The sequence below is a fragment of the Bosea sp. 29B genome (genome assembly GCF_902506165.1).
GTDB lineage: Bacteria > Pseudomonadota > Alphaproteobacteria > Rhizobiales > Beijerinckiaceae > Allobosea.
This window is the reverse complement of record NZ_LR733817.1, coordinates 2834437-2890722: the sequence shown is the minus strand read 5'-3', so window position 1 is coordinate 2890722 and position 56286 is coordinate 2834437. Positions and strand designations below refer to the sequence as shown.

55 protein-coding genes and 2 tRNA genes (2 of these 57 cut by a window edge) are annotated in these 56286 nt (G+C 65.4%); 18 read left to right on the top strand and 39 right to left on the bottom strand.

Going from position 1 to position 56286, the window contains the following annotated elements; translation table 11 throughout:
• From GV161_RS14155 to GV161_RS14115, 9 genes are all read left to right on the top strand, one after another.
• Positions 1-764, top strand: the 3' portion of a protein-coding gene (locus GV161_RS14155; protein WP_152012570.1) for a GHMP kinase. The gene continues 229 nt to the left of window position 1, outside the view; 764 of the gene's 993 nt are visible here — the last part of the coding sequence; its start codon lies beyond the left edge, outside the window; the stop codon is at positions 762-764.
• Between the two features lie 31 nt (positions 765-795).
• On the top strand, positions 796-4059 hold the full coding sequence (locus tag GV161_RS14150) for a glycosyltransferase (RefSeq protein WP_210253493.1): 3264 nt from the start codon (positions 796-798) through the stop codon (positions 4057-4059).
• 58 nt (positions 4060-4117) lie between these two features.
• Positions 4118-5374, top strand: coding sequence for a class I SAM-dependent methyltransferase (locus GV161_RS14145; RefSeq protein WP_244623912.1), 1257 nt, complete (start codon positions 4118-4120; stop codon positions 5372-5374).
• Positions 5371-6327: an NAD(P)-dependent oxidoreductase gene (locus GV161_RS14140; RefSeq protein ID WP_152012572.1), complete on the top strand. Its 957-nt coding sequence runs from the start codon at positions 5371-5373 to the stop codon at positions 6325-6327. Before GV161_RS14145 ends, GV161_RS14140 begins: the two co-directional genes overlap by 4 nt.
• Positions 6311-7246 carry an NAD-dependent epimerase/dehydratase family protein gene (locus GV161_RS14135; RefSeq protein ID WP_152012573.1) on the top strand — a complete coding sequence of 312 codons (936 nt, stop codon included), beginning with the start codon at positions 6311-6313 and terminating at the stop codon, positions 7244-7246. The genes GV161_RS14140 and GV161_RS14135 overlap by 17 nt, the downstream gene beginning before the upstream one ends.
• Before the next feature lie 56 nt (positions 7247-7302).
• The gene (locus GV161_RS14130) at positions 7303-8220 is read left to right on the top strand and encodes an ABC transporter permease (RefSeq protein ID WP_152012574.1); all 918 of its coding nucleotides are present in this window, start codon (positions 7303-7305) and stop codon (positions 8218-8220) included.
• 3 nt (positions 8221-8223) lie between these two features.
• Positions 8224-8994 carry an ABC transporter ATP-binding protein gene (locus GV161_RS14125; protein WP_152012575.1) on the top strand — a complete coding sequence of 257 codons (771 nt, stop codon included), beginning with the start codon at positions 8224-8226 and terminating at the stop codon, positions 8992-8994.
• 86 nt (positions 8995-9080) lie between these two features.
• Complete coding sequence (locus GV161_RS31340; protein WP_152012576.1) at positions 9081-9800, top strand: CatB-related O-acetyltransferase; 720 nt, start codon at positions 9081-9083, stop codon at positions 9798-9800.
• A 163-nt stretch (positions 9801-9963) separates the two neighbouring features.
• Positions 9964-10974, top strand: a complete 1011-nt coding sequence (locus GV161_RS14115; RefSeq protein WP_152012577.1) for a class I SAM-dependent methyltransferase — start codon at positions 9964-9966, stop codon at positions 10972-10974.
• A gap of 405 nt (positions 10975-11379) precedes the next feature.
• Here the strand turns inward: GV161_RS14115 and GV161_RS14110 are convergent, their stop codons facing one another.
• From GV161_RS14110 to GV161_RS14020, 18 genes are all read right to left on the bottom strand, one after another.
• Positions 11380-12687, bottom strand: a complete 1308-nt coding sequence (locus GV161_RS14110; RefSeq protein WP_152012578.1) for an FkbM family methyltransferase — start codon at positions 12685-12687, stop codon at positions 11380-11382.
• Positions 12688-12946: 259 nt separating this feature from the next.
• Positions 12947-14164 (bottom strand): acyltransferase, encoded by a 1218-nt coding sequence (locus GV161_RS14105; protein ID WP_159650262.1) that lies wholly within the window; start codon positions 14162-14164, stop codon positions 12947-12949.
• 148 nt (positions 14165-14312) lie between these two features.
• Positions 14313-14639 (bottom strand): transposase, encoded by a 327-nt coding sequence (locus GV161_RS14100; RefSeq protein ID WP_152012580.1) that lies wholly within the window; start codon positions 14637-14639, stop codon positions 14313-14315.
• 696 nt (positions 14640-15335) lie between these two features.
• On the bottom strand, positions 15336-15899 hold the full coding sequence (locus GV161_RS14090) for a PRC-barrel domain-containing protein (protein WP_152012582.1): 564 nt from the start codon (positions 15897-15899) through the stop codon (positions 15336-15338).
• 42 nt (positions 15900-15941) lie between these two features.
• On the bottom strand, positions 15942-16277 hold the full coding sequence (locus tag GV161_RS14085) for a cytochrome C oxidase subunit IV family protein (protein ID WP_152012583.1): 336 nt from the start codon (positions 16275-16277) through the stop codon (positions 15942-15944).
• 9 nt (positions 16278-16286) lie between these two features.
• Entirely contained in the window at positions 16287-17009 is a 723-nt protein-coding gene (locus GV161_RS14080; protein WP_152012584.1) for a heme-copper oxidase subunit III family protein, read from the bottom strand.
• 13 nt (positions 17010-17022) lie between these two features.
• Positions 17023-17724: a cytochrome c oxidase subunit 3 gene (locus GV161_RS14075; protein WP_152012585.1), complete on the bottom strand. Its 702-nt coding sequence runs from the start codon at positions 17722-17724 to the stop codon at positions 17023-17025.
• An 11-nt stretch (positions 17725-17735) separates the two neighbouring features.
• A complete protein-coding gene (locus GV161_RS14070) occupies positions 17736-19496 on the bottom strand; it encodes a cbb3-type cytochrome c oxidase subunit I (protein ID WP_152012586.1) in 1761 nt (586 codons plus the stop codon).
• Between the two features lie 63 nt (positions 19497-19559).
• Complete coding sequence (locus GV161_RS14065) at positions 19560-20375, bottom strand: cytochrome c oxidase subunit II (protein WP_152012587.1); 816 nt, start codon at positions 20373-20375, stop codon at positions 19560-19562.
• A gap of 446 nt (positions 20376-20821) precedes the next feature.
• Positions 20822-21211 carry a cytochrome c family protein gene (locus tag GV161_RS14060; protein WP_152012618.1) on the bottom strand — a complete coding sequence of 130 codons (390 nt, stop codon included), beginning with the start codon at positions 21209-21211 and terminating at the stop codon, positions 20822-20824.
• 421 nt (positions 21212-21632) lie between these two features.
• Positions 21633-22181, bottom strand: a complete 549-nt coding sequence (locus tag GV161_RS14055; RefSeq protein ID WP_152012588.1) for a peptidylprolyl isomerase — start codon at positions 22179-22181, stop codon at positions 21633-21635.
• On the bottom strand, positions 22181-23944 hold the full coding sequence (locus GV161_RS14050) for an ABC transporter ATP-binding protein (RefSeq protein ID WP_152012589.1): 1764 nt from the start codon (positions 23942-23944) through the stop codon (positions 22181-22183). The genes GV161_RS14055 and GV161_RS14050 overlap by 1 nt, the downstream gene beginning before the upstream one ends.
• Entirely contained in the window at positions 23941-24774 is an 834-nt protein-coding gene (locus GV161_RS14045; protein WP_201303017.1) for an ABC transporter permease, read from the bottom strand. The genes GV161_RS14050 and GV161_RS14045 overlap by 4 nt, the downstream gene beginning before the upstream one ends.
• 4 nt (positions 24775-24778) lie before the next feature.
• Positions 24779-25732, bottom strand: a complete 954-nt coding sequence (locus GV161_RS14040; RefSeq protein WP_152012590.1) for an ABC transporter permease — start codon at positions 25730-25732, stop codon at positions 24779-24781.
• 53 nt (positions 25733-25785) lie between these two features.
• Positions 25786-27342: an ABC transporter substrate-binding protein gene (locus GV161_RS14035; protein WP_152012591.1), complete on the bottom strand. Its 1557-nt coding sequence runs from the start codon at positions 27340-27342 to the stop codon at positions 25786-25788.
• Positions 27343-27366: 24 nt separating this feature from the next.
• Positions 27367-28575 carry an aminotransferase class V-fold PLP-dependent enzyme gene (locus GV161_RS14030; protein ID WP_152012592.1) on the bottom strand — a complete coding sequence of 403 codons (1209 nt, stop codon included), beginning with the start codon at positions 28573-28575 and terminating at the stop codon, positions 27367-27369.
• A 34-nt stretch (positions 28576-28609) separates the two neighbouring features.
• Positions 28610-29632, bottom strand: a complete 1023-nt coding sequence (locus tag GV161_RS14025; RefSeq protein ID WP_152012593.1) for an amino acid ABC transporter substrate-binding protein — start codon at positions 29630-29632, stop codon at positions 28610-28612.
• Positions 29633-29667: 35 nt separating this feature from the next.
• Positions 29668-30648 carry a N(4)-(beta-N-acetylglucosaminyl)-L-asparaginase gene (locus tag GV161_RS14020; RefSeq protein WP_152012594.1) on the bottom strand — a complete coding sequence of 327 codons (981 nt, stop codon included), beginning with the start codon at positions 30646-30648 and terminating at the stop codon, positions 29668-29670.
• A 232-nt stretch (positions 30649-30880) separates the two neighbouring features.
• Between GV161_RS14020 and GV161_RS14015 the strand changes: the two genes are divergently transcribed.
• On the top strand, positions 30881-31573 hold the full coding sequence (locus GV161_RS14015) for a GntR family transcriptional regulator (protein ID WP_159650259.1): 693 nt from the start codon (positions 30881-30883) through the stop codon (positions 31571-31573).
• Positions 31574-31681: 108 nt separating this feature from the next.
• Here the strand turns inward: GV161_RS14015 and GV161_RS14010 are convergent.
• From GV161_RS14010 to GV161_RS13990, 5 genes are all read right to left on the bottom strand, one after another.
• A tRNA-Ser gene (locus tag GV161_RS14010) sits at positions 31682-31772 on the bottom strand.
• 96 nt (positions 31773-31868) lie between these two features.
• Positions 31869-32069, bottom strand: coding sequence for a hypothetical protein (locus tag GV161_RS14005; RefSeq protein ID WP_152012596.1), 201 nt, complete (start codon positions 32067-32069; stop codon positions 31869-31871).
• Between the two features lie 234 nt (positions 32070-32303).
• Positions 32304-33368 carry a branched-chain amino acid ABC transporter substrate-binding protein gene (locus GV161_RS14000; protein WP_244623913.1) on the bottom strand — a complete coding sequence of 355 codons (1065 nt, stop codon included), beginning with the start codon at positions 33366-33368 and terminating at the stop codon, positions 32304-32306.
• 208 nt (positions 33369-33576) lie between these two features.
• The gene (locus GV161_RS13995; protein ID WP_152012598.1) at positions 33577-34362 is read right to left on the bottom strand and encodes a DUF2182 domain-containing protein; all 786 of its coding nucleotides are present in this window, start codon (positions 34360-34362) and stop codon (positions 33577-33579) included.
• A 38-nt stretch (positions 34363-34400) separates the two neighbouring features.
• A complete protein-coding gene (locus tag GV161_RS13990) occupies positions 34401-35192 on the bottom strand; it encodes a DUF899 domain-containing protein (RefSeq protein WP_152012599.1) in 792 nt (263 codons plus the stop codon).
• A 238-nt stretch (positions 35193-35430) separates the two neighbouring features.
• On the opposite strand from GV161_RS13990, the gene GV161_RS13985 reads away from it, so the two are divergent.
• Positions 35431-36651, top strand: coding sequence for a helix-turn-helix domain-containing protein (locus GV161_RS13985; RefSeq protein WP_152012600.1), 1221 nt, complete (start codon positions 35431-35433; stop codon positions 36649-36651).
• Between the two features lie 38 nt (positions 36652-36689).
• Complete coding sequence (locus tag GV161_RS13980) at positions 36690-37316, top strand: glutaminyl-peptide cyclotransferase (RefSeq protein ID WP_152012601.1); 627 nt, start codon at positions 36690-36692, stop codon at positions 37314-37316.
• A gap of 6 nt (positions 37317-37322) precedes the next feature.
• Here GV161_RS13980 and GV161_RS13975 read toward each other — a convergent pair whose 3' ends face one another.
• From GV161_RS13975 to GV161_RS13965, 3 genes are all read right to left on the bottom strand, one after another.
• Positions 37323-37754 carry a hypothetical protein gene (locus tag GV161_RS13975; RefSeq protein WP_152012602.1) on the bottom strand — a complete coding sequence of 144 codons (432 nt, stop codon included), beginning with the start codon at positions 37752-37754 and terminating at the stop codon, positions 37323-37325.
• A gap of 297 nt (positions 37755-38051) precedes the next feature.
• Positions 38052-39602 (bottom strand): hypothetical protein, encoded by a 1551-nt coding sequence (locus tag GV161_RS31335; protein WP_201304692.1) that lies wholly within the window; start codon positions 39600-39602, stop codon positions 38052-38054.
• A 186-nt stretch (positions 39603-39788) separates the two neighbouring features.
• The gene (locus GV161_RS13965) at positions 39789-40415 is read right to left on the bottom strand and encodes a transglutaminase-like cysteine peptidase (RefSeq protein WP_152012603.1); all 627 of its coding nucleotides are present in this window, start codon (positions 40413-40415) and stop codon (positions 39789-39791) included.
• Between the two features lie 341 nt (positions 40416-40756).
• Between GV161_RS13965 and GV161_RS13960 the strand changes: the two genes are divergently transcribed.
• Together GV161_RS13960 and GV161_RS13955 are read left to right on the top strand one after the other, a co-directional pair.
• Positions 40757-41041, top strand: a complete 285-nt coding sequence (locus GV161_RS13960) for a hypothetical protein (RefSeq protein WP_152012604.1) — start codon at positions 40757-40759, stop codon at positions 41039-41041.
• A 78-nt stretch (positions 41042-41119) separates the two neighbouring features.
• Positions 41120-42844 (top strand): caspase family protein, encoded by a 1725-nt coding sequence (locus tag GV161_RS13955; RefSeq protein WP_152012605.1) that lies wholly within the window; start codon positions 41120-41122, stop codon positions 42842-42844.
• 32 nt (positions 42845-42876) lie between these two features.
• On the opposite strand, the gene GV161_RS13950 is transcribed toward GV161_RS13955, so the two are convergent.
• From GV161_RS13950 to GV161_RS13925, 6 genes are all read right to left on the bottom strand, one after another.
• Entirely contained in the window at positions 42877-43506 is a 630-nt protein-coding gene (locus tag GV161_RS13950) for a hypothetical protein (RefSeq protein ID WP_152012606.1), read from the bottom strand.
• A gap of 263 nt (positions 43507-43769) precedes the next feature.
• A tRNA-Phe gene (locus GV161_RS13945) sits at positions 43770-43845 on the bottom strand.
• A 439-nt stretch (positions 43846-44284) separates the two neighbouring features.
• Complete coding sequence (gene yacG / locus GV161_RS13940; RefSeq protein WP_152012607.1) at positions 44285-44494, bottom strand: DNA gyrase inhibitor YacG; 210 nt, start codon at positions 44492-44494, stop codon at positions 44285-44287.
• Positions 44484-45308 (bottom strand): glucose 1-dehydrogenase, encoded by an 825-nt coding sequence (locus tag GV161_RS13935; protein WP_152012608.1) that lies wholly within the window; start codon positions 45306-45308, stop codon positions 44484-44486. The genes yacG and GV161_RS13935 overlap by 11 nt, the downstream gene beginning before the upstream one ends.
• A gap of 109 nt (positions 45309-45417) precedes the next feature.
• The gene (locus GV161_RS13930) at positions 45418-46845 is read right to left on the bottom strand and encodes an L-lactate permease (RefSeq protein WP_152012609.1); all 1428 of its coding nucleotides are present in this window, start codon (positions 46843-46845) and stop codon (positions 45418-45420) included.
• A gap of 21 nt (positions 46846-46866) precedes the next feature.
• Positions 46867-47517, bottom strand: coding sequence for a Maf-like protein (locus tag GV161_RS13925; protein ID WP_152012610.1), 651 nt, complete (start codon positions 47515-47517; stop codon positions 46867-46869).
• Positions 47518-47798: 281 nt separating this feature from the next.
• Between GV161_RS13925 and GV161_RS13920 the strand changes: the two genes are divergently transcribed.
• Positions 47799-48179, top strand: coding sequence for a hypothetical protein (locus GV161_RS13920; protein ID WP_126112816.1), 381 nt, complete (start codon positions 47799-47801; stop codon positions 48177-48179).
• Between the two features lie 13 nt (positions 48180-48192).
• Here GV161_RS13920 and GV161_RS13915 read toward each other — a convergent pair whose 3' ends face one another.
• The 6 genes from GV161_RS13915 to GV161_RS13890 all read right to left on the bottom strand — a co-directional run bounded on the left by GV161_RS13915 (position 48193) and on the right by GV161_RS13890 (position 52635).
• A complete protein-coding gene (locus GV161_RS13915) occupies positions 48193-48486 on the bottom strand; it encodes a type II toxin-antitoxin system RelE/ParE family toxin (protein ID WP_152012611.1) in 294 nt (97 codons plus the stop codon).
• On the bottom strand, positions 48483-48740 hold the full coding sequence (locus GV161_RS13910) for a type II toxin-antitoxin system ParD family antitoxin (RefSeq protein ID WP_193219489.1): 258 nt from the start codon (positions 48738-48740) through the stop codon (positions 48483-48485). Before GV161_RS13910 ends, GV161_RS13915 begins: the two co-directional genes overlap by 4 nt.
• 74 nt (positions 48741-48814) lie before the next feature.
• The gene (locus GV161_RS13905) at positions 48815-49675 is read right to left on the bottom strand and encodes a phosphatidylcholine/phosphatidylserine synthase (RefSeq protein WP_152012612.1); all 861 of its coding nucleotides are present in this window, start codon (positions 49673-49675) and stop codon (positions 48815-48817) included.
• 139 nt (positions 49676-49814) lie between these two features.
• Entirely contained in the window at positions 49815-50561 is a 747-nt protein-coding gene (locus GV161_RS13900; RefSeq protein ID WP_280179019.1) for a phosphatidylserine decarboxylase, read from the bottom strand.
• A 99-nt stretch (positions 50562-50660) separates the two neighbouring features.
• On the bottom strand, positions 50661-52316 hold the full coding sequence (locus GV161_RS13895) for an FAD-binding dehydrogenase (RefSeq protein WP_152012614.1): 1656 nt from the start codon (positions 52314-52316) through the stop codon (positions 50661-50663).
• 79 nt (positions 52317-52395) lie between these two features.
• The gene (locus tag GV161_RS13890) at positions 52396-52635 is read right to left on the bottom strand and encodes a hypothetical protein (protein ID WP_152012615.1); all 240 of its coding nucleotides are present in this window, start codon (positions 52633-52635) and stop codon (positions 52396-52398) included.
• Positions 52636-52787: 152 nt separating this feature from the next.
• Between GV161_RS13890 and GV161_RS13885 the strand changes: the two genes are divergently transcribed.
• A partial coding sequence (locus GV161_RS13885) for a transposase domain-containing protein (RefSeq protein ID WP_210337917.1) occupies positions 52788-52992 on the top strand: 205 nt, incomplete at its 5' end.
• A 117-nt stretch (positions 52993-53109) separates the two neighbouring features.
• Entirely contained in the window at positions 53110-55512 is a 2403-nt protein-coding gene (locus tag GV161_RS13880; protein ID WP_152013989.1) for a heavy metal translocating P-type ATPase, read from the top strand.
• Positions 55513-55633: 121 nt separating this feature from the next.
• Here GV161_RS13880 and GV161_RS13875 read toward each other — a convergent pair whose 3' ends face one another.
• Positions 55634-55906, bottom strand: a complete 273-nt coding sequence (locus GV161_RS13875) for a heavy-metal-associated domain-containing protein (RefSeq protein WP_152013990.1) — start codon at positions 55904-55906, stop codon at positions 55634-55636.
• A gap of 185 nt (positions 55907-56091) precedes the next feature.
• Here GV161_RS13875 and GV161_RS13870 point away from each other — a divergent pair, with 185 nt between their 5' ends.
• Positions 56092-56286 carry the start of a heavy metal translocating P-type ATPase gene (locus GV161_RS13870; RefSeq protein WP_152013991.1) on the top strand. It continues 2346 nt past the right edge of the window, so the window shows 195 of its 2541 coding nt (coding positions 1-195); it begins with the start codon at positions 56092-56094; its stop codon lies off the right edge, out of view.

Below are 56286 nucleotides of genomic sequence, written 5' to 3'. Positions count from 1 at the left end.
GAGAGGTGTTAAAGTACTATAAGGTCGACGAGGCACTCGATATGAGTGTGATCGCCGATCTTCCGGCCAGCAGCGGCCTCGGAAGCTCGTCGGCCTTCACGGTCGGCTTGATCAATCTGGTCAAGGCACTCAAGGCCGAGCAGATGACCAGGCTCGATCTGGGGCTTGCCGCCATCCACGCCGAGCGCGAGCTGCTCAATGACAGCGTCGGTGTCCAGGACCAGTTGCATGCGGCCTTCGGTGGGCTCAACCGCTTCGATTTCGTCGACGGCCGGATTCGCATATCGCCCGTCCAGATGCATTCCGACAGCCAGAACATGCTGCTGTCCTCGCTCGTCCTGATCTATACGGGCATTCAGCGTTCGGCTTCGGCCACGGTGAAGGAGCAGATCGAGGCGACGCGCGAGCGCAAGGTCGACCGCGAGCTCGGTGAGCTTCTGGCGTTGACGACGCAGGCGGTCGAGGTGCTCGAAGGGAGCGATCCGGAGCGAATGCTCGCGACTTTCGGCGCCATGATGCACGAAGGCTGGATGATCAAGCGCAGCCTTTCGACCAAGGTTTCGACGCCCGAGATCAACGAACTCTATGACGCGGCGATCGAGGCCGGAGCCTATGGCGGCAAGCTCTGCGGAGCGGGCGGGGGTGGCTTCCTGCTGATGGTTATTCCGCCCGAGCGCAGGGCCGCGTTCAACGAGAGAATGCAGAAGGCGTTCCTGATCCCGATCGACATGGACAGGCAGGGTTCGGCGATCCTGCAGAACTGACCGCTGCCCGCCGGGTCGAGCCATGCCGTGCATGGCGGCCGCGGCGAGTTTGGCCGGCATCTCATCCGTCGACGGCCGGGCTTGCAATGTCGCGAGAGGCGCGTCACAAGGCCCGGCGTCCGGAATGGGGCTGCCGGCGCCGTCCGATGTCACTCAGCCTGCCCCGGCATGCCTGCCCAATGCTGTAAAAAGTGAAGCGAGCGGAATGACAAGGCGCGAGACAGTCGAGGTTGGTCAGGCGGTCACGCCAGCGTTCCAGACGTTGTCAGGGCGTGGTCAGCGCGTGCTCATCGTCGAAAGCGACCTGTACGACACCGTCGGCGGTGGTCAGTCGGCTTACCGCAAGCTGATCGAGCAGCGTCCGGACAATACATACTTCTATTTTTTGAGACGTGAGTCCGCCGACGCGCCGCGCCCGGCCAATGCGATCGGGATACGTTACGAGCAGTTCTATGTGGGCAACACGAATCTGCTTCCGGCGGAAGTTAAGCACTTCTATCAGAGCTATCTCAACGCGTGGCATTTCGCTTCCTCCGTCCAGCGTAGCCTGGGAGACACCGCTTTCGATGTCGTCGACACGCCCGACTACGACACGGTCGGGCTGTTCATCCGCGGGGCGCTGGAGGCGCAGGGCATCCGGGTCGGGGTTCACGCGCTGGCCTTGCATGGAACGATCTCCAGCGCCTTGGCCGATATCTGGCCGCATGGCTCCATTTCGAGCCGCAGGCAGGCCGAACTGCGGGCGAGCGAGCATCTCCAGTTCCGCAGTGCCGATGTCCGCTATGCGCTGAGCGAAGCTTACGCGGAAGAATGGCGTGGCCGGTCCGGCATCGAATCGCGCCTGATCGATCCGCTTCACATCACGGGCGGGCTGGCGCCGGTCATGGCTCCACGCAATGGCAGGCGGCCGGATGTCGCATTCATCGGCCGCCGCGAGCGCCGCAAGGGGCCGGATCTCTTCGCTGACATCGTCTGGTGCCTGGATCCGGCTTCGTTCAACAAGGCGATGGTGATCGGATCGGAGTCGACCGGCGGCAGCGGCATCGGCTCGCAGCCGACGCTCGACATGATGAAGCGGCTGCGCCAGATCGATCTCGACTATGAACAGCACAGAACTCCAGCCGATTTGACGCAACTGTTCCTCGGTCGAAGCGTCGTGGTGCTGCCGTCCCGCTACGACCAGTTCAACCTGGTCGCGCTGGAAGCCCTGCGCCTCGGCTGCCCGGCATTCGTTTCGGGTCGCGCGGGTGTCGCCCAGTGGCTCGGCAAGCACCATCCGGCCCTCTCCGAACTGGTGATCGACATCGATTGCAGCCGTTCCGCGGCGGCGCGCATTCGCGCGGGCCTGGACGACTACGACGGCTTGCGCGAACGGATCGTCGCCTCCCTGGGCAGGGCCCCGTCGAAAGTCGACACCGCCGATCTTGCCGCGATGTATGAGCCGTTTGGCCCACGTGATCAGTCCGCGATCCAGAGTGCCGCCGAAATCCGTCATCGCTTCGACAGCTTCAACAAGCCGCGCCGGCCCAACGAGAACGGGGTCGTCTATCGGACGAAGCGCGCAGTGGGTCGAAATCTGTCGCCCGATGCCAAGGCGAGCTTGCGCAAGGTCAAGGCCCAGCTGCGGACCGTCAAGGGCGCGCTGCGGGAGGCCAGGCATTGGCGGCCGTCGCTGCGGCCCGTGTACAAGGTTTTGAGCAACAACCTGGTCAAGCATCGCGGTCTCGAGCAGTCGAGCGTCGCGCAGATTCGGTCGGCGGCCGCCGTCGACGCGACGCGCGCCCAGCTGCTGACGCTTCCCGAACGATCCCAGAAGGAAGTCACGCACAAGCTCGAACGGGTCTCGGCCGAACTCGGCCATATCCGGGTCGCGCGCGTCCAGGTCTTCCGCGACATGGCCCGGCTCGAGCGGAAGCGCGACAACGACGTCATCGCCGCGACCTACTGCTTGCGCGCCATGCGCTGGATGGGGGGCGACAAGTTCGGTGATCTGGACTTCGTGACCGGAGCACTGCGCAGCGCCGGCTATCTGCGCGAGGCCGAAGCTGCGGAGGCGATGTTCGCGCCCGGAGACGACGTCTTCGAGCGTTCGCGTGCGCTTCTGGACGAGCAATACCGCCGCAATCTCTCCAAGCCAGATCTGCCGCTGGCCATCCTCGACGACCTCCGGCCGGCTGACGGCGCCCCGCGCGTTTCGGTCATCGTCTCGCTCTACAATGCGGAGACCAAGCTACGGACGCTGCTGGACAATATCGCGGCCCAGTCCTACGCCCGAGAGGGCCGCGTCGAGGTCGTGCTGGTCGACAGCAACTCGCCGACGCGGGAATACGACGTCTTCAAGGCCTATGCGGCTCAGAGCGCGCTCCCGATCGTCTTTGCCCGCTCGGCCGCGCGCGAGACCATCCAGGCCGCCTGGAACCGCGGCATCAAGCTGGCGCGTGCTCCCTATCTCACCTTCCTTGGCGCCGACGAGGGCATGCATCCAGATTGCCTTGCCGAATTGGCCAAGGCGCTGGACGCCAATCCGCAAGTCGACTGGGCCATGGCGGATTCGATCGTGACCGAAGTCGACAAGGCCGGCGTCTTCGACCATGACGTGATGGTCTATGATCGGACCGGCTTCAATCCCGCCCTGATCAGGCTCGAGACCTGCTATCTCAGCTGGGTCGCCGGGCTCTATCGCAAGAGCATCCACGACCGCTTCGGCTATTATGACGAGAATTTCCGGGCTGCCGGCGACACCGAGTTCAAGGGACGGCTGCTGACCCATATCAAGACGCTTCACGTGCCGAAGCGTCTCGGGGTCTTCAACAACTACCCGGAAGAGCGGACCACGCAGAACCCGCGCGCCGAGATCGAGGATCTCCGCGCCTGGTACCTGCACCGCACAGAGGCTGGCGTCGCCTATAGCTACGACGCACATCCGGTGGCGGAGGCCGTGGACCTTTTCCGCCAGTCCCTGAGCTATCGCAAATCGTTCTGCGGGCATTACAGCACCGATTTCGATCTCGCCTCGGCGACGGCCGCCTATCTGCAGCGGCGCGGCGAGACCCCGGATTTCGCCCGCGCGGCGCAGCATGCCAGCGGCCGCTTGCTCTCCGCCGTGGAGGGGGTCGATGCGCTCGACTTGCAACTACGCCGGCGCATTCGCCAATGGGGTACGCTGCGCACTCTGCTCGACGCAAAGGGATGGCAGGGCGAAGACCGTGCCGCGCTTGGCCTTGCCCAGACCCCGCACTACGACATCTTCAACGATAACCGCCACGAGCAGCATTGGTGGTCGTGGAGCACCTGATTTCGCTCGAAGACAGAGCGGAACGGTATGAATCGCATGAATGGATGAAGCTAGACCGATGACGAAACTAGGAATCGCCTGCCGCAGTTGTGGTTCGACCGATGTCGAGATGTTTCTGGATCTCGGTGACCAGCCGCATTGCAATCGCCTGATCCCGCCGGCGCTCGCCGGCCAGCGCGAGCCCTATTATCCGCTTCGGGTCGGCTTCTGCCGGGCCTGCACCCTTGTTCAGATCGACCATACGATCCCCAAGGAGAGCATGTTCACCGACTATCCTTATGTCTCTGGCACGACCAAGACGCTGGTCGCGCATTTCAAGGAGACGGCCGAGCGGCTGACGGCGACATATGGGCTGAAGCCCGGCGAACTGGTCGTCGACATCGGCTCCAATGATGGTTCCTGGCTCGCCCAATACCAGCCGCTGGGGCTGCGCGTGCTCGGCATCGACCCGGCCGCCAATGTCGTCGAGCTGGCGCTGAAGCGCGGGGTGCCAACCTGGGCCCGGTTCTTCAACGAGACCACGGCCGAGGAGATCGTGGCGAAGGAGGGCAAGGCGTCGCTCGTCACCGCCGCCGGCGTGTTCTTCCATCTCGAGGAGCTGCACAGCGTCATCAAGGGCGTGAAGAAGCTTCTCACCGACGATGGCGTCTTCGTTGTGCAGGCGATCTATCTCGGCGGCATGCTGGAGAACCTCGCCTTCGATCAGGTCTATCACGAGCATCTCGTCTATTACACGCTCAAATCCATCGAGGCACTCTTCGCTCAGCACGGGCTCGAAGTCTTCGAGGCGGGCGTCGTCGACATCCATGGCGGCTCGCTGGAAATCCATGTCGCGCCGAAGGGCAAGCGTCCGATCGGCAATTCGGTCATGGCCATGCGCGCCGACGAGGCGGCCAAGAAGTTCGGCGAGTTCGAGACCTACGAGGCCTTCGCGAACAATGTCTGGAAGCTGCGCGACGAACTCGTCGCCCTGCTTCAGCGCTACAAGGCCGAAGGCAAGAGCGTCTACGCCTATGGCGCGCCGGCCAAGGGCGCGACCCTGGTCAACAGCTTCGGCATCGGCCCTGAGCTTGTGCAGCAGGCGACCGAGAAGAACCCGATGAAGGTCGGCTACATGATGCCGGGATCGCGCATCCCGATCATCGCCGAGGACGAGAAGCGGCCGGATGCGTATCTGGTGCTCGCCTGGAACTTCCTGTCGGAGTTCATCGCCAAGGAGCAGGCCTATTTCGCAGGCGGCGGCGAGTTTATCGTCCCCGTGCCGAAGCTGCAGGTGATCGGCAAGGGCGCTCTGAAAAACCAAGCGGCGTCATGAGCACCCTGCCTGCCGCCGTCGTGCTGTTCGGCGCGAGCGGCTTCGTCGGCCGCCATGTCGCCCAGGCACTCGCCGGCCGCGTCGAAACGCTGATCGGAGTGACCGGGCAATCGCGCTCGGTTCCCGGCTGCAGCCGTGTCGTCCCGCTCGCGGAACTGTCTTCGCTGCCGGAACTGCCGGCAGACACGATCGTGATCCATCTCGGCGCGTTCCGTTACGATTCGAGCCGTTTCGATCTGGCCCAGAGCGACATCGTCCTGAACAATGTCGAGCTGAATACGCGCGTCTACCATTTCTGCGCCGAGCGGAAGATTCGTGAAGTTCGCCTCGCCAGCTCGGTCGCCGTCTACGAGGCCGGCCTGGCGGTCATGGACGACGCGGTTCCCATCGACCTGAATGCCGGCCCCAATGCCAACGAGGCGTTCTACGCCTGGTCGAAGCGCTGGGCGGAGATCATCGCAGGTCTCTATGCGCAGCGCTTCGGCGTCAACAGTGTCGTCTTCCGCCTCTCGAACCCATATGGCGCCTACGACAGCGTGACGCTGACCAAGGCCCATGTCGCGCCGGCCTTCGTGATGAGGGCGCTGAACGACGATCCGGTCTTCGCGATCAAGGGGGCCCCCACGGTCGAGCGCGACTTCATCTATGCCGGCGACGTAGCCGAGGCCTTCGTACGGTCCCTGGCCTGGCGAGGGCGCAACGAGACCTACAATCTCTGCACCGGCGCCACGACGACCCTGCAGACGCTGGCCGAGACAGTACTGAGGGTCGCGGGCTCCACGAAGCCGATCGAGGCCGGGGCACCAGGCGCCTTCGGCCCCGCCAAGCGGATCTCGACGTCACAGCGCGTCCGGAACGCCCTCGGGCTGGAGTTCACCAATCTTGAGGCGGGCATGAAGCCGACCGTGGAATGGTATCGCGAGGAGTGGCTGCGCCATGGCTTCAAATCCTAAGGATGATCTGACCATCATTCTCGGCAGCGACGGCTTCCTCGGTCGCAATTTCGCGCGTTACATGGGCGAGCGTGGTCTGCCCTTTCACGCGATCGGCCGAGATGCCGGTGATTTGAGCGATCCAGCCGTTTCGCAGCGTGTTTTCGCCGAAGCGCCGAAGGCCGCCCGGATTCTCCATCTGGTCACGCGCCAGCGCACCGGGCAGATCCAGTACGGCATTCAGGGTGAACTGATCGCGGTCAACGCCCGCATCCATCTTAACGTCCTCGAAGCCTGGCGGCTGCATCAGCCCCAAGCCAAGCTGATCTCGACCGGCAGCTCCTGCGCGTTTCCGGAAAGCGACAAGCCGATCGTCGAAGGCGAGTTCCAGTCGGGGCCGATGCATCCCAGCGTGCGAGGCTATGGCCTGGCCAAGCAATTGCTGGCCGTCGGCAGCGAGACCTACGCCTCGCAATACGGCCTTCGCTATCTCCACCTGTTCCTGGCGACGGTCTATGGCCCGCAGGATCACAAGGCGCCCGAACGGACGCATTTCATGACCGGCATGATCGACCGGGCAGTGAAGGAGATGCGCGGCGGCGCGACGGCTTTCACGGTCTGGGGCGAGCCCGACACGGTGCGCGACCTGCTCTATGTTGACGACCAGATCGAGGCGATCTTCGCCGCCGATGCGACTTTCGACAATACGATGCTGAATTGCTCGTCCAACGCCCCCGTGACGATCGACCAGTCGGCCCGAGCCGTGGTCGAGGCGCTTGGCTGGCAGGCTGAGATCACCTATCCGCCAGGAACCTTCAAGGGCGCGTCGTACAAGACGCTGGATGCCGGCCTGTTCCTCGGCAAGACCGGCTGGAAGCCCAAGACCTCGCTCGTCGAAGGCGTGCGCAAGGTGCTCGCCAGCGACTACGGGCTCAGCTAGGGACGCGCCCGCCATACCGTAGCGGCCCGCTCTGGACAGACTCGGGCGTTCCATGCTTGAAGGCCCGCATATCGAGCGAACTGGACAAGGCTTCAGGCTCCGGGAAATGGAGGGCTCGCCTCAAGCGGCTGATGGACGGCCGAGACGAAAAACTGGCTCATGATGTGATGGAACGGCGCAGCTACCCGACGCTCAACGCTTTGGCTCTCGCGGATCTCGCGGCGTCGCTGCGCTCGACATCCTTCTGGATGACCTTAGCCTGGAGCGACATCCTCCAGCGCTATCGCGGTTCGCTGATCGGGCCATTCTGGCTGACGATCAGCTCCGGCGTGTTCATCTTCGGGCTCGGTCCGCTCTATGCGTCCCTGTTCAACCTCGAAGTGAAGAAATACCTGCCTTTCATGGCGATAGGCTTGCTGATCTGGGGTTTCCTGACGGGCGTCATCAACGAATCCTGCCGCGCGATGCTCGACAACGCTTCAGTGATGAAGCAGGTCAAATTGCCTCGAACGTTGTTCATTTTTCAGATCGTCGCGCGAAACTTCATCATTTTCCTGCATACGATTCCTGTTTACCTTATCGTATTCTGGTACTGCGATCTGCATCTAAGCGCCAATATGCTGCTGTTTTTCCCCGGCGTGATCCTGTTGCTCCTCAACATGTTCTGGATAGCGCTTTTCCTGTCGATCGTTTGCGCGCGCTTTCGCGATGTCACCCAGATCGTCGGCAGTATCATCCAGCTCAGTTTCTTCGTGACGCCGATCATCTGGAATCCTGCGACCCAGCATGCGCCGTCCTGGGTGGTCGACCTGAACCCATTCTACGCATTTATCCAGTTGCTGCGGGCGCCATTGCTGTCCGAGCTGATCAGCTGGAAGGTCGCCGCGATGGCGCTGCTGTGCCTGGTCGTCGGGGGGGCGGTGACCACCTGGCTGTTCGTGCGCGCACGTAAGCAGATTGTCTACTGGATCTGACCAATGTCCCTTGTGCATCTCGACCAGTTGTCGATCGAATTCCCAATCATGCATGCCGGCCATCGCTCCTTCAAGAAAACGGTGCTCGCGCGCGCGACCGGCGGCAAGATCCTGACGGGCGCACGCGCCGCGCCGGTCGTACGCGCCCTGTCGGACATCACCGTCGACATGGTGGCGGGCGAACGCGTCGCACTGATCGGCCCGAACGGGGCCGGCAAGACCACGCTTCTTCGTGCGATCGCGGAAATCTACGAGCCGACGCGCGGTTCGGTCTATACGGAAGGCCGGGTCATGGCCCTGCTCGACCTCAGCCTCGGCATGAACCACGACATCAGCGGGCGCGAAAACATCCGTCTGCGCGGCCGCTATCTCGGCATGACCGCCCAGGAGATCGATGCGCTCGCCCCCGAGATCGCCGAGTTTACCGAACTCGGCGATTATCTCGACATGCCGACGCGGACCTATTCCTCCGGCATGCTGCTGCGGCTGGCCTTCGCCATCGCCACAGCCATCGAGCCCGACATCCTGCTCCTCGACGAATGGATGATGGCGGGCGACGCGACCTTCGTAACCAAGGCGCGCAACCGCATGGAGCGCTTCGTGGAGCGTTCCAAGATTCTGGTCCTCGCATCACATTCGGAAGAGATCATCCGGCAATGGTGCAACAAGGCGATGTTCATGAAGGGCGGTGAACTGATCGGTTATGGCGATGTCGGAGAGATGTGCGCCCTGTACCGGCAGGAAGTCGATCGTCCGGACGCTGTCGCCGTCTGATCCCGCTTCTTCGGATCGCCCAGCTTCCTGCCTGTTCCGGTGAGCCGCCCCGGACAGGGTCGCAAGGCACACATCGAAGGGCCTCCATGAGCATCTTGACGTCCATCGCGAGGAGATTGCGCCGGCTGGCCGGCCTTCCCGTCATCCTGACGGCCTCGGGGCGCCTCGTCCTGGAAACGCCGTCGCGCTTGACGGCAAGCTATATCGACGTCGATGGCGACTGCGCGATCGGCATGTTCAGCTATGTCAACGGTTCGCTTAAGCTCGCGCGCACACGCATCGGCCGCTTCTGCTCGATAGGCGAAGGCGTTGTCATCAATCCCGGCAATCACCCGGTCAATTTCGTATCGACGCATCCTTTCGCTAGCGATCCGAGCGGCACCGCTGCCGGCATGGCCGATTTCTCACCCTATCAGGCTATTGCGGTGACCGAACTGGTCGGCGAGCGCGACGAGCGCAACGAGCAGGTCGTCATCGGTCATGACGTCTGGATCGGGACGCGCGCGGTCATCCTCGGCGGCGTCACCATCGGCCACGGCGCGGTGATCGCCGCAGGTGCCGTGGTCACCGGGAATGTCGAACCCTATGCCATCGTGGCGGGCGTGCCCGCGCGTCACCTGCGCTACAGGCTGCCTCAGGACCAATGCGACGCTCTGCTGGAACTGGCGTGGTGGGATTGGGATTTGAGCGCATTGGGACCAGTGCGCGACTATTCCCGCGTGCAGGATTTCATCGACAGCCTTCGCCGCGGGATTGCCGATGGTTCGATCCGCCGCGCCGAAACAGGTACGGCGATATTCGGTTGAATCCGGTCAGGCCGCTGCCCGTCCGACACACGCCGGAAGACGCCAAAAGGGGTGGGCTTGCCTTCGATCGCATCGCAGGTTAACTCGCCGCGACCATGCGTCCTGCCCCTAGCGTCAACTGGCCGTGCGCGATTACCTGCTATCGCTTGAAAAGGCTTCCTCCATGCGTCAGTTCCTGAAGGCTGCGGCCCTCGCCATTCCCGAAGTCCGCCGCCTCTACAGCGAACGCGACCAGGCCCGAGCCGAGCTGGAGCGCGCTCGCTCCGAGCTGGCGCTCCTGCGAAGCGGCGCGACGCCGCAATCGGCAGAGTCCACGTCCGGCCTCCAGATCCTGGAGGGGACACCCTATTCGCGCTACGGTGTGCCGATCGAATATCTTCCCTCGCGCGATTTCGCGCCGCGCTGGGGGTACAGCCAGCCGCGTATTCCCTCGCTCGACAATTGGTTCCGCGCCCACACCAGCGATTTCAACGCCTTCCTCGGATCGATGCGCGGGTTCGCGCCAGAGCTCGCGCGGGTTCCGCTGGAGTTCGACGAGGCGAAGCTGCCGCTTCCAGCCTGGGCCGGCGTGCCCTATTGCGCCTTCGACGCGTTGACGCTCTACACCATGATCCGGACCCACAAGCCCAAGCGCTATCTGGAGATCGGCTCGGGGATCACGACTTGCTTCGCCAAGATGGCCGTGCAGGACGGAGCGCTTTCCACCAAGATCACCTCGATCGACCCAGAACCGCGGGCCAAGATCGATGCCATCTGCGACGAGGTCGTCCGCTACGGGCTTGAAACCTGCGACCTGTCGGTGTTCGACGTGCTCGAGGCCGGCGACATCCTGTTCTTCGACGGCTCGCACCGCACCTTCATGAACTCGGACGTGACGGTGTTCTTCATCGACATCCTGCCGCGCATCAAGCCGGGCGTGATCGTGCACATCCACGACATCGCCCTGCCTTGGGACTACGACAACTACTTCAAGAATTGGTACTGGAACGAGGCCTATATGCTGGCGGTCTACATGATGGGCAACCAGCACCGCATCACGCCGCTGATGCCGACCGGCTATATCTGCCGCGACGGCGCCTTCGAGAGCGAACTGGCCAATCCCTTCATCGACCTCGGCAAATACAATGACGGCTGGCGCGGCGGCGGCGCCATGTGGTTCACGCACAAGGCGTGACAAGCAGGCCCTGAAAAGGGTCCTGCCAACCGATTGCGCGCCTCGCCGCGGCGTTTGGAACATACGGATTTTGCACGGAGCCGCCCTGTCATCCCGAGCTTGACCCGGGAGGCAGCGGAAGGCTCCGAAACTCTACGATGGATCCCGGAGCGGCGCGGCTTCTCTGCTTGTCCGGGATCGCGTAGCGTCTCCGCCTTCTCCGTCTGGAGACAGCTTGCCTTGACGTCGGCGAGCCGGGGTGCCCCGGCATAAGACGATTGCCTGCCGGTCTGCGTGGCGGCAAGGACGAGCCATTTTCCGCGCCAGCGTCCTGCGTCCCTCGCCCAGAAAGCGGCAGGTCTTGCCCGCTCGCTATAGGCGCGGTATCCGGCGAGCTTCTGCTCGCCGGTTGTCATACCAAGTGCGTCAGAACACGATCGGCGGCTGCATTCCGTCGAAGCCGGCATAACGATAGATGGTCGCGCCGTTCCAGCGGAAGCTCGGATCGCTGCCCCGGATGAACTCGATATAGGGTGTCACCTGCCCCGCGACCCGGAGGTTGAAAGCCCATTCGCGATAGGTCTCGGCCATCAGTGCCGTATAGGTGTGATAGCGCTGGACGCGGCCGCGATCCGTGTCGATGCCGGCGAATATCTCGTTGTCGCGGCCGCTGGCCGTGAACTCCGTCCGGCAGACATAGCGCCCGGCCGGCAGATCTAGCGGCTTCTTGAGCGACAGGTTACCGCCGGGCGCCGTCCCGAACATGTCCGGAGTCAGGCGCGCGATCTCGACCGGTTCGCCGGCGTTGTAGTAGCGATCGTCGGCGGCCTGGCTTTCATGGATGAACAGGATGTTGGCGATGCTGATGCCGCCGTCGAAATCGGCGGCCGAGCGGATGCGCCGGTAATTCGACAGATCGACCGCGACATAGCCGGCCTTGGTGAGCAGCTCGTGGCAGCTCATGTCGCTGGGGCTCTGCTCGAGGATGAGGAGCGGCTTGCCCTCCGCCAAAATCATGGTGGCCCCCTTGAGAGCGTCGAGCTCGGCGCCTTCGATGTCCATCTTGATGATGCGGGGCATCAGGCCCGTCGCCGCGACGAAATCGTCGAGCGCCAGCGTCTCGACTCGATAGCTCGCGCCGCCCTCGGCTCCGAGATTGTTATAGATGGAGTCGTTGAGATGGTCGCCGGGATAGAGCGTCACGACCTCGTTCGAGGTGTGGTAGACCGCCCGGTAATAGAGCGAGACGTTGGTGTAGCCGCCTTGGACGAGATTGTAGTGCGTCTTGTTGATGATGCGCGGCGACGCCTCGAAGGCGCAGACAATGCCGCGCGGGCCGACATGCCGCGACATGATCGCGGCCAGCGCGCCGGCGTTGGCGCCGACGTCGAAGGCGATGTCGCCGGGCTTGCAGTAGTCGCGCAAGGCGATCTGCACCATCGCCTCCCAGAAGTTCGGCTCCCAGAACTGAGGGATGGGAAAGCTGTTGGGGGCTTCATGCATGGGCGTCGTTCCGGATGAATTGGATTCGATGGAGATCAGGGGGATGTCCAGCGCGTTCTGCACGAGGCCCGCGCCCGCGGACGAGCCTCCCGGCCTCTGCGGCAACTGCCGGATCAGATTGGCGATCTGGCCGAGCTTGTCGTCAATGGCATTCAGCCGCGCCATGGTGTGGTTGTATCCGAAGGCACGACGCAAATTGTTGATTGCCGCAGATTTGAGATCACTCGGCATGTTTCGTCTCCAGCCTCCAAATAGCTTCGCCCACTTGCCGCAAGAGCCGAGGCGGGACACCCATCAAGCTCATCTGCCGTATCCTCCCCCCTCTTGCCCAGAAGGTTGCGCGCGTCCAGCCTTTTCTGGCCAACCCATCTTCCGATGCACTGGCGCTCTCCGCGATAGGCTCGCGCCACCGCCACGGCACGATGTGGCACGAAGCGTGGACGTGTCAGGAGGGAAGCGAGGACCGTCAGGTAATGACACCGCGCGCGGTTCAAGCATGCGGCACTGATGTCGCATCCGGAACCGAGGCCCGGCGCGGCTCGTCCCAGCCGATGGCCACGATAACACGGCGAGCTAGTCGAGACCCTGGCAACTCGATGTGGCGATAGCTGAAATCAGCCAGCGCGAAACTCAGCACGATCACGAGTGTCGCCTGAATCAGGCCATAGCTCATCTCGGATGCGAATGCCGCAGGGTAGAGCCGGACCAACCCGATCCATATCAGGGCCATGATCGGATAATGCAGCAGGTAGATGGAATAACTGCGATCCCCGACCCAGGTGAAGAAGCGGTACCAAACGGTGTCTCGGCCGCGAAATGCATCGCCGCGGCTGGCCAAGAGGACGGCGAGCAGGAAGCTCCATCCCATAACCGTCAGCCCCCATCCGTCCAACCATGGCTTGGGTCCGCCAGTCAGGGGATGCTCGCAAACCGTCGCGATGACGAGCGACGCAGCCAGCGCGAGGGCAGTCAGTGCCGGGCCATACGCCGGCAACTTCAGTCGCGATATCGAGATGAAGTATCCTAAGACGCCGAGAGCCATGAAATCAAACTTAAATGATGTCAGGTATGGTACGAAGCGCGGTACGTCGCCGAGCAAACCTCCGGTGGCGATCGTCGCACGGTGCCATAATGAAATGGCATAGACTGCTATTGCGACGATCAGGATAGCCGATTTCTTTGTTTTTGCTGAAAATTCACCAAGTGCAAGCATTACGAGCAAAACGAAAAAAACGGCATAGAATTGGAATTCGACGGAAAGACTCCACATCGCGCCGTTCATGTAGAACGAAGACCCGTTGCGATTGATGAAATACCCGAATAGGACAGACAACTCCTCGGAGGCGAATTTTCTCGGCGAAACGATCAGCGACTGCTTCGCGAAAAGATTGTCTGGCATCAGGGCGTATGCCAGATAGGCGGCGATCCCGCTCAACCCAACGAAAAAGAACATGGCCGGCCAGAGCCGGAACGCACGTCGGATTGCGAACGGCAACGCGGCCATCGAACCTTCGCACACGGTTTTGGTAACGATGAATCCACTGATAACGAAGAACAACTCTACGCCGACCCATAGCGGCGGCAGAAGCGCTCCCGGCAACTGTTGAAGCACCGTCGCCGTCAAGCTCAGATGGCAGAACAAGACCGTCAAGATCGCGAACGCTCGCAATATCTGGATATCCAACAAGAGCGATGACTTCGCCGACACCGCATCCTCCCGACCCTGCCAACAGGCGTCGCGTGCTTCCGGAACTGGTCCGCATGTTTCCAAATATTGCAGGTGTATCGCATGGCGAGGCGCGGATCGCTGTGCCTGCGGCGCCACAGTCTGACCAAGAGTCGGAGCTTGCATCAGCCTACAACGAGGCCGGCATCGGCCTGATGGCCCCTTGTGTCGTCAGCAGGATCTGCGGCACCGCCGCAGTCGCGTCCGCCGGCATCGTCTCCTTCCCGCCGCTTGAGTTCTGCCGCGGCACGAGGCCGATCCACGCAGCGAGGTTTCGGCCCGAGCGGAACGCTTGGGGATCCGGGATGCTGGCTACGAGCGCGTTCGCCAGGAGCGGCCCGACGCCCGGCGCGTCCATCAGCCTGCGCCCGTTTTCGGTCGCGTGGGCGTCGGTTTTGATCCGACGATCCGCTTCCAGGATCTGACCGTTGATGAGAGCGGGTTGCGCAACCAACATCCCGAGACAAGTCCGCGCCTCAGCCGGAACCCGCTCGTCGCCCTCGGCGATGAGCCTGATGAGGCTGCCCAGGCCCTCCCCCCGATCGGTGTGGCCATGCCAAACTCCGCCATGTGGCCCCGGATCGCGCTCGAGAGCTGGACGGGCTGGCGCATGAGCATCAGCCGAACACGATGCAGCACCATGATGCTCTGCTGATCGACGCTCTTCACCTCAACGAAGCGCATGGTCGGGCGGGGCACCGCCTCGCATATCGCCTCGGCATCAGCCGTGTCGTTCTTCTGCCGCTTCACATAGGGCTTTACGTAGCTCGGCGGCATCAGCCGGACCTGGTGACCGAGCCTGGTCAACTCGGGTGCCCAATGGTGCGCCGTAGCGCACGCCTCGATCCCGATCAGGCAAGTCGGCAGTTTGGCGAAGAATGGAAGGAGCTGCGCTCGCCGGACCTGCCGCCGGATCACAACCGTGCCCCTCACTCAGGTCGACGCCGTGCACCTGAAAGACCGACTTTGCGATGTCCAATCCAATCGTGACTGCCTGATCCATGCTCTCCTCCATCTCTGCGAGAGCCTATACTCCCGCGCGGGTGGAGAGCCGTCCACAGCATCACAAGCGGACCTTAGAGACCAGCCCGAAAGCGGATGTCGATGTCACAGCGAGAGCGCCGAAGGCAGCCTCGGAGCGTGTTCGGACTGGTCATTTGGGTAGGTCGTTCCAGTAGTCGCTCATGTCCTGCTGGCGCTTCTGGTCCGGCAAAACACCTTTGTCCCCATACAGGGTCGCGGCGCCTCGGATCTGGGCCTCGCTGATGTCGGTGCGATAGCCCTCGAGCTCCTTGTCATAGGCGAGTTTGTCCCACGGGATCGTCACATGGTGACTGCCGATGCCGAGGAATCCTCCGAACGTCACGTCGACGAAGGAAACGCGGCCACTGACCTTCTCGATCAGCAGCCGCTTGATGGTGCCGATCTGCTCGTTCTTGCTGTCGAATACGGCGGTCCCTTCGACGCGATCGCTTTCGATGATCAAATGCGATTCCGCCTGTTGCTCGGCCGGACCCCAGAGATAAAACCCGTTCTCGATGAGGCCGGCCGCCACGACCGCCCTGCTGACGGCCAGGGTCCATTCGTCGTTCGGTCGGATCTGTCGCGCAAGCGTCCACGGCCCGAGATCCGCGGGCAGGTTGGCGCCGGCGGGTTCTTCGGCGAAGCCGCGCAGGTCGGGAGAATTGATCGCCTGGAACAAGTAATAGGTTCTCATGAGCGCCTCCCTTTGCCGGATCGAGAGCCCCCGGATCGCCTGTCATGAGCCGGCGACGAAGAACGCCAGCCGGGTGAAGAGCGTGTATTTCGACTCGAAGACCATGATGCCGACGAAGACCAGGAGCGCCAGCGGCGGGGTGAGGATCGCATAGGCCAGGGCCAATCGCTCCCAGGCCATGTGCATGAAGACCGCGACGATCAGGCCTGCTTTCAGCATCATGAAGATCAGGATCAGCGACCAGCGCAGGTACCCGACGAGGCCGAAATAATCGACCAGGTAGGAGCAGGCGCTGAGGATGAACAGCCAGCCCCAGACCACGAGATAGAGCTTGATCGGATGCTGCTGAGCGTCGGTGTGAGCTGCGGTCTGTGCCATGTCGATCCCTCACCAGAGATAGAACAGCGCGAAGATGAACACCCAGACGAGATCGACGAAGTGCCAGTAGAGCCCGGTGATCTCAACGACCTCGTAATGCCCCTTGCGGCTCGTGAAAAAGCCGCGCCGCCCATCGTCGAAATCGCCGCGCCAGACCTTGCGGGCGATGATGATCAGGAAGATCACGCCGATCGTGACATGGGTGCCGTGGAAACCGGTGATCATGAAGAAGCTGGAGCCGAACTGCTCCGCGCCCCAGGGATTGCCCCACGGACGGACGCCTTCCGAGATCAGCTTCGTCCATTCGAAGGCCTGCATGCCGACGAAGGTCGCGCCGAGCAGCGCGGTCAGCAGCATCAGGATCGCGGTCTTCCCGCGGTCGCGACGATAGCCGAAATTGACCGCCATCGCCATGGTGCCGCTGCTGCTGATCAGGACGAAGGTCATGATGGCGATCAGGATCAGCGGCATGTGGTGGCCGGCGATCTCGAGCGCGAAGACCTCGCTCGGATTGGGCCAAGGCACGGTCGTCGACATCCTCACCGTCATGTAGGAGATGAGGAAGGACCCGAAGATGAAGGTGTCGCTGAGCAGGAAGATCCACATCATGGCCTTCCCCCAGGAGACGTTCTTGAAGGCCCGCTGATCGGATGACCAATCCGCCACGATCCCTTGCCAGCCGGGCGCGCGACCGATCTTGGGGGTCAGGGTGTGCGGCGCGACCTCATTCATCGGCCTCTCCTCGCTAACTCAGCAACCCGCGGCAGATCGCGACGAGATCGTCGGTCCAGCCCATGAGGAGGCTGAACAGAACGAGCCAGACCAGCAGCAGGAAGTGCCAGTAGATGGCGCAGAGCTCGACGCTGACGGTCAGCTCGGCCATGGCCTTCGGGGCGGCGAACGCTCCGGCAGAGGTTCGGCAGAGCGCCACGAGCCCGCCCAGCATATGCGCGCCGTGAATCGCCGTGACCAGATAGAAAAAGGCGCTGGCGGGATTGGCGGCAGTGAAATAGCCGGCGGCGGCAAGCTCGCGCCAGGCCAGCATCTGGGCTGCGAGGAAGGCGAACGAGCACGCGCCGGCGGCAAGCAGGCTGGAGCGGAGATGGGCGAGCTCGTCGCAGCGCGCGGCGATCACCGCCATGTGCAGGGCAAGGCTCGCGAGGATCAGCAGCCCGGTGCTGAACCAGAGCACGGTCGGCATCGGCAGCGCGCGCCAATCCGCCATGCCCATGCGCATCGAATAGGCGCTGACGAGCAGCGCGAAGAGCGAGCCGGCGACGACGAGGAAGGTGCCGAGACCGAGCTTCGCCGTCGCCGGTGAAGACGGCTCCGGGGCCTCGCCGATCACGCCGACCTCAAGCCAGGGCTTGGAGGTAAGGCGTTGATGCGAGAGCCACCAGCCGGCGAAGGCTGCCACGACCGCCAGGAAGACGAGGACCACGCCCATCGCGCATCTCCTCAAGCGGTCCGTGGTGTCGGCGGCTGGTTCTGCGGCAGGAAGTCCTGCGCGGCGCCGGGCACGCTGTAATCATAGGCCCAGCGGTAGACCACCGGCAGGGTCTTGCCCCAGTTGCCATGGGCGGGCGGCGTCTGCGGCGTCTGCCATTCCAGCGTGGTCGCATGCCAGGGATTGCCGCCGGCCGGCCGGCCGTGCCGGACGCTCCAGACGAGGTTGAACAGGAAGACGAGCTGGGCCGCGCCGACGATAAGGGCGACAACCGTGATGAAGGCGTTCAGCGTTCCCACCGAAGGCGGGATGAAGGCCATCTGGCCGATCTCGTGATAGCGGCGCGGCACCCCCATCAGCCCGATATAGTGCATCGGGAAGAAGATCAGGTAGGCCCCGAGGAAGGTCACCCAGAAATGCAGCTTCCCGAGCATGTCGTCGAGCATCCGCCCGGTGACCTTCGGATACCAATTATAGATCGCCCCGAAGATCACCAGGATCGGCGCGACGCCCATCACCATGTGGAAATGGGCGACGACGAACATCGTGTCGGAGAGCGGCACATCGACGACGACATTGCCGAGGAACAGGCCCGTGAGTCCGCCATTCACGAAGGTGACGATGAAGCCGAGCGCGAACAGCATCGGCACGGTGAAGTGGATGTCGCCGCGCCAGAGCGTCAGCACCCAGTTATAGACCTTGATCGCGGTCGGGATCGCGATGATCAGCGTCGTGGTGGCGAAGAAGAAGCCGAAGGCCGGGTGCATGCCGCTGACATACATGTGGTGCGCCCAGACGACGAAGCTGAGTGCGCCGATCGCCACCAGCGCCCAGACCATCATGCGGTAGCCGAAGATGTTCTTGCGCGCATGGGTGCTGATCAGGTCGGAGACGATGCCGAAGGCCGGCAGCGCGACGATGTAGACCTCGGGATGGCCGAAGAACCAGAACAGGTGCTGGAACAGGATCGGGCTGCCGCCCTTGTGGGCCAGCCGTTCTCCCATCATGACGATGGCCGGCATGAAGAAGCTTGTGCCGATCAGCCGGTCGAGCAGCATCATCACGGCGCCGACGAAGAGCGCCGGGAAGGCGAGCAGCGCCATCACGGTCGCCGTGAAGATGCCCCAGATCGTCAGCGGCATGCGCATCAGCGTCATGCCCCTGGTGCGCCCCTGCAGCACCGTCACGACGTAGTTCAGCCCGCCCATGGTGAAGCCGATGATGAACAGGATCAGCGAGACGAGCATCACGATGATGCCCCATTGCTGGCCGGGCGTGTTGGCGAGGATCGCCTGCGGCGGATAGAGGGTCCACCCTGCCCCCGTCGGGCCGCCAGGCAGGAAGAAGCCGGCGACGAGAACCAGCACGGCGAGGAAATAGATCCAGAAGCTCAGCATGTTGACATAGGGGAACACCATGTCCCGCGCGCCGAGCATCAGCGGGATCAGGTAGTTGCCGAAGCCGCCGAGGAACAGCGCGGTCAGCAAGTAGATCACCATGATCATCCCGTGCATGGTGATGAACTGATAGTAGCGGTCAGGGTCGATGAAGGAGAACGCGCCAGGGAAGCCGAGCTGCAATCGCATCAGCCAGGACAGGACGAGAGCGACCAGCCCGATCGACAGCGCCACCATGGAATACTGGATGGCGATGACCTTGGCATCCTGTGAGAAGACGTATGTCGTGATCCAGCTATGCGGATGATAGAGCTCGACATCGTCGACTTCTGCCGCCGACAGCGGTCCGGCTGCGTCATGCGTCACGTCGGCCATCGGAGCATCTCCTACTCCTCTCGGACGCGGCCCCTGTTCCGAGGCGCGATCCCGTATTAATCCCTAGTTCCTCGCCTGCGTCCTCACCGGTGCCTGGAGTTGGGCGAAGGTTTTCTGCTGCTGCAGCCAGGCCTGGTAATTGCCCTCCGGCTCGACGACGACATTGCCACGCATGAAAGTGTGGCCGGTGCCGCAGAGCTCGGCGCAAAGCACGTCGAAGGTGCCGGCCCGCGTTGGCGTGAACCAGTAATAGGTGACGCTGCCGGGGATCATGTCCATCTTGGCGCGGAACTCCGGCACGTAGAAATCGTGCACGACATCGACCGCGCGCAGCAGCATCTTCACCGGCTTGCCCAGCTGGAGGTGGAGGTTGTCGCCCTGGATGACGACGTCGTCCTGCCCGTTCGGATCTTTCGGGTCGACCCCGAGCGGGTTCTCCGGGCTGATATGAGCGACGTCGGAAGCGCCGAGCTTGCCGTCCGCGCCCGGCAGTCGATAGGCCCACTGCCATTGCTGGCCGATGACCTCGACCGTGGTGGCGTCCTTGGGAACCGTGACGAACTGGTGCCAGACGACGAGGCCGGGTGCGAGCATGGCGGCGACGCCGACGCCCGTGCCGATCGCGAGCCACCATTCGAGCCGCTTGTTCTCCGGCTCGTAGGCCGCGCGATTGCCCTCGCGATGGCGGAAGCGGAGGACGCAATAGGCCATGAACAGGACGACGGCCGCGAAGACGACGCCGGTGATCCAGAAGGTGATGATGATGGTGTCGTCGATATAGCCCCAATTGGAGGCGATCGGCGTCCACCACCACGGACTCAGGAAGTGGAACACCACCGAGCCGATCACGACCAGAGCCAGGACGACTGCGACACCCATCCCCTTCATCCTTGCCGAGGGCGGCAACGAACAGGAAGCAGGCCAGGAACCAAGCCATGCCGCAGCGCGGTCACGCGCCGCGGCCCTACGTCAACAAACTCGCTTTCGCCATGAAAACTGTGCCGGGACCCGAAACAGAGCGGGCCCATTGCTTAAAACGATCGAGGCCGACGAAGTCGGTGACAGCACATGGCCGGCGCAGGACGCGGGCCCGGCCGAGCGTGCCGTTAGGCTGCAAGTTCTGTTTCCTGCTCGCCATCGCCGAACCTTTGGTTCGCCTGGATGACCGCGCCAGCATCTGACGCACAAACTCTCAGCGGGACCGCGGGGCATTCGAGCCTTCGATCCAAAGTTGCTCTCATGTTGTCGCTCTGCACGAGCGAGTTGTCAATCAAACCTGCCGCGCAGCCTACCTTCGTCGCGGCTGCAATTGGAGATCGATCCGGCTATTTTTTCTTACCGTCAGCCTCAAATTGCTTGAGAAAGGTGACGATATCATCGATTTCCTGGTCCGATTTGAGGCCTGGAAACACCATCTTCGTATTTGGGATCTTGGCTTGCGGCCCCTTGATGTAGTCCCGGAACGTGGGCTCATCCCAGGTGATGCCGGAGTTCTTGTTGGCGGGCGAGTAGGTGTAGCCCTCGATCGAACCGGCCGGCCGGCCGAAAAGGCCATTCAGCTTCGGTCCGACGGCGTTCCTGGCCGTCTCCCCGATCTGGTGGCAGGCGCGGCACTTCTGGAAAACCTTCTCACCCGCGGCGGGATCGCCGGCCGCCCCGGCTGGATGGGACAGGGCAGCGAGCATCAAGGAGGCCAGCAAAATCAGGCGCCGCATCGAAGGTTCTCCTTCGAATTCGGAGGCGGCCTTTCCGCCAGACAGGCGACCGAGCCGCACAATCTCTCGCATCATATTTACACCATTGCCGGTCTCCCTCCAATGCGGGTCGAGGGCGTTGCGCCAATCCGGCCGAGGCAGCTTGATGCTGAGATCATCGAGCGGCAGCGCGCGCGGGTTGCGCAGCAGCACGGCTCGTTTCGATCGGTGCGTGATTGTCGGGCGCCGGAGACATGACGGAGGCAGCCAGGGAACCTCGACCTCGATTTCAACCGAGGGCCTCGTGCGGCCACATGCGGGCTGTTCTGTGTGGCGCCAGCTGACATTGGCCAGATGCCGAGAGGTTGACCTTCCTATGCCAAGGTAGCGCGTCAGATACTGGCTCGGTTTAGTCAATACAGCTCCGCGAGTGAACACCCCATCAGGACAGGCGGCCAATTTTCACGCGAAGCGGACTTTGCATGTATTCGGTCGGTTCCGCGTGTTCGACGATCTGCCGCACCACCTCGGTTCCGGACAGGACCTTGCCGAAGGCGGCAAAGCCTGCGCCGTCGCGATTGCGGCGCCCACCCTCATCGACTTCCGGCTGCGCCCCGATGCAGATGAAGAAACCGTGACCGCCGCTGCCGGGTGCGTTGCGGGCGAGCGAAAGCGTTCCGTCGAGATGGCGAAGCCCGGTCTGCGAGGTTGGCTCATGCGGCACGGGTGGCAACGGAGGCGCCCGGTTCTCATGCGGTGCGGGAGAGCCGAACTGGATCACCTCGATCGGGTGCACCGTACCCGCCGCCTGGTTCGCCAGCGTCACGATCCGGTAGATCATCGCATCGCTCAGGAAGCCGCCGTCGACATAGGCGAGAAAGTTCGCGGCGGTCAGCGGCGCGCGCGCTTCGTCGATGCCGAGGATGATCGTGCCCGCCTCGGTTTCCAGATAGACCCGTGTCAGGTCGCCGTGCTCCATATCGACCGCCATCACAGGGACGCTCCGAGCGGGCGCCGACGGCGCGGGCTGTAGGGTGTCATCCGCGGCACGGCACGCAACAGGTCCTTGGTGTAGTCTTCGCGCGGCGCCTCGAAGATCCGCTCGGTCTCGCCTTCCTCGACGAGGCGCCCGCCCTGCATGATCGCGACACGATCGGCGAACTGCCGGACCGTGCCCATGTCGTGCGAAATGAACAGATAGGTCAGGCCGCGTTCTTCCTGCAGGTCGGCAAGCAGGTTGAGCACCTGGGCCCGCACCGAGACGTCGAGTGCCGAAACCGCCTCATCGGCAATGATGAAATGCGGCGACAGGGCGAGCGCGCGGGCGATGGCGATGCGCTGGCGCTGCCCGCCCGAGAACTGGTGCGGATAGCGCTCTGCATGCTCAGCCTTGAGCCCGACGCGCTCCAGCAGTTCGGCGGCGAGCGCATGGCGCACCTCCGGCGACATCAGCCCGTGGATAGCGGGGCCGTCGCCGATCGCCTCGCCAATACTCCGGCGCGGATTGAGCGAGGCGTAAGGATCCTGGAAGATGGTTTGCACCTCGCGGCGAAAGCGCAGCAGATCCTCACCCGCGAAGTCACCGATGTCCCGGCCCGCATAAGTGATGCGACCGGAAGTGGGCTGGTCCAGCCTTGCGACGCAGCGGCCGAGCGTGCTTTTGCCAGAGCCGGATTCGCCGATGATCGCCAGCGTCTGTCCGGCCGGCACCGTCAGGCTGACGCCGCCGACGGCATGGACGGTATCGAGCGGGCGGCCTGTCCATGAGCGCCGCGTGACGAAATCACGGCGCAAATCCCGGATCTCGAGAAGCGCTTCACTCTGCCCCACCCCTGCGGCAGCAGGATGGGGCGCAGCGACGGCGGCGGCAACGCGTGGACCGGCCGACGCCTTTTCACTCCGCACCGGCTCGGCTAGCGTGGCGAAGCGGCGCCCTGCCACGCGCGGCGCATCGACATCCGGCGCGGCCGCCAGCAGCGCCTGCGTATAGGGATGCTCGGGTGCCGAAAAGATCTGCGCGACATCGCCCTGCTCGACCACCTTGCCGTGATAGAGCACGACGACACGGTCGGCGATCTCGGCGACCACGCCAAGGTCATGGGTGACGAAGAGCAAGGCAGAGCCCAGCTCCGCCTGCATCTCGAACAGCAGGTCAAGCACCTGTGCCTGGACGGTGACGTCCAAGGCTGTGGTCGGCTCGTCCGCAATGATCAGCGCCGGCTGGAGAGCGCAGGCGATCGCAATCATCACGCGCTGGCGCATGCCACCGGAAAGCTGATGCGGATAGGCTCGCGCACGTGCTGCCGGGTTGCGGATGCCAACCCGCTCCAGCAGCGCGACCGCGCGTTCCGCAGCGTCCTTCTGCGACAACCCGGTGTGGATGCGAAGCACCTCGGCAATCTGGTCGCCGACGCGTCTTGCCGGGTTCAGCGCCGTCATCGGTTCCTGGAAGATCATCGCGATCTGCGCGCCACGGACGTGGTTCATGTCCGCTTCCGGCAGGGAGAACAGGTCCCGCCCCTGGAAAGCGACATGGCCTTGAACCTTGCCGGGCGGTTCGATCAAACGCATCAGCGAAAGCCCTGTCACCGATTTGCCCGAGCCGGATTCGCCGACAAGGCAGACGACTTCGCCGCGACGGATGTCGAAGCTGATATCGTCGACCGCGCGCACCAGCCCGCCCGGCGTCGCAAACTCCGTGATCAGGCCGCGGACCGACAGCAAAGCGGGCTCGTCCTTGACGGTTCCGCTCATCGTTGCAGCTCCGGGTTCAGCCGGTCCTGCAGCCAGTCGCCGACGATGTTGACCGCCAGAACGGTGACGAAGAGTGCCAGGCTCGGCACCAGAACGGGCCAGGGGTTGGTGAAGATGTAGTTCTTCAGCGTGCCGACCATCTGCCCCCATGAGGGCGTCGGAGGCTGGACGCCGAGGCCCAGAAAGCTCAGGCCCGCCTCCATCAGCATGGCGAAGGAGAAGGTCAGCGAGGCCTGCACGGCGATGACCGAGCGCATATTGGGCAGGATCTCGCGGCGGATCAGCCAGAGCCGCCCGGCGCCGAGCGAGCGGGCGGCCAGCACATGGTCGCGCGCCCGGATGCTGCGCGCCATGCCGTAGGAGACGCGGGCGAATTGCGGGCAGTAGAGCAGGCCGATGGTCGCGACCAGCGCCGGCAGGCTGCCACCGAGGAAGGCCAGCACGACGATCGCGACGAAGATCTCCGGCAGCGAGACGAAGACATCGACGATGCGCATGGCCGCTCCTTCGGCGCGCGGGCCGAGAAAGGCGATGGCTATGCCGAGCGGTACGCCGATGCTGCCGGCGAGAAGCACCGCGGCGGCGGCGACGGCGAGCGAGACGCGCCCGCCATAGGCGATGCGCGAGAACAGGTCGCGGCCCAGCTCGTCCGTGCCCAGCCAATGGGCGGCGGTGGGGGAGCCGAGAATGTTGAGCGGGTCGATCGCCAGCGGATCGGCCACGCCGAGCAGCGGCGCGAAGAGGGCTGCGCCGACGGTCATCGCGAGCGCCAGCATGGCGAGGCGCGTCGCGATGTCCATGGTCCTGATCAGGGCTGTGACGGTCGTCACCGACTCAGCCTCCGGTTCCGACGCGCGGATCGACCAGGCCCTGCGCCAGGTCGATCAGCAGGCTGATCAGGATGAAGATCGCGAAGATCGCCAGAAGGCTGCCCTGCATCAGCGAATAGTCGCGGGCGAAGGAGGCGCTGACGAGCAGCGAGCTCAGCCCCGGCCAGTCGAACAGCGCCTCGACGATGACCGTGCCGCCAAGCAGGTTTCCGGCGCGGATGCCGATGATGGCGATGACCGGCACGAGTGCGTTCGGAAGGGCGTGGAGCGTCATCGCCTTGCCGCGCGAGAGCCCCTTGGCGCGGGCGAGCCGGACATAGTCCTTGGCCATGCTGTCGATGAGGCTGGCCCGCGTCATGCGTGCCACCACGCCCATGAAGTTGATGCCGATCGCAAGCGAAGGCAGCACGAGGCAGGAAAGGTGCAGCAACGGATCCTCGGCGAAGGCGACATAGCCGGAGGACGGCAGGAGATTGAGCCAGAGGCTAAAGATCAGCACCAGCAGGATGCCCGAGACGAAGACCGGGGCGGAGAAGCCGGCGACCGCGATCACCGAGGCGACCATGCCCGGCAGCCTGCCGCGGTCCCGCGCCGCAATGACGCCGAGCGGCAAGCCGAACGCGACCGCGACGAGCAACCCGCCCGCGATCAGTTCGAGACTGCGGGGAATCCGGCGCAGCAGTTCACCGAGCACCGGCTCGCCGTTGCGCAGCGAAACCCCGAGATTGCCCTGCAGCAGATTGCCGGCCCAGGACAGGAACTGCGCATGCAGCGGCCGGTCGAGGCCGAGCTCGCGCGTCACGCGCGCCACGGCCTCCGGGTCGGCGCCCGCCTGCTCGCCGAGCAGCATCACGACCGGATCGCCCGGCAGCAGATGAATCGACGCAAAGACGACGATGCTCGCGAGAACGAGCGTCAGCAGCGCGGAGGCCAGTCTGCTTCCGATGAACTTCAACATTCCTCACCCGATCGCGAGGCGCCGGCGAACCGGCGGCCTCGCTCCTTGCGGCCTCAGTCGATCCACATCGTGGGCAGCGAGATGCCGGTGCTGCTCTCGTTCAGCGCGCCCGACAGATGCTGGTAGCCCTTGACGTTGCGGCGATAGGCCTGAGCCTGCTCGCGATAGTTCACGAACACCCAAGGGCTGGTCTCCAGCAGGCGCTCCTCGACCTTGGCGTAGATCGCCTTGCGCTTCGCCTCCTCGGCAGTAGCGCGGCCCTCGGCGAGCAGCTTTTCCAGCGCCTCGTCGCGATAGCCGATCGGCTTGGCCCAATAGGTGGAATCCGCGCCGAAATAGTAGGCGTAGGCGTCCGGGTCCGGCAGCTTCATCGAGACGCCGTAGAGCATGGCGTCGTAATTGGCCGCGTTCTTCCGTTCCATCAGATTGGCCCATTCGACCAGCCGGATGTTCACGGTGACGCCGATCTCCTTCAGGTTCGCCTGGATGACCTGCGCCGTGGTGGTGTAGATGCCGAGCCCCTGGAAGACGATCAGCTCGATCTCGAGCCCCTTGTCGTGGCCGGCCTGCGCCAGCAGCTGCTTCGCCTTGGCCGGGTCACGCTTGAAACGGCCATCCAGCTCCTTGTTGTAGAACGGCGCATCGGACGGCGTCGGCGGCCCGTAGATCGGCGAGCCGTGGCCGAAGAAGGCGGCTTTCGAGATCGCCTCGCGATCGACCGCATAGGCGATGGCCTGCCGAACCTTCGGGTCGTCGAACGGCTTGCGGGTGGCGTTGAACCAGATGTTCATGAAGGCGCCGCCGCTGGAATCGACCTTGAAGTTCGGCATGCGGCCGAGCATGTCGATATCCTTCCACGGCATGAAGTCGATCATGTCGAGCGAGCTGCTGCGCAGCGCGTTGACGCGCGCGTCGTCGCTCTTGATCATCCGCACCTCGACGCCGTTGAGATAAGGCTCCCCGGAGACGAAATAGGCCGGGTTCTTCTCCAGCACCGCGCGCACCAGCGGTTCGTATTGCTTCAGCACGAAGGGGCCGGTGCCGTTGGCCGACGCCTTCACATTGGCGCCGTTCTCGATCCATTTGCGCGAGACGATGGCGGCTTCCGGCAGGGCCATGATCGACAGCAGCGTCGCGTCCGGCTCCGGCTTCTCCACCTTCACGGTCTTGGCATCGATGATCGTGACGGTCGCGCCGAGCAGATTGGTGCGCAGGGTGGCTGCGCTCTTCGCATCGATGATACGGTCCAGCGAGAACTTGACGTCCTCGGCGGTCATCGGCGCGCCGTCATGGAAGGTCGTACCGGCCCGCAGATGGAAGATGATGGTCTTGGAGTCCGGCTGCTCCCAGCGCTCGGCGAGGCGCGGCACGATCGCGCCCTTGGCGTCGTAGCCGACCAGCGGGCTGTACAGCGCCTCGATGAGGACGCGCCAGGCGTTGCCGCCATAGACGTGCGGATCGAGATTGGTCACCTCCGTGACCGTGCCGTAGCGCAGCGTGCCGCCCTTCTTGGGCGTCTGCGCGAGGCCCGAGCCGGCAAAGCCAGGCAGCAGGCCGAAGACAGCGGCACCGAGCGCTGCCTGCGAGAATGAGCGACGGGAAATGGTCATGCTGGTTCCCCTGTTCTGGTTGCTTCAGGCCGCCGGCAGCGCCGCGATCAGGCGGTCGATCTCGGCGATGTCGTTGTAGTAGGAGGGCGAGATCCGCATGCGGCCGCCACGCATGGCGAGGTCGATGCCCGCCTCCTTCAAGCGGGCCTCGATCTCCTCGCCGGGCCGGGTCGGATGGCGGAAGGACAGGTTGCCGGAGCGCTCGCCTTCGCCGAACGGGCTGACGATCTCGTAGCCGCGCCGGCGCAGTTCCTCGGCGGCGTGGGCGTTCAGGCCGAGGATGTGGGCCTCGATCGCGACCGGCGTCAGCTGCAGCTGCAGGCGGACCGCGGCGTCGAGGCCCCAGATGCCCGGGAAATTGACCAGAGCTTCCTCGAAGCGGCCGGCATCGGGCCGGTAGCTCAGCTCATAGTCCATATGGGCTTCATGCTTGCCGACGCTATGATAGCCGACACTCGGCGGGTCGAGCAGGTCCAGCGCATCGCGGCGGCAATAGAAGAAGCCGGTGCCGATCGGCGCCAGCATCCACTTGTGGCCGCCGACGGACATGAAATGCACGCCGAGCCGCTCGACATCGATGGCGAGTACGCCGGCCCACTGGATCGCGTCGAGATTGAGCAGAACGCCCTTCTCATGGCACAGCGCCGCGGTCGCCTCGATATCGTGGCGGAAGCCGTTCGAGAACTGGACGGCGCTGATCGAGACCAGGCGGGTGCGGCTGTCGATCAGGGCGCGGATGTCGTCGACGAGGATGCGGCCGTCGCGGTTCTTCACCCAGCGGATCGAGACGCCACGCTTGGCGAGCTTCATCCAGCAATAGACGTTCGAAGGGTACTCGATATCGGGCAGGATCAGGTTGTCGCCTTCCCTCCAGTCGAGCCCGTTGGCGACGTTGACCAATCCTTCCGTGGTGTTCTTGACGAAGGCGATCTCCGAACGCCGTGCGCCGATCAGGCGGGCGACGCGATCCTTGATCGCAGTGTCGGTATGCTCGCACCAGCGCGGATAGTCGTTGCGGCCATTGTCGCGGACATTCGCCAGGAAGCGCTCCACGCCTGCGATAACGGGCAGCGACAGCCCGCCGATCGAGGCGTTGTTCAGATAGCAACGCCGCTGCTTGATCGGAAAGAGCGCACCGACGCTGGCCAGCGTCTGGTGGCCGATGCCGTCGGGATCGGCGGCGAAGAGATCCGTCCGCGGGACGGGTGCTGCGGCGAAGGCCACGCTGTTCACGGCTCAACTCTCCTTGTCGGGCATATCGATGCGGTCAGCGGACCGGCGGGGCGAACTGGATGCCGCCCCTGGACCACAGGTTGTTCAGTCCACGCGGCAGGTTGATCCGGCTCCCGGAGCCGAGATTGTGCTCATAGGACTCGCCGTAATTGCCGACATGCCTGACGATCCGGGCGATCCAATCCGGCGTCAGGCCCAATCCCGCCCCGAACTTGCCCTCGACACCGAGAAGGCGGCGCACCTCGGGATTGTCGGATTTCAGCATCTCCGCGAGGTTGCCCTGGGTCACGCCCAGCTCCTCGGCATTGATGAGGGCGAAGACGGTCCAGCGCACGATGTCGAACCACTCGTCGTCGCCCTGGCGGACATACGGGCCGATCGGCTCCTTCGAGATGATCTCGGGCAGCAGGACGTGCTCAGCCGCATCGGCCATCTTTAGGCGATAGGACACGAGCTGGGATATGTCGGTCGAGATCGCGTCGCAGCGGCCGCTCTCATAGGCCTTGACGGTCTCGTCGATGCCCTGGAACGCCACGACCTCATACTTCATCTTGTTGACGCGGAAGTGGTCGGCCAGGTTCAGCTCGTTGGTCGTGCCCTGCACGGTGCAGATCGAGGCGCCATCGAGTTCCTTGACCGACTTGATCCCGGCCTTGGCGCGGACCTGGAAGCCCTGGCCGTCGTAATAGTTCACCGCGGTGAAGTTCAGCCCCTGGCCGGCATCGCGACTCAGCGTCCAGGTGGTGGTACGCGGCAAAACGTCGATCTCACCGGTCTGGAGCGCGGTAAGACGATCCTTGCTGGCGAGCGGAACGAACCTGATCTTGCCCGGGTCGTCAAAGATCGCAGCCGAGAGCGCCCGGCAGACATCGACGTCGAGCCCCGACCAGTTGCCCTGGCCGTCCGCGATGCTGAAGCCGGCGATACCGGTGCTGGTGCCGCAGAGGAGTTGCCCGCGCTGCTTGACCCGCTCGAGTGTGCCCTGCGCCTGCGCTGCAGCGCCTGTCAGCAACACGCCGGCGAACGCCGCGAGGGTCAGCTTGCTGAGCGATGTCATCGTCATTCTCCGGACTGAGGGGCAGAAGCGGCCGATCACAGGGCCATACGCTCGTAGCGAAGGTGGGCCGTGGGCTTCGGAGCGGCATCCTCGCTGATCGTGACGATCTCGCAGGGCTGGCTGCTCGGAGCGGCCTCGCCGGCGCGCCAGAGCCAGTAATGGTTCTCGGGCAGACCATTGACCGCGATGACCTTGTGGCCATCGGCGGCGTCGATGGCGTGGATCGTGACCCGGCCGATCAGCCCGCCCTTGAGTGCACGCATGTCGTCAACGGCCTCGAGCACCGCTTCTTCGACGCTCATGCCCATCTTCATGTAGAGCACGACGGCGCGAGAGGTGCCGGCGCGGATGCTCATCTCCCCGACGCCGGTGCAGGCGCAGGCGCCGTAGCGGCTGTCGGCATAGGAGCCGGCCCCGATGATCGGGCTATCGCCGAGGCGGCCGGGATATTTCCAGCCCCAGCCCGACGTGCTCGTGCCCGCGCCGATATGGCCCTGCGCATCGCGCGCCAGGAAGACGGTGGTATCGCGGCCGATCTCGGGGTCGATCGCCTGCTTGCACAGCTCCGCCATCGGAACGTCTGGCCAGCGCGCCCGATCGGCCTCGCCGACCTCGTCGCGGAACCAGCGCTCCCAGGCATCGCGGGCGTGCGGCATCAGCAATTCGCCGGCCTCAGCGCCGATCTCCGTGGCGAAGCGGCGCGCGCCTTCGCCGACCAGAAGCTCATGCGGCAGCCTTTCCAGGACCTGGCGCGCGATGCTGACCGGGTGAAGATAGCCGATCAGCGAGCCGATGGCGCCGGTCCGCAGGGTTGTGCCGTCCATCACGGAGGCGTCGAGCTCGACCTCACCGAGCAGATTCGGCCAGCCACCCCGCCCGACGGTGCGGACCTCCTCGCTCGCCTCGACCAGCCGGATGCCGGCTTCGATCGCATCCAGCGCGGCCGCGTTGCGGCCGAGCGCCATGGCCGTTGCCGCGATCCCGCAGGCTCCTTCATTGTTGCTGATGGCGATCACAGTCGGTTCCGGGCACTTTGAATATTGAATCCAATTTTTCTTACGATGGCTTTGAAGCGCGCGCAATAGGGCAGGACGACACGATTTATCTGTCTATTTCAGATGCGAAGCGCCGATTTCGTCTGGATGCAATCTGACGTGAATGCTAACCTCCTGTTTCCAACCTATGGAAATCCGTGGATCGGCGGGGCAGCAATCGCTCCAGCTCGGTTGCTTACGAGTATGCTTTGGAATGCCGGAAACCATTCTGTCGAAAAAGACATCGATGCTGCAGCGACAGACGACCACCGGGCGTGTCGCCGCCTTGATACGCGATCAGATCCTCTCGGGTGTCCTGCCAGAGGGGATGCAGCTTCGGCAGGAGAAGCTTGCTTCCGAGCTGGGCGTCAGCCGCGTTCCGATTCGGGAAGCCTTGCACCAGCTCGAGGCCGAAGGCCTCGTCACCTTGGAATCGCATAAGGGTGCCGTCGTATCAGGCCTTTCGATCGACGACCTCGAAGAGGTCTACGAGATCCGCGCCCGTCTCGAGACCTGGCTGCTCGAGCTGTCGATGCCGCTGCTGACGCAGCATGATTATGCACGGGCCGAAGAGCTTCTAGCCACGATGGCCAAGGACCAGAAGGACGAGCATTGGTCGAGCTTGAACTGGAATTTCCATTCGGCACTCTACGCGCCGGCCAACCGTCCGCAGACCCTGGAACTCATCCGCAAGCTCTACCTGAATGCCTACCGCCATTTCCCGCTTCCGATCCGGCTGACGGGCGGCAGGGACCGGATGCACCGCGAGCATGAGCTTCTGCTCGCGTTGTGCCGGGAGGGCGATGTCCAGCGTGCCAAGGATCACCTCGAACAGCACATCCTGATGGGCGCGCGTCAGCTAATCGGCCGGCTCAAAGCAATGCGCCGCCGCGATGCAGGCGATTGATGATCGCTTATGCGCATATGGCAGAGACGCTCTCCGCCCCCAAATAATTCCCCAAACCCGCGAGTCACGGTCGGGAAAAGATATTATTTCTCAGATAGATAGGGATAATGGCGGAGACGGAGGGATTCGAACCCTCGATACCCTTGTGGGGTATGCTCATTTAGCAAACGAGTGCCTTCAGCCTCTCGGCCACGTCTCCGTTGGAAGGCTCTATGCCCGATCGCGACCCGCTTTGACAAGCCGTCAGGACAAGCGATCGACAGACATCCCGCAGATTGCCTCGATCCGGGCCGTTTCAATAGCTACGAGTACGATCGATGCACTCGATCCAGGCCATCGCCTCGTCGAGCGTCGGGAAGACCGGGCCCGGCATCTGCGCATCCTCGGCCTCGCTCAGGCCGAAGCGGATGCCATAGCCGTCCGCCTCGCGCCGAATCGCGATCAGAGATGGCCTGGTGTGGGGCTTGGCGGCAGCGAAGGCATCGGCGACTGGCATGGGCACTTCCCGTTCGGTCGCTCGCACCAAAGCTTCCGCCACCTGAACGGTTTCCGAACGGCGCGTTCAGGGGAGCGCACCGTCATTGCGAGAAGCGTTAGCGACGAAGCAATCCCGGGGCGGCAGCGCTCTACGCCCTCCTGGATTGCTTCGCTGCGCTCGCAATGACGGGAAGACGAAAAAGGGCCCGCGGCATGCCGCAGGCCCCTTCCCTTGCCTCTCGAGGCACGTTCGTCAGTCGGCGGCGACGATCTTGCCGGCTTCCCACTTGTACATCGAGAAGCTCGGCGAGCTCAGATCGCCGGTCTTGCCATAGGTCAGGGTGCCGATCGCGGTCTTGGCCTCGAGGCCAGCCTTCAGGGCCCTGGCGACCGCATCGGCCTTGGCGTCCTTGCCGACCTTCTCGATGCCGGCCTTCAGCACTTCGACGGCGGCGTACGCGTTGAGCGTGAAGGCCTCCGGCGGGATGCCCTTCTCCTTCAGCACCGCCACCGCCTCGGCCGAGGCCGGGTTCTTCAGCGCGTCGGTCGCGTTGGTGAAGAGCGTGCCGGCCGCGGTGTCGCCGCCGATCGCCCAGAGCTCGGTGTTGGACAGGCCCTCGCCGCCGATGATCGTCGCCTTGACGCCGGCATCGTGCAGCTGGCGGGCGAGAAGGCCGCCCTCGGGATGGTAGCCGCCGAAATAGATCAGCTCGGCACCGCCCGACTTCAGCCGGGTGATCACGGCCGCCAGATCCTTGTCGCCCGGGTTCAGCGTGAGATAGGCGACTTCGGTGATGCCGCCGGCATTGATGCCCTTCTTGAAGGAATCGGCGAGGCCTTTGCCATAGGTGCCCTTGTCGTGGACGATGGCGACCTTCTTGCTCTTCAGGTTCTTCAGGACATAAGCAGCTGCGACCTCGGCCTGCTGGTCGTCGCGGCCGCAGGTGCGGAAGACGTTGCCGAGGCCGCGGCTGGTCAGGGCCGGCGAGGTCGCGGTCGGCGTCACCATCAGAACGCCGCTCTCGGCGAAGACGTCGGAGGCCGCCATGGCGACGCCCGAGGTCACCGGACCAACGACGAAGCGGACCTTGTCGCCGACCAGCAGGTTGGCCGCCGAGACGCCCTGCTTCGGGTCGCCAGCATCGTCGGCAAGCTTCAGGACGACCTTCTCGCCGCCGATGCCGCCCTTCTTGTTGATCGCGTCGACGGCGGCCTGGGCGCCGTTCTTGACCTGCTCGCCATAGGCCGCGACCGCACCGGTCAGCGGAGCGAGCAGGCCGATGGTGATGTCGGCGCGTGCCGGCGCCCCGGCAAACATCGCCGTGGCGAACGCCGCTCCGATCAGAAACTGGGCTTTGAGCGTCATGTGCGTCTCCTCGTGAACCGTACAATTTTTGCGTGCGACCCGACCCGTGGATCGCCTGCGACCTGTATAGGCCAGAGCGAGGCATCGCGGCACTGCGTGGCGCGTTTCTGAGCAGATGCAAAAATGCATGGCAGGCATGGCGGCCGCGCACCGGCCCGGCTCAGAGTTGCCAGAGCGCCTGCATCAGCTGGACCGCGCCCGCGCCGAGCATCAGGCCGCCGATGCCGCGGGCGACTCGCTCCCCGGCCGATGCGAGCCGTTCGGCGGTGGCCGCCAGTGCGACGACGGCCATGCTGCGCAGGTCCATCACGCCGCCGACGAGCAGCAGCGCGGTCAGCCCGGCACAGGAGGCGCAGCAGGCAAGGCCGAGCCGCAGCCCGTGCCCGATCGCGGTCGCCGCGCCGATATCTTGCCCGGCGACGTCCGAGCAATGAGCGAGCATGGCCAGCTTCCAGCGGGACAGCTGGAAGAGGCCAGCGGCGATCACCGCAAAACCGGCCATGAACGGCACGGCGCGAGCCAGAAGCGGCCAGCGCAGCGCAGCCTCCAGCAGGAGAACGCCGCCGGTGAAAACCGCCAGGCCAAGCCCGGTCCAGACAAGGAGGTAGGCAAGGCCGGCCCATGCGGTGAAGAGACTCGGGCGAGCGACATCCGCTGCAGCTGCGCCCTCCCGGAGCCGCCAGAGCACCGGCGTGAGCGAGGGCAGCATCATCGCGGTCATCATGACCGCCCACATGCCGAGGAAAGCCCCGGCGGCAGCGGGCCAGGAGCCGCCGCAGAGCGGCGTCCAGGCCGTCGACATCGACCAGCCACCGGCCATCGGCACCTCGCCCATATCGGCCATGGCGAGGCAGATCGCGACGGTCGCAGCCGTGCTGGCGATGAACAGGAGGATGCAGACAGCGAGGAAGACGCGGCCGGCATCGGCGACGGAGACGCCGGACATAATGTCCGGCGCCCCGCGATCAGTCTGTGCCCGGGGGCTCAGGCACAGCATGATTGCGCCGTCGCGGCTGCCGATGCGGGATAGGCGTCGCGGAGGCGCCACCAGGGCCCGGCGGGCTCATTGCGGCCCTTCGGGGCGCGATCGAGCCAGGGATACATGCTCCAGATCGCGTCCATGCCGCGGGCATAGCTGGAATAGGTGTGGTAGATCGCGCCGTCCTCGCGGATGAAGGCGCTCATCCCGGGCCGCTCGCGCATATAGCCTCCCGGCGTCGTGCCGCTCTGCACGGCGAGCGCGGAGACGATGCCGTTGCTGCTCCAGTCGATCTGCGGCTCGCGCTGGAAATTGTAGTCGACCGCGCCCCGCCGCTCCTGCTCCTCCGTGAAGGAGGCGCTGAAGTCGAAGTTGAAATCGCCCGTCGCGGAGGAGGCCCAGGGGAAACTCCAGCCCATGCGCCGCTTGAAGGCGACGAGCTTGTCGAGCGAGGCCAGCGACACGGCGGTCAGCGTCACGTCATGGCTGGCGAGATGGATATGGATGCCGTTGAAGCCGTCGGCGATCAGTGAGCAGGACGGGCAGCCGGCGGAAAAATCCGGCCCGAACATGAAGTGGTAGATCAGGAGCTGCGAGCGTCCGGCGAAGAGATCCTCGAGCCCGACCTGCCCCGCTTCGGTGGTAAAGCGATAGTCCTTGTCGACCCTGACCCAAGGCAGAGCCTGGCGCTGCAGCGCCACGGCATCGCTCTGCTTGGTCAGTGCCTTCTCGGCCGCGAGCAGGTCTAACCTCGCCTTGAGCCAGTCCTCCCGGGAGCCGGTGAGATGAGCCGTCATGATGCTTGCTCCTGTCTTCGGTTGACATTCGCCGCTCGCCGTTTCGCGATGCGGCGTCGCGATCAGGGGTAGGCCCGGGGCGACAGGAAGCGGGAGTGACAAGTTTGGCGGGATTTCGGGCTGGAGCGGGATGCGAAAAAGTGGGAACCGGTTTTTCGCAGGAATCCCGCTCTAAACTTTTGGAATCGATCACGATGATTTTGGATCGAATCGATCCAAAATCATCGTGATCTAAGCCATGGACTCGCTGATCACGGCGGCCGGGCGGGCGCTGGCGGCGGGCGATCCGTTCGGGGCGCTCAACCATGTCGCGCTGCGCGAGGATGCGCCGGCGCTGGCGCTGCGCGGCATCGCCATGGCGCAGCTCGGTGACCTCGCCAGGGCCAAGACGCTGCTCAAGCGCGCCGGCCAGGGCTTTGGCGCGAAGGAGCCGGTGGCGCGGGCGCGCTGCATCCTGGCCGAGGCTGAAATCGCCCTGGTCTCGCGCGATCTCGGCTGGCCGGCCAAGGCGCTCGATGCGGCGCGCGCCGTGCTCGAAGCCTATGGCGACCGCCTCAACGCCGCCCATGCCCGCACGATCGAGGTGCGTCGGCTGCTCCTGATCGGCCGGCTCGGCGAGGCCGAGCGCGTGCTCGCCGGTTTCGACGAGAGCCCGCTGCCGCCGGCGCTGGAGGCGGCGCGCGCGCTCGCGATCGGCGGCATCGCGCTCAGACGGCTGCAGGCGGAGCCGGCTCGCGCGGCGTTTGCGCGGGCGGCGGAGGCGGCCGGGCGCGCCCGCATCCCGGCATTGGCGGCCGAGGTCGAGGCCGCCGCGCGCGTACTCGAGGCCCCGGCGGCGCGATTGATCCTCCACGGCACGGAGCGCCCGCTGCTGCTGGGCGAGGTCGCAGCGCTGCTCGCCTCCGGCGCCTTCGTCGTCGACGCCTGCCGCAATGTGATACGCGAGGCGGGCACGGCCGTGCCGCTCGCCACCCGCCCGGTGCTGTTCGCCCTCGCCCGCGCCCTCGCCGAGGCCTGGCCGGCGGATGTCTCGCGCGAAGACCTGCTGAAACGAGCCTTCCGGGCGAAGGAGGCGGATGAATCGCATCGCGCCCGCCTGCGGGTCGAGATCGGGCGGCTGCGCGCCGAATTGCACGGGATCGCCGAGATCAGCGCGACCCAGCGCGGCTTTGCCCTGACGCCGCACCGGGCGCGCGAGGTCGCGGTGCTGGCGCAGCCGCTGGAAGAGGCGCATGCCGACGTGCTCGCCCTCCTCGCCGATGGCGAGGCCTGGTCGAGCTCGGCGCTGGCGCTGGCGCTCGGCACCAGCCAGCGCAACATGCAGCGCGCGCTCGAGACGCTGGCGCAGACCGGCAAGATCCAGTCCTTCGGCAAGGCGCGGGCGCGGCGCTGGCTGACGCCGCCGGTGCCGGGTTTCCCGACAGCCTTGTTACTCCCGGCCCCGTTGCCGGATGGCTAGACCCTGTGGCGGTCCAACCGAACAGAGGAGATATTCTCATGACCAGGACAGCCAGGATCGTCCGCGAATACGGCCCCTTCCCCGGCATCGAGGCCGTGCACGGCGTCAGCTATGACGGCAGACAAGTCTGGTTCGCCTCGGGCGACAAGCTCAATGCGCTCGATCCGGAGAGCGGCGAGACGACCCGCAGCCTCGACATCCCCGCCCATGCCGGCACCGCCTTCGACGGCAAGCATCTCTATCAGATCGCCGAGGACCGCATCCAGAAGATCGATCCGGATAGCGGAAAGGTGCTCTCGACCATTCCGGCGCCGGCCGGCGGCGGCGATTCCGGCCTCGCCTGGGCGGAGGGCACGCTCTGGGTCGGGCATTATCGCGAGCGCCAGATCCACCAGATCGATCCGCAGACCGGCAAGGTGCTGCGCACGCTGCAGTCCAACCGCTTCGTCACCGGCGTGACCTGGAGCGATGGCGAGCTCTGGCACGCGACCTGGGAGAACGAAGAAAGCGAAATCCGCCGGGTCGACCCCGAAAGCGGCGAGATGCTCGACGCCATGCGCATGCCGGAAGGCACCTTCGTCGCTGGCATGGAAGCAGGCGGCGACCGCTTCTATTGCGGCGGCGGCGGCAAGAACGGCGTGGTCAGGGCGGTGGCCCGGCGCTGAGTCAGGTCAGCGGACGACGCGCCCGCGCTGTCGCGCACCGTTCGGCAGGCGGCAGGAGCAGACCGCACCGGCCCGAAGTCGATTTGGCGCGGCACAGCTCCGGCGCGACGTCCTGCAATAGGCTGTACCGACACTGCGCAGCGCAGGATCGCTCGCCGACCCGTAGCGCGGCATATAGATCGGGTTCGACGAGCGCGGCGCGCCCCGCGGCGTGCCGCCATAGTCGACCGGCGGACCGGCGCCGGGGATGCCGCCGGCACCTGGCGCGTGCAGCCTGATATCGGGCTGGTTATCGAAGATCGAGGGCGGGCCCAGGCCCTGGCTCGGACCGCCCGGGGTCAGCGGCGCATTGCCCGGCGTGCCGATCTGGGCGAGCGCCGGATGGGCGAGCAGCACTGCGGCCAGTGCCGGCACCAGCCATTTCCAATACGTCATCATCTCTCGCCTTCCGTTCGGCAGCCTTGCCCGGCAGTAATCCTATCGGATTAGTTCGAGCGACCTAAAGCTTTCACTCGAATAGAATAAAATCAAGCCAATACCGCATGCTATTGCTTAACGCGCCGGCCTGGCTGTGTTCATCTGGAACAAGCCATCCCGAATACATCTCTTTTTTGCGCTGAGCGGCCACTAGACCGCCCGGGCGGGAGGCACGTCATGCGATACCTGCAGAGCAAAATCGTTATTGCGGGACTTCTCGCGACCACGTCGACCTTTGCTTATGCCCAAGGGGCCGGCTCATGGCCGGAGTACCATGAGGGCTTCACGGTCAACGGCAGCCCGACGCCGCAGCCCCGCAGCGGCTGCGACCGCAAGCTCATCAGAGACAATTGGCTTTGGGAATGCAATTCGGCGGCACGCGACAACCCGTTCCGCCAAAGTGCAGCCTCGGGAGCAGGACCGACCCTGGCGGATGCCGGTGGCGTACAATACTACAACGCCACATCCCCGAACGGCCGCAGAACGCGCGCGCCGAGCCGGGATTGCATCATCGTGCAATATGACCGCGACCTGTTGTGGACGTGCCCGCCACGGACCACCGCGTCGATCGGCACGCCGGCACCCGCACCCCAGGGCGCCAACGCCGGCAATATCCAATACTACAGCGCCGTTTCCGCCAATGGCAGGCGCACGCGCGCTCCCAATGCCGCCTGCACGCTGATTCAGCAGGGCGGCAGCCAGTACTGGATGTGCCCGCCATTGACGACGGGAGCCTTGTCGTCCGGAGGGCCAAGCAGCGATTCGAACTCCGGAGGCAATGGCCGCAACGGAAATAACGGCTCGGCCGGCAGTGGAGATGGCAACTCCGGCAGCGGCGGATCGGGAAGCGGTTCGGCAAGCAACGGCAGCGGTGGCAGTGGCGGCGGCGGCAGCGGCGGCGGCAGCGGTAGCGGCGGCGGCAGCGGTGGCGGTGGCGGTGGCAGCGGCGGCGGCAGCGGTGGCAGTGGCGGTAGCGGTGGCGGCAGCGGAGGTAGCGGAGGTAGCGGCAGCGGTGGCGGCAGCGGTGGCGGCGGCGGCAGCGGCGGCAGCGGTGGCAGTGGCGGCGGTAGCGGCGGCGGCGGTGGCGGCAGCGGCGGTCCTGGCGGCGGTGGCCATGGTGGCGGTGGCGGCCACGGTGGTGGCGGTGGTCACGGCGGCGGGAATGGTGGCGGTGGCGGCCACGGTAGTGGCGGTGGTCATAACGGCGGTCATGGCGGCGGCGGTGGCCATGGTGGCGGTGGCGGCCACGGTGGTGGCGGCGGTCACGGCGGCGGTGGCCACGGAGGTGGCGGACACGGTAGCGGCGGCCACGGCGGTAGCGGGCACGGTGGCGGTGGCCACAGCGGCGGTGGTCACGGAGGTGGCGGAGGTCATGGCGACGGCGGTCACGGTGGCGGCGGCCATGGCGGCGGCAACGGCGGCAACGGCGGCAATGGTGGCCACGGCGGCGGCGGTAACGGAGGCAATGGCGGCGGAGGCCATGGCGGTGGCGGACACGGCGGTGGCGGTGGCCATGGCGGCGGAGGCAACGGCGGCGGCGGCAGTGGCGGCGGAGGTAACGGCGGCGGAGGCCACGGCGGTAACGGCGGTGGTGGCAACGGCGGCAATGGCGGCGGCGGAGGCCACGGCGGTGGCGGTGGCAATGGCGGCGGTAACGGCGGCAACGGCGGCGGCGGCAGTGGCGGCGGAGGTAACGGCGGCGGAGGCCACGGCGGTAACGGCGGTGGTGGCAACGGCGGCAATGGTGGCGGCGGAGGCCACGGCGGTGGCAATGGCGGCGGTAACGGCGGCAACGGCGGCGGCGGCCATGGTGGCGGCGGTCTCAGCCGTTGAGGCCAGGCTTGTACCCGATCAGGCTGGTCCGCAGCCTGATCGGATCATGCGCCCTCCAGCACGCACAACGATCCCAGCCTCGGCAAGGAGCCGGGCACCGAGACAAGCAAGTCCTCCGATGTCCCGGCTTCGCAGAACAGGTCTTCGCGGCGGCCGCTCCCCTCAGGGCCGATACGGACGCCGCGTCGCGGCAGTCACGGCAATATTGCCGCCATCGATCGCTTCCCAGGCACGGGGATTGGACTGCGACATGCGGGTGAAGAACAGATACCCGGTCTGCGTCCAGGGCAGCAGGCGGGAGGTCTTGTTGTCGAGAACGAGATCCCCCTCGGAGGTGGTCGCCATCAGCACCGCGTGTCCCTCGCCGGCCGGCGTGCCGACGACTGCGATCAGCAGGGCCGATGACGGCCAGCCCCGCTCGATCAGTTGCTTGCGCTTCAACAGCGCGAAATCCTCGCAATCGCCCTGCCCGTCGGACGGGATGCTCCAGACATCCTCGCGGCCATGATGCTCCCGGTCGGAGATTTCCGATATCGCGGAGTTCACCCGCGCATTGACCTCCTGCAGGTCGCGCTGGCGTTCCGGCGTCAACACAACCTGCCGCGTCAGAGCGCCGGACCGGCGGCATTCCACCGGGTTCCTGGCGCAGAAGTCGAGGAATGCCGGTGGCGGCGACGCCGGCCCGCGGGTCCGCGCCGCGAGCTGATCGGCCCTGGCAGCGCTCGGCGGATTTCCGGCGAGCAGCGCGATACCGAGCGCCCATGCCGTGATGAAGACAGGCATCGTCATGGTCGAAACCACATCGTCATGGTCCGCCTTGCTAAGGGGGAGAGCGCGGGATCGGCAGTCGGAAGGATGGGCGCCTTTGCTTAAGAAAGAAGGCAATTCTGTGATGAGAAATGACGGGAGATTCGGGCGGCCGAAGCAAGGCTGAAGGCGCCCCGTCAACAGAATCCGCGACGCGCGCCATGGCGCGCGAGGTGAGTATTTTGCCTCAATGGACTGATTTCACAGCCGAAAGACACGTTCCCACGGCGGTTGTCAGTAGGGTGTGAACGCGCGAGGAAGCGCGGTATTGCCCCCAACGGCCTTCGCGCCCCAGAGTGCCGGAACGAAGTCAGGTTCGACAGATGCCCTATACCGACCCGCTCGAGCCGATGCTCCAACGCGAGGAAGAGCTGCGCCATCAGATCGCGAGGCGCCTCGCCGAGGAAGCAGGCTCCGTGCCGCTGCCTGCTCTGTCTGCCGACCATCTCGCCGCCGCTGACGAGGCGATCGCCGCCTGGGCCGAGCAAGGCGATGAGGAGCAGGACCAGCGGGCGTTCCGGCCGATCGGTCCGCTGCAGGAGCTGCTGGCCGAGCACCGGGAGATGATCGAGCGCATAGTCGAGCTGCAGGACAGACGCCTGTCCTGACAGCCTAGGACATCGCGTGTTGCGACCTGCCTGCCGAAATGCGACTCTGGCGCAAAGGTTGCGAGCTGGGGTCGCGCCATGCGGTTCGGCAATGGGCTGACGGGACTGTGGCGCTGCCGGAGGGCCGAGCGCCGGCTGCTCGTGCTCGTCTTCGGATTGCTTCTCGCCGCCTCCGGCGCCCTCGCGCAGCAAGAGCGCCGTGTCGCCCTGATCGTCGGCGTCGGCGGCTATCGCAACGTGCCCGCGCTCGCCAACCCACCGAACGATGCGCGGGACCTCGGCGCGGTGCTCGATCGCCTCGGCTTCGAGACGGAAACGTTGGTCGACCCCGATCGGCTCGCGCTGGAAGCGGGGGTCAGGCGCCTCGGCCAGCGCGCCCGCGGCGCCGATGCGGCGTTCTTCTTCTTCGCCGGCCACGGGCTCGAGGCGTCCGGGCGCAACTGGCTCCTGCCGGCGCCCGCGGAGATCCGCAGCGACCGCGATTTGCGCTTCGAGGCACTCGACCTCGACAGCGTGCTCGAACAGCTCGACGGCGCGGCGCGGCTCTCGATCCTCGTGCTCGATGCCTGCCGCGACAATCCCTTCCGCAAGCGCCTGCAGGCCTCGGGTCGCGGCGCGCCGGCTGCATCCGGGCTCGGCCAGGCGAGCGCCACGGTCGGCACGCTGCTCGCCTTCGCCACCGCGCCGGGCACGGTGGCCGATGACGGTCGCGGGCGGAACAGCCCCTTCACCACCGCGCTGCTGAAGCGGATCGAGACGCCGGGGCTGGAGATCCGCCAGCTCATGGCCGAGGTCAGGCGCGAGGTCCGCGAGGCGACGCAGGGGCGCCAGGTGCCCTGGGAGAACTCGGCGCTGGAGGGCAGCTTCTATTTCCGCGCCGCGGCCGCATCGGCGCCGGCTCCAGTGGCCGCCGCCCCGCCCGCTGCGGCCACTTCCGCTCCCCCTGGCGCCTCGTCACCCGGCGCCGAGACGGTGTTCTGGGAAAGCGTGCGCAGCAGCCGCAACCCGGCCGATCTGCGCGCCTATCTGGCGCGCTTCCCGAGCGGCGTCTTCGCCTCGCTGGCGCGCAACCGGCTGGAGGAGATGGAACGCAATCGCTCGCCCGAGCTGCGCCGCCCCGACGCGAACAGCGCGACGGCACTCGATCCGGCAACGCCGGAGGGGCGCGAGGCGCTGCTGCTGAGCGTGCTAGCTTTGGTGCAGCCGGTCCCGCGAGCGCGTCTGGATGCACAAGTTCGCGCCTTAGAGGCCTATCGGGAGAGCCGCCAGCACCGCGCCTTCGCCGTGGCGCCCGGGCAGCAGAGGAATTTCCGCCAGTTCGACGCCTCCTCGGCCGCGGCGGCCGAGGAACTGGCCCTGGAGCGCTGCCAGCTTCGCAACGGGGAGCCCTGTGTCCTGTTCGCCGTGAACGACACGATCCGCGCGCCGCAGCCCGGCGGTGCATGGCCGCGGCGGGATATGGAGCGGCTGCGCCATGACGGGCCCTATGATCCCGGGCGGATCCCGACGATCACGGCGGAGCGGCGCAAGGAAGCGGACATCGTGGGCTATAGCCGGGCCCGCGAGCCGAAGGCGATGGCGATCCATCCGCTCGGCCGCATCTTCATCAAGACCGGGGCGGCCAGCGCCTTCGCGGCCGAGACCGAGGCCCTGAAGGTCTGCAACGACGACCCGGCACGCGACGGGGCGGTCGGCTCCTGCTTCCTCTATGCCGCCGGCAACACAGTGGTGCTGCCCGGGCACCACACCGCGCCGCTAGCACCCGATCCGGCGCGCCCGGCGACGCCGGCGAGCGGGCGGTGAGGGTTGGTGTGGTGTCGTGCAACTATATTAAGTCACGATGTTCGAGTCGCACCAGGCAACTGTGCTTCCATCTCTGTCAGCAGGATTATTAGATCGCCCGGCCAGATATCACTGTTGATAATACGCCGGCCGTGATCTGCCTGCGTGTAAGAGAGTTGCTTCCAACTCACGTGCAATGGCCCGCGGATTTCGAGACGCCCGCCATGAGAAAGCGCGTTCCGGACTACACGGCCAAAAGACCACGCCGTTGGCCACCCGGAAGAGAACTTTCCATAGGTATCTTCAACAGACTTCCGATTATCTTCATAGAAACTTGTCAGCAACCCTTGGCTCAACCCAAACAAAAAATGCTCTAGCGCGCCAAGCTTGAGTTGAGATGGTTCATCGGGTGGCGGCAACAGCGCGCTTCTGAAAGATATTCTCTCAGGCCACCCATTTGAGGTCATGCTCGCAGCCAGAAGAGCTGGCGCAACTTCAAGGCGTAGACCGCAAGCATGCGCATCCAGTATTGCCGTATCATCAAGTGCCCAACGACTTGCGGGGCCGGAATTGTACACCTCCGTAAGCGCTGCAAAGCCGAGGATGGCCATCAGAAAAGTGCCTACCGGCCGAAATGCAAGAGCTCCCGATGAGATCACCAACTCCGTGATGGGCTCATCCATCTGATCCGTCGCGAGATTTCCGAGCGCAATCCGCTTTACCACCGAAGGCACCTTTCTTCCGGGTACCATCCATCTGGCTGCCCTCAACGCTTCATGATCGCATTATCAACCAGAACTTGATGCCTCATTCATCAATATAGCTTAGGATAGCTGGTGCAGATGGCTGTGTCGCCAAGTTCAGGCTACCTCGGTTCAAGACGGGAAACGCGGCAGCGCTAACGCTCCAAATCGGAGCGCGTAGTCGGCTGATTTCATTGAAAGAATGGTGCCCAGGGCTGGAATCGAACCAGCGACACTGCGATTTTCAGTCGCATGCTCTACCAACTGAGCTACCTGGGCATTCCTGCGAAGCGCGCTGCGCTTCGGTTGGTGGGAGGCGATATAGAGGGCTGGGCACGGGCTGTCCAGCCGACAAACGATCCTGCCGGTGGGAAAATTTCGACCTGACCGGCAAGGGGATGAAAATCCGGGCCGAGACGGCCCTTTTTGCTGCGGCTCGGCGCGAATGGCGCGTCAGCCCAGGCTGGCTGCGAGCGCGGCAACGCAGATCCTGACAAGCCCGGGAACCAAAGCGCGATAGTCGGGTTGATGCGGCGGTGCCAGCGATGGCGCCGTGCCTGCCGCCGATATCGAGCACGCCGCGGATGTACCGGCAGTTCGATCGCGCGGGAGGCGGAATTCGGGCGCTGGCGCCCTCCGGATAGTCCTGACCCGTCGCGCGGCCGGTCAGCGAATGGCCCGGCGTCCTCCCGAAAGGGAAACGCCGGGCCTTTCCATGTCAGACGTCCTCGTCGCGCCGCGTCGGCGCTTCCTCGGTCTCGTCCAGCGGCTCGCCTGGAATCACGTAATTGCCCTTGAGCCAGCGGCCGAGGTCGATGTCGGAGCAGCGGGCCGAGCAGAACGGCTTGAAGCGCTGCACGGCCGGCTTGCCGCAGATCGGGCAAGGCCGCGCAGGCGGGGCGGGATTCTCGGGTTGTTCAGGCGCCATATTGCAGGGTCACTCCGCCATCGACTGGAAGCTCGATGCCGGTGACATAGCGCGCTTCGTCGCTGGCGAGGAAGAGCGCTGCCCAGGCGACGTCCCAGGCCTCGCCCATATGGCCCATCGGAACCTGCGAATCGCGCTTGGCCCACATCGCCGCGACGTCGCCCTTGCCATAGGTCTGGGCGAGCCCGGCCGAATGCTCGACCATCGGCGTCTTCATCAGCCCGGGCAGCACCGCGTTCACGCGGATCTTCTGCGGAGCGTACTGGGCGGCCGTCGTGCGGGTGAGCTGGTTCATCGCCGCCTTGCTGGCGCCATAGCTGGCATAGGGCACGCCGGTGTGGCGGATCGAGGCGATCGAGGAGATGTTGATGATCGAGCCGCCCTGCCCGCCTTCAGTGAACTGGCGCTGCATCACCGGGATGACGTGCTTCATCGCCAGGAAGCAGCCGGTCAGATTGACCTTGAAGACGCGCTCCCAGGTCTCCAGCGGCAGATCGACGACGCTGCCGACCTCGGCGATGCCGACATTGTTGTCGAGCACGTCGATGCGGCCATAGCGGGAGAGCGTCGCCTCGACGAGGGCACGCAGATCGTCCTCGCTGGTGACATCGGTGCGGATCGCGAAGGCCTCGCCGCCTTCGCTGGCGATGATGTTCGCGGTCTCCTGGGCAGCGTCGAGATTGCGGTCGGCGCAGACCACCCTGGCGCCCTCGCGGGCGAACACCGTCGCCGTCGCCTTGCCATTGCCCCAGCCCGGGCCGATCGAGCCCGCGCCGGCGACGATCGCGACCTTGCCTTCGAGACGTTTCGTCATGGCGATGTTCCCTGCCCTGCACGCTTGCTTGCCGTTGGCGCCACCATCGGCACTCGCAGCGACCTGAGCAAGCGCATGGCATGCAAGCCGGCATGCGCCTGGGCAGCGCTCAGGCGAGCTGCGCGGCCATAAGCGCGATGGCGACCGTGAAACCGACGACCAGCACGAACCACGGCCAGAGCGCGCGCATCGCCTGCCCGGTCTCGGCTGTCGTCGCCTTGATCAGGACCTGGCCCATGGTGACGCGGACCGGGCTGACCGCCGTGAGCAGGCTGCCGGCGACGACCGCGGCGGCGATCACCGCGAGCCTTGCTTCGCCGGCCGGGACGAGCGCGGTCGCGAGCGGCATCGAGACGGCGCCGGCGCCCGTATTCGAGCCGGTGAGATAGCCGCCGAGCGCGCCCGCGACCGGTACGATCCCCGCCGACCAGGAGCCGAGCACGTTGCTGACGGCAAGCCCAATGCCGCCGGCAAGGCCGGAGCCGACCATGATCCAGGCCATGCCGACGAGCAGGAAGGTCAGGAGGGCTGCGCGCCCGGCGCGCTGCAGGGTCAGTTTCATCAGGGCCGCGGCCTGCTTCGCCCCGCCTCGGTGGATGGCGACGACGAGCGCGATGATGAGCAGCGGCAGGGCCGGCGAGAGCAGCGGCGCGAAGGCCGATGCGTCGGCGAAAGGCTTGAAGGACGGATGCTCCAGCCGGTCATGGATCGCCGGCACCAGCCGCATCAGCGCCAGCGCGACGACGAGCGCGATATAAGGCATGAGCCGCGCCAGCAGTGCCCGGTCGAGCCCAGCCCAGCCCTTCACCCGCAGGAAGCGCAACAGCATCACCGGCGCCAGCGCCGCGATCGCGGCGAGTTCCAGCGGCAAAGTGAGATTGGCCGCAACCAGCAAGATCATCAGCAGCAGGATGAGCCCAGCCCATTCGGCGCGGTCGGCAAGGGCGGGCGACAGGCCGGCCTGCCGCGACAGGCGCCAGAACAGCGGCAGCAGCGCCGCGCCGAGCAGCGCCGTCACCAGCGCGATCCGCCAGATCAGCGCCGCGAGCGACACGCCGGCGATATCGGCGCTGATCCTGGTGCCGATGCCGAGCGCGCCCCAGGGCACCAGGATCTGGCTGAAGGTGGCGAGCGCCAGTGCCGGCGCCTTGTCGACGCCGAGGCGGCGGGCGCCGGAAACGGCGACGACATAGCCGACGCCGAAGCCGGTCGCGGTTTCCAGGAACGGCCCGCGCAGCAGGCAGGTCTCGGCGAGCGCGCCGTGCTCGGGCTGGGCTGGGTCGGCGTTATCGCTCGCCTTCTCCAGGCTGAGCGAAAAGGCGAGCCCGGCGATGATGACCAGTGTCGCCGGCAGGCCGATCCAGGCGCCGGCAGCGAAATGCCGGATGATCGCAGCGGCGTCCGGATGGTTGGGGCCAGCGATATAGGCGACAAGCGCGGCACAGAGCGTGCCGACCAGCCCGGCGATGAGCGCCGAGCGACCGGACAGGATCAAGCCGAGGAAGAGGATCAGCGGCGAGAGCCAGATCAGGATCATGATCGTCTGGCTTGCGCTCGCTCAGCCGACATTCAGCCAGCCGAGGCGGATCGGGAAGCCCTCGCCGCCGAGCAGGTTGACGGTCTCGTAGAGCGGCAGGCCGACCACGCCGGTATAGGAACCGACGAGCTTGACCACGAAGGAGCCGGCAATGCCCTGGATGGCATAGGCCCCCGCCTTGCCGCGCCACTCGCCCGAGGCGAGGTAGTTCTCGATGTCCTCGCTGGAGAGACGCTTGAAGCGCAGCCGCGTCTCGACGATGCGCTCGCGGATCGTGCCGGACGGCGTCGCCAGCGCGACGCCGGTATAGACGCGGTGCGCCCGGCCGGAGAGCAGGCGCAGGCAGGCAGCGGCCTCGTCGACGATCTCGGCCTTGGGCAGGATGCGGCGGCCGACCGCGACCACGGTGTCGGCGGCGAGGATATAGGCGCCTTCGAGATCGGGCCGACCTGTCAGCCCGGCGAGCCCGGCTTCGGCCTTGGCACGAGCGAGCCGGCGGGCGAGATCGCGCGGGCGCTCGCCCTTGAGCGGGCTCTCGTCGAGATCGGAGGGCAGCAGCGCGTCGGGCTTGAGGCCGGCCTGTTCGAGCAAGGCCAGGCGCCGCGGCGAGGCCGAGGCCAGGACCAGCTTGGGCCGCCAGCCCGGCGGCTTCTGGGAGCTGAAGAGATTCAAGTGTCGGCTCGCTGCGCGTCCGGGACGATTTCCCGCAAGGCTTTAGAGCCAGTTGCGGAATATCCCAAGCCCTCTCCTCGGGAGCCGGCCACCCGGTTGTCCCGCCGCTCGCGCATGGGGTGGCTGCATCTCCTGTGCAATGCGTAGAATTTGAGCGCCGCCATGCATGGTTCCGGATTGCACTAATCCGTTTAGCTTGCCACATCAGACAAGCGGGCGTGGCGGCGACCCGCAAGGCTCGGCCTACACGGCCCCCTTCTCGTCACCGGAGAGCTTTCGCCATGGCGTCACGAACTGGATCTGCCTCGACCGTCGCGCTGGCGGCGGACGCGCAAAGCGTCCTCGCCCAGATGGTCGCGATGCAGGTCGATGCCGGGCTCACCATCGCCATGCGGATGCCGATCCTGGCCAAGGGCGCGCTCGGCGACGCCAGGGGCCAGCGCGAGGCCAGCAAGGCCGTGGTCGAGAAGGCCGCGGCCATGGCCGAGAGCAGCTTCGCCATCGGCCACGCCGCGACACTGTTCTGGTGGAGCATGGCGTTCAACCCGCTGACGCCGAACGGGCTCGGCGAAGCGACGGCCAAGGCCGTCCACAGCACGCTGGAGCCGTTCTCGCGGCGTACCCGCGCCAATGCCAGCCGGCTGGCGAAGCGGTCTCGATAGCGCAGGCCCCGGCTCAGCTCAGCCAGGTTTCCGGGTCGCTTCTGCCGTGCACCACGGCAACCACCGATAGTGCCGGCGGCCCGGGCTGGTAAATGACGACGTAGCGGCCTTCTATCAGAATGCGGGCTCGCGATCCGAGCGTTGGCCGCGCGACGCCCATATAGGGCACTTCCGCGGCCAACTCGATCTTGTCGACGATCCGGGTGATCAGCGCATCTGCTGCTCGCTCGCTATCCTTCGCCACGGCAACCCAGATTTCAAAAAGGTCCGCTTCCGCGCGCGGCGTGTAGCGAACCCTTTTCGTCATCGGCCAGCCGCCTTGGCGCGGAAGCGTGACAGCAGATCATCGAGACTCAGTTCGATCGGTTCGCCGCTCGCCAAACCCTCCTCGTAGGCCTGCTTCAGCCGGGCGAGCTCGAGTTCCCGCAACTCTTCGCGCTGCTCCCAGAGTCGCAACGCATCGCGAAGGACCTCGCTGTTCGAGGCATAGGCGCCGCTCTCGACCGCCTTGCTCAGGCGCGCGAGCTGTTGGGGCGAGAGCGAGATGGTCAAGGGACGCATATTGTCGGATTTCATGCCGATAATATAGGGCGCCTCACAATTCCTCACAAGAACGCATAAGACACTCAGGCCGATCACGCCTGCGGCGGAGCCTCTTCGGCTATGCCCGCCGGCTCGGCGACCGTCGGCAGTGCTGCCGTGGCATCGTACTCGCGCTCCAGCTTGCGGTAGCGTGCGACGCTGACCGGAATCAGCGCGAGATAAGCAGCGACGACCAGCGCCAGCATCTCGAACGGATAAGCAAAGAGCAGGCCGGCGATGACGACAACGGCGACGAAGATCGGCAGCACCTGGTCGCGCGGAACGCGGGTGCCGAGCGTCTTGCCGGCATAGCAGGGGATGCGCGAGATCGTCAGGAAAGCGATGAACAGGATGTAGAGGCCGACGAAGGGAGCGCCATACTCCCGCACCGGCATGCCGACGAACTCCAGGTAGAACGGCAGCATGGCGGTGATCGCGCCGGCCGGAGCCGGCATGCCGACGAAGAAGTTCTTCTGCCATTCCGGACGGTTCGGATCGTCGATCATCACGTTGAAGCGCGCCAGCCTGAGCGCCATGGCACAGGCCAGCGTCAGCACGATGATCCAGCCGAAGGAGCGCAGGTCGTGCAGGACGAAGGTCCAGAGCACGAAACCGGTGGCGACGCCGAAGCAGACGAAATCCGAAAGCGAATCGAGCTCGGCGCCGAACCGCGAGGTGCCCTTGAGCAGGCGCGCGAGGCGCCCGTCGATGCCATCGAGCAAGGCTGCGACGAGGATACAGATCGTCGCCGATTCGAACTTGCCGTCGACCGCGAGCCGCATCGCGGTCAGGCCGAGGCAGAGGGCGATCAGCGTCACGACATTGGGCGCGATCAGCCGGAACGGGATCGCCTTGAAGCGGGTGCGCTTCGATTCGACGCGCTCGGGTTCGAAAGGCGGAAAGAGATCGCTCATATCAGCCGGAATACGCGGTTTTAAGGTGAGAGGCTAGCGCGGGGCCAGCCTCAGCGTCATGCTCGGGCCTGACCCGAGCATCTCTTGCAAGAGATTCTCGGGCCTGCGCTTCGCTCCGCCCGAGAATGACGGCTTTAACTCAGATCCCCCGGAACGCCCGGCCGATGTCGTTGCCCGAAAAATCGGCCAGCACGGTCTCGCCGGCGATCGCGGTCTGGCCCTCGCCGACCAGCGGGACGACACCCTGCGGCAGGTAGACATCGACGCGCGAGCCGAAGCGGATCAGGCCGAAGCGCTCGCCCTGCCCGAGCGGATCGCCCTCCTTGACGAAGGGCACGATGCGGCGGGCGATCAGCCCGGCGATCTGAACGACCGCGATGGTGCCGGCCGGCGTCTCGATCGCCAGCGCGTTGCGCTCATTGTCCTCGCTCGCCTTGTCGAGCTCGGCATTGAGGAAGAGGCCGGGCGTATAGGCCATCTTGGTGAGGCGGCCGGCGACCGGGCTGCGGTTCACATGGCAGTCGAAGACGTTCATGAACACGGAGATGCGCGTCATCGGCTCGGCCGGCAGCTCCAGCTCCGGCGGCGGCACGGCGGTGGCGATCTGGCTGATGCGGCCGTCGGCGGGCGAGATCACCAGCCCCTCGCGCTGCGGCACGATGCGGACGGGATCGCGGAAGAAATAGCAGATCCACAGCGTGATCAGCGTGCCGACCCAGCCGAAGGGCGCCCAGAGCTGGCCGAGCACCAGCGTCGCCACCACGCCGATGGCGATGAAGACATAGCCTTCCTTGTGGATCGGCACGATCGTCCGGCGGACGGAGTCGACGAGAGACATGGGCGTTAGTCCTGTTGCTCTTGTTGGCGCGGCGCGCGCATCTGGCAGCGCCTTCGCGGCGGGGTTGAGGCCGCAAGACGGCCAAGCTGTTTAAGCTTTTGCAAGCCTTCGGGGAAGAGGTGCGGGGATGGCGCGACAATCGATCCCCTATCCAACCGCCATCGCCGTCGCCCGGCCCGCGACCCGTCCCGAGAACAGGCAGCCGCCGAGGAAGGTGCCTTCCAGCGCGCGATAGCCGTGCAGGCCGCCGCCGCCGAAGCCGGCGGCCTCGCCGACGGCGTAGAGCCCGGGCACCGGCGCGCCATCCTGCCCCAGCACGCGCGCCGAGAGATCGGTCATCAGCCCGCCCAGCGATTTTCGCGTCAGGATGTTGAGGCGGACCGCGATAAGTGGGCCGTGGGCCGGGTCGAGGATGCGATGCGGTTTTGCCGTGCGGATCAGCCGGTCGCCGAGATAGGCGCGCGCGCCGCGCAGCGCCGTCACCTGCAGGTCCTTGCCATAGGGGCTGTCGGCGTCGCGATCGCGCGCCTCGATCTGCTCCCGCAGATGCGCCTCGTCGATCAGCCCGGCGCCGCCGAGCGCGTTCATCCGGGAGACCAGGCGGGAAAAATCGGTCTCAACGATGAAATCCTCGCCCTTGTCGAGGAAAGCTTGGACCGGCGCCGGCATGCCGGCGCGAGCGCGCTGGATCACCTGGCGCCAGCTCTTGCCGGTGAGGTCCGGGTTCTGTTCGGAGCCGGAGAGCGCGAACTCCTTGGCGACGATGCTGCGGCTGGTGACGAACCAGGAATGATCGAAGCCGGTCCGGCGCAGATGTTCCAGCGTGCCGAGCGTGTCGAAGCCGGGGAACAGAGGCACCGGCAGGCGATTGCCGCGGGCATCGAACCAGAGCGAGGACGGGCCGGGCAGGATGCGGATCGCATGCGCGGGCCAGATCGGAGCCCAGTTGCCGATGCCCTCGACATAGTGCCACATCCGGTCGCCATTGATCAGGCGGCCGCCGGCCGCCTCCGCCACGGCGAGCATGGCGCCGTCGACATGAGCCGGCACGCCGGACAGCATCCGCTGCGGCGGCTCGCCAAGGCGTTGCGGCCAATTGCGGCGGACGAGTTCGTGATTGCCGCCGATGCCGCCGGAGGCGACGATCACGGCCTGCGCCTTGATCGCGAAGCCGCCAGCCACGACGCGCGAACTCGCCTGCCCGCGATCGATTGCGCTGTCCTCCAGCACCTCGCCCTCAACGCCATCGACAGCGCCGCCGCTGCGCGTCAAGGCGGTGACGCGATGGCGGAAGCGCAATTCGATCAGCCCTTTCGCCTCAGCCTCCGCGACACGGCGCAGGAAGGGTTCGAGCACGCCCGGGCCCGTACCCCAGGTGACGTGGAAGCGCGGCACCGAATTGCCATGGCCGGTGGCGAGATAGCCGCCGCGCTCGGCCCAGCCGACGACCGGGAACCAGCGCATGCCCTGCCGGTGCAGCCAGCTGCGCTTCTCGCCCGCGGCGAAATCGAGATAGGCGTCAGCCCATGCCCTCGGCCAACGGTCTTCATCGCGATCGAAGCCGGCCGAGCCGAACCAGTCTTGCCGGGCGAGAGCCAGCGAATCCCTGACCCGCAGGCGCCGCTGCTCGGGCGAATCGATCAGGAAGAGCCCGCCGAAGGACCAATGCGCCTGCCCGCCGAGCGAAGCCCGCGGTTCCTGCTCGACGATGACGACCTTGCGGCCGGCATCGGCCAGCTCCGCGGCAGCGACGAGGCCGGCAAGGCCCGCGCCGACGATGACCACATCCGCCTCGAGCGCCATGCGCCCTCCCCGCCGCCGGATTCCCGTTGCGGTTGAGCTTGCCGAGAAATCGCCGGACCGCAAGGGCGGTGCGGGATACTCAGACCTCGCGCGGCAGCGACACACCGGCGCCAAAACGCCGCGCCGCGAGCAGGGTCAGGATCAGGAAGACGATCAGCGCCAGCACCTGGACGATGGCGAAAGGTGGCTCGCTCTGGGTCGGAGCCATATCGTGCAGGACGTTGACCTTGAGGAAGAGCTGGGCGATCAGCACGAAGATCAGCAGGTAGAACGAGAGCACCGCGGTGATCGCGTAGATTCGCCGCCAGACATCGCGCAAGGCGAAGGCGTAGAGCGCCAGCCCTGGCCTGCCCCCGTTAGGTGGCCCGGTTCTAATCTAGTGCATGGTGGGCTTGGCGGCCACGGTTGAGATGGCCGGCGAAGCGGGTTGGGTTTGCGCAGCCGGCCAGACCACAGCGACCGGTGCTGGCNAAACGCCCTGTTCGCGGGCCACGAGGTCGGGGCGGAAAACTGGGCGCTGCTATCGTCCCTCGTCGCCACATGCAAGCTCAACGACGTCAATCCCGTCGCCTATATCGCTGAAACCCTCGACGCCATCATCAACGGCCACCCGCAAAGCGGCGTCGAAGATCTCATGCCGTGGCGCTTCCGGAAATCCTCAATCCCTAATCCATAGGGTGCTGGCGCGGCGCTTACGATCACGCGCCGCCTGACGATCCAAGGTGCGTGAGACCGTCTTCGAAATGGGCCGAACTTCCGGCCGCCCAACCGGACAACCGAATTGAGGCCCGCCATGAATGCCGACCACGTTGCTGCCACGGAGCCGAACACCGCATCTTCGTCGGGGCCTGCGCCAAGCGCGTTGGCGACAAACCAAGGCCACGGCACCTCACGCCCGCAGCCGGTACCTGATGAGAAGGACCCAGTCTGCGGCATGACGGTCGATTCCGCGACGACGGCTCATCATGCCGAGTTCGAGGGCAAGCCATATCACTTCTGCTCTTCGGGCTGCCGGACGAAATTCGTCGCGGAACCCCTGAAATACCTCGCGACAGCACCAGCCAAGACGACAGCGGCTTCGGAGGGAGAGATCTATACCTGTCCGATGCATCCCCAGATCCGGCAGGTGGGCCCCGGTCAATGCCCGATCTGCGGCATGGCGCTCGAGCCGGTCGTCGTCAGCGCCGAAGCCAAGCCCAACGCCGAGCTCATCGATATGACGCGCCGGTTCTGGATCGGGCTGGTTCTGGCGGCACCTGTCTTCGCAATCGAGATGGGAGGGCACATGACCGGGCTTGATCACCTGATACCCCGCAACCTGTCCAACTGGATCCAGTTTGCTCTGGCGACGCCTGTCGTACTCTGGGCCGGGTGGCCGTTCTTCGAGCGCGGCTGGCAGTCGATCCTGACCCGCAACCTCAACATGTTCACGTTGATTGCCATGGGCACGGGCGTGGCTTGGATCTACAGCGTGGTTGCAACGCTCGCACCCGGCATTTTCCCGCAGGCGTTCCGCAGCCAGGACGGCTCGGTCGCGGTCTATTTCGAGGCCGCTGCCGTGATTACCGTCCTCGTCCTCCTCGGACAGGTCCTGGAACTGCGTGCACGCGAAAGCACCAGTGGCGCGATCCGGGCGCTGCTCGATCTAGCGCCTAAGACAGCTCGCCGCATCTTGGACGATGGCCGCGAGGAGGAAGTCACGCTCGATGCTGTCGCAGTCGGGCACCGCCTGCGTGTCCGGCCCGGCGAGAAAGTTCCGGTCGATGGCGACGTCATGGAAGGACGAAGCTCCATCGATGAATCGATGGTCACCGGCGAGTCGATGCCGACTACGAAAACAGTCGGCGATCACGTCATCGGCGGCACAATGAACCAGTCGGGCAGTCTGCTCATCGAGGCCAAGCGTGTCGGTCATGACAGCATGCTCGCGCAAATCGTCCAGCTCGTCGCCAAGGCGCAGCGGAGCCGCGCACCAATCCAGCGACTCGCCGATCAGGTCGCGGGCTATTTCGTACCCGTCGTCATCGCGATGGCATTACTCGCCTTTGGAGCCTGGGCGATCTGGGGGCCCGAGCCACGCCTGGCCTTCGGGCTCGTGGCGGCCGTCTCGGTCCTCATCATCGCCTGCCCCTGCGCACTGGGGCTGGCAACGCCGATGTCGATCATGGTCGGCGTGGGGCGCGGCGCCGAGGTCGGCGTCCTGATCAAGAACGCCGAAGCACTGGAGCGCATGGAGAAGGTCGATACGCTCGTGGTCGACAAGACGGGCACGCTCACCGAGGGCAAACCGGCGGTTACCGCGATCGTAGCTTACGAGAGCTTTGAAGAGGCCGAGGTCCTCAGGCTGGCTGCCAGCGTCGAGAAGGCCAGCGAACATCCTCTGGCGGTTGCCATCGTGGCGGCTGCCGTCACGCGAAACATCAAGACGTCGGTGGTAACGGACTTCGATTCTCCGACTGGTAAAGGTGCGCTTGGCACGGTCGACGGCCGCAAAGTGGTCATCGGCAACGCGGCGTTCATGGCCGAGCACGGCGTCGATGTCGCGCCCCTCGCGGCAGCCGCCGACGACCTGCGGCGCGAAGGTGCGACCGCCATCTTCATCGGCATCGACGGACAAGTCGCAGGCACGATGGCCATCGCCGATCCGGTCAAGGAATCGACCCCCTCGGCCTTGGCGGCACTAAAGGAAGAAGGCATCCGGGTCGTCATGCTCACCGGTGACAACAGGACCACGGCGGAAGCCGTGGCGCGGCGGCTCGGCATCACCGAGATCGAAGCGGATGTCTTGCCGGAGCAGAAGAGCGCCGTCGTGGAAAAGTTCAAGCGCGAGGGACGGGTCGTCGCGATGGCCGGCGATGGCGTCAACGACGCGCCTGCGCTGGCGGCAGCCGATATCGGGATCGCCATGGGATCGGGGACCGACGTGGCCATCGAGAGTGCGGGACTGACGCTGCTGAAGGGCGACTTGAACGGGATCGTGCGGGCCAGGCATCTGTCGCAGGCGACGATGAGCAATATCCGCCAGAACCTGTTCTTCGCCTTCGTCTACAACGCCGCGGGTATCCCGATCGCCGCTGGCGTTCTCTATCCGATCTTCGGCGTCCTGCTCTCGCCGATCATCGCCGCAGCGGCCATGGCACTCTCGTCCGTCAGCGTCATCGCCAACGCGATCAGGCTGCGGACAATTCGCCTGTAGACCTGCCGTGGCGCATCCCGCTCCGCGTGGCCAGTTCCTCCGTCGGGTTACTGGCCACGCCCGTTAGCACGAGCATGGCCAGAATATTGATCTTCCCTGCCGCTTTGCCCTTGGCGCTCGGTCAGGCAGCGACGGGAGACGCGCTGGGCGTATAGCCTGCCGCGGTCACGATCGCTCTGAGCGCAGCGAAGTCTGCGGGGCCTGTCACGCTCACAAGCTTAGAGGCGGGATCCGCGTTGACTGTGGTGCCGGGCACGGTCGTCTCGATCGCCTTCTTGATCGTGTCGGCGCAGTGCCCGCAGGTCATGTCGTCGACCCGAAAATGTAATCCAGACTGCGACGGGGTTGGCACGGTCTCTGAAGTTGCGTTCGAAGGTTTCTGGCAAGAGCACATGGCTGAAGCTTCCTGTTGGTGTGCGGGTCAAAGGGAGGTTGCAGCTTTCCACAGTGGTAAGGTCAAGTGGCATCTTGACCTCTTTCCGGAGCCCCAAAAATCTTGAGCCGATGTCGTCGATAGCGCTTGACCTTACCATGATAGGAAGCTGCATACCGCCTGCCATCACAGCTCGGAGATACGTTATGTCGACTGCAACGGTGGCCAGAAGTGCAGCCCTGCCCCCCACATATTTCGATGTTCCTGTCGAAGGCATGACCTGCGCTTCATGCGTGGGCCGCGTCGAGCGGGCGGTCCTTGCCGTGGAGGGCGTTGACAGCGTTTCGGTGAACTTGGCGACTCAGCGGGCCCACGTCGCCGTCAGCTCTGGAAAAGTCGAT

Coding starts and splice junctions, on each gene's coding strand:
- GV161_RS14150 (WP_210253493.1), top strand. CDS start 796: ATGGCGGCCGCGGCGAGTTTGGCCGGCATCTCATCCGTCGACGGCCGG.
- GV161_RS14145 (WP_244623912.1), top strand. CDS start 4,118: ATGACGAAACTAGGAATCGCCTGCCGCAGTTGTGGTTCGACCGATGTC.
- GV161_RS14140 (WP_152012572.1), top strand. CDS start 5,371: ATGAGCACCCTGCCTGCCGCCGTCGTGCTGTTCGGCGCGAGCGGCTTC.
- GV161_RS14135 (WP_152012573.1), top strand. CDS start 6,311: ATGGCTTCAAATCCTAAGGATGATCTGACCATCATTCTCGGCAGCGAC.
- GV161_RS14125 (WP_152012575.1), top strand. CDS start 8,224: ATGTCCCTTGTGCATCTCGACCAGTTGTCGATCGAATTCCCAATCATG.
- GV161_RS31340 (WP_152012576.1), top strand. CDS start 9,081: ATGAGCATCTTGACGTCCATCGCGAGGAGATTGCGCCGGCTGGCCGGC.
- GV161_RS14115 (WP_152012577.1), top strand. CDS start 9,964: ATGCGTCAGTTCCTGAAGGCTGCGGCCCTCGCCATTCCCGAAGTCCGC.
- GV161_RS14110 (WP_152012578.1), bottom strand. CDS start 12,687: ATGCCGAGTGATCTCAAATCTGCGGCAATCAACAATTTGCGTCGTGCC.
- GV161_RS14100 (WP_152012580.1), bottom strand. CDS start 14,639: ATGTTGGTTGCGCAACCCGCTCTCATCAACGGTCAGATCCTGGAAGCG.
- GV161_RS14090 (WP_152012582.1), bottom strand. CDS start 15,899: ATGAGAACCTATTACTTGTTCCAGGCGATCAATTCTCCCGACCTGCGC.
- GV161_RS14085 (WP_152012583.1), bottom strand. CDS start 16,277: ATGGCACAGACCGCAGCTCACACCGACGCTCAGCAGCATCCGATCAAG.
- GV161_RS14080 (WP_152012584.1), bottom strand. CDS start 17,009: ATGAATGAGGTCGCGCCGCACACCCTGACCCCCAAGATCGGTCGCGCG.
- GV161_RS14075 (WP_152012585.1), bottom strand. CDS start 17,724: ATGGGCGTGGTCCTCGTCTTCCTGGCGGTCGTGGCAGCCTTCGCCGGC.
- GV161_RS14070 (WP_152012586.1), bottom strand. CDS start 19,496: ATGGCCGACGTGACGCATGACGCAGCCGGACCGCTGTCGGCGGCAGAA.
- GV161_RS14065 (WP_152012587.1), bottom strand. CDS start 20,375: ATGGGTGTCGCAGTCGTCCTGGCTCTGGTCGTGATCGGCTCGGTGGTG.
- GV161_RS14060 (WP_152012618.1), bottom strand. CDS start 21,211: ATGCGGCGCCTGATTTTGCTGGCCTCCTTGATGCTCGCTGCCCTGTCC.
- GV161_RS14055 (WP_152012588.1), bottom strand. CDS start 22,181: ATGGCGGTCGATATGGAGCACGGCGACCTGACACGGGTCTATCTGGAA.
- GV161_RS14050 (WP_152012589.1), bottom strand. CDS start 23,944: ATGAGCGGAACCGTCAAGGACGAGCCCGCTTTGCTGTCGGTCCGCGGC.
- GV161_RS14040 (WP_152012590.1), bottom strand. CDS start 25,732: ATGTTGAAGTTCATCGGAAGCAGACTGGCCTCCGCGCTGCTGACGCTC.
- GV161_RS14035 (WP_152012591.1), bottom strand. CDS start 27,342: ATGACCATTTCCCGTCGCTCATTCTCGCAGGCAGCGCTCGGTGCCGCT.
- GV161_RS14025 (WP_152012593.1), bottom strand. CDS start 29,632: ATGACATCGCTCAGCAAGCTGACCCTCGCGGCGTTCGCCGGCGTGTTG.
- GV161_RS14015 (WP_159650259.1), top strand. CDS start 30,881: ATGCCGGAAACCATTCTGTCGAAAAAGACATCGATGCTGCAGCGACAG.
- GV161_RS14005 (WP_152012596.1), bottom strand. CDS start 32,069: ATGCCAGTCGCCGATGCCTTCGCTGCCGCCAAGCCCCACACCAGGCCA.
- GV161_RS14000 (WP_244623913.1), bottom strand. CDS start 33,368: ATGTTTGCCGGGGCGCCGGCACGCGCCGACATCACCATCGGCCTGCTC.
- GV161_RS13995 (WP_152012598.1), bottom strand. CDS start 34,362: ATGTCCGGCGTCTCCGTCGCCGATGCCGGCCGCGTCTTCCTCGCTGTC.
- GV161_RS13990 (WP_152012599.1), bottom strand. CDS start 35,192: ATGACGGCTCATCTCACCGGCTCCCGGGAGGACTGGCTCAAGGCGAGG.
- GV161_RS13985 (WP_152012600.1), top strand. CDS start 35,431: ATGGACTCGCTGATCACGGCGGCCGGGCGGGCGCTGGCGGCGGGCGAT.
- GV161_RS13980 (WP_152012601.1), top strand. CDS start 36,690: ATGACCAGGACAGCCAGGATCGTCCGCGAATACGGCCCCTTCCCCGGC.
- GV161_RS13975 (WP_152012602.1), bottom strand. CDS start 37,754: ATGATGACGTATTGGAAATGGCTGGTGCCGGCACTGGCCGCAGTGCTG.
- GV161_RS31335 (WP_201304692.1), bottom strand. CDS start 39,602: ATGGCCGCCGCCGCCGTTGCCGCCGTTACCGCCGCCATTGCCACCGCC.
- GV161_RS13965 (WP_152012603.1), bottom strand. CDS start 40,415: ATGACGATGCCTGTCTTCATCACGGCATGGGCGCTCGGTATCGCGCTG.
- GV161_RS13960 (WP_152012604.1), top strand. CDS start 40,757: ATGCCCTATACCGACCCGCTCGAGCCGATGCTCCAACGCGAGGAAGAG.
- GV161_RS13955 (WP_152012605.1), top strand. CDS start 41,120: ATGCGGTTCGGCAATGGGCTGACGGGACTGTGGCGCTGCCGGAGGGCC.
- GV161_RS13950 (WP_152012606.1), bottom strand. CDS start 43,506: ATGGATGAGCCCATCACGGAGTTGGTGATCTCATCGGGAGCTCTTGCA.
- yacG (WP_152012607.1), bottom strand. CDS start 44,494: ATGGCGCCTGAACAACCCGAGAATCCCGCCCCGCCTGCGCGGCCTTGC.
- GV161_RS13935 (WP_152012608.1), bottom strand. CDS start 45,308: ATGACGAAACGTCTCGAAGGCAAGGTCGCGATCGTCGCCGGCGCGGGC.
- GV161_RS13930 (WP_152012609.1), bottom strand. CDS start 46,845: ATGATCCTGATCTGGCTCTCGCCGCTGATCCTCTTCCTCGGCTTGATC.
- GV161_RS13920 (WP_126112816.1), top strand. CDS start 47,799: ATGGCGTCACGAACTGGATCTGCCTCGACCGTCGCGCTGGCGGCGGAC.
- GV161_RS13915 (WP_152012611.1), bottom strand. CDS start 48,486: ATGACGAAAAGGGTTCGCTACACGCCGCGCGCGGAAGCGGACCTTTTT.
- GV161_RS13910 (WP_193219489.1), bottom strand. CDS start 48,740: ATGCGTCCCTTGACCATCTCGCTCTCGCCCCAACAGCTCGCGCGCCTG.
- GV161_RS13905 (WP_152012612.1), bottom strand. CDS start 49,675: ATGAGCGATCTCTTTCCGCCTTTCGAACCCGAGCGCGTCGAATCGAAG.
- GV161_RS13895 (WP_152012614.1), bottom strand. CDS start 52,316: ATGGCGCTCGAGGCGGATGTGGTCATCGTCGGCGCGGGCCTTGCCGGC.
- GV161_RS13880 (WP_152013989.1), top strand. CDS start 53,110: ATGAATGCCGACCACGTTGCTGCCACGGAGCCGAACACCGCATCTTCG.
- GV161_RS13875 (WP_152013990.1), bottom strand. CDS start 55,906: ATGTGCTCTTGCCAGAAACCTTCGAACGCAACTTCAGAGACCGTGCCA.